Source organism: Natrinema gari JCM 14663 (assembly GCF_000337175.1).
Lineage (GTDB): Archaea > Halobacteriota > Halobacteria > Halobacteriales > Natrialbaceae > Natrinema > Natrinema gari.
On sequence record NZ_AOIJ01000044.1, the window covers coordinates 1 to 54,660 of the forward strand.

The following is a 54,660-nucleotide window of genomic DNA, read 5'->3' on the forward strand; positions in this document are numbered from 1 at the left end:
TTTGTGTGCCAACTGTCGCGGATCGCCCTCGAATCCGAGAACCGTTCGCGCGTCGCGGGCGGCGATGATGAGGACATCGATGCCGGGGAACAGCTTGGTCAGCGTCTCCCGAGCCTCGTCGGGTGACCAGAGCTTGCGCCGGTAGTTGAAATCGAAGGCGGTCGTCGTCCCGCCTTTCCGAGCCGCCTTGAGCAGATTGAGCGTCGTGTCTCGCAGCGTCGAGGAGAGCGCGGGCGTGATCCCGGTCGTAAAGAAGACCTGCGCGTTCCGGATCCGATCGAGATCGAACTCGCGAGCCTCCGCCGTCGAGACGGCGGTGTTCTCCCGGTCGTAGATGACGTTCGTTCCGCGGGGTTTGCCCGCATGCTCGAGGTAGTAGGTTCCTTGCCGGCCGCGATGGCTCCAGACGACGTCAGTCTCGATCCCGTGACCACGGAGTTCGCCGACGACGCGCCGTCCGAGCGCCGTCTCGGGCACTTTCGACAGCCAGGTCGCCGATGCGCCCAGCCGGCTCGCCGCGATGGCGACGTTGCTTTCGGCCCCGGCGGCGCGAACCTCGAACTCGGCCGCGTTCTCGAGTCGTTCGTCGCCCGGCGGCGACAGTCGGAGCATCGTCTCGCCGAAGGTGACGATGTCGCTCATCGGGGCCACCCCTGTACCGCATCGGAACTACGACGGGTCGCGTCGCACATATCTCAATAAGTGGGTGACTGTGATATAAATGGTGTCGGTAGGTACCTTCTCCCGATTTCTCGCGAGCCCGTCCGTCTCCGACGCTCGAGCGACGGTGCGCTCCGAGATCGAAACCGCACGCCCAGCGAGGACTACGTACAGCCCCCGTGCGAGAGGACGACCGTCCCGTCGTCGCGCTCGCGGTCGATCCCCGCGCCGAAGGACGCGAGGAGGTCACACCTCGTCGCGACGTGCGCCGTCACGGCGGGCACACGAATCCGGCCGCCCGCGAGCGCGAGAAAGACGAGCAACTGGTCGGCCATGTGTCGATCGACCGGTGCCGCCCCCTCGAGGAATCGGTTCGCGGCGTCCGCGGCGGCTTCGCCGACGCGCTCGGCTGGGTTCCCGCGCTCGCCGAGGGCGGAGAAGCCGGCGACGCCGGTTCCATGATCGACTCGGAGGACGATGGCGGAGCCCGGCGAGGGACTGTCCACGGGCGTCTCGGAGCGCTCTGTCACCTCGAGTTCCGACACCCCGTCCAGTCGCTCGAGTGCCCCCTCGGCCTGCCGATTCGCCACGTCGCGATCGGCCAGCGACGCCGATTCGGTCGAGTAGAGTCGGAGCCCCTGGAGCGCGCCCCGCTCAACGAGGTCGATCCGCTCGAGACGCGAGGGCTCGAGCCGAAGCGTGACCTCGCCGCCGCCGTCTGGATAGAACCCGCGCCGGTCGACTTCGCAGGTCGCCTCGAGGCCGAACCGGCGAAGCAACGGGAGTGTGACGGTCCGGAAGTAGTCCAGCGGCGGCGACCACGCCACGTCCGTCCCGCCGGTGACCGTCACCGACAGCGGGGACTCAAGGACCGTCGCCAGCGGGAGCAGTGCGGTACACAGCAGCGTCACGCTGCCGGCGGTCTCGATGTCGACGGCGTACGCTCCGCCCTCGAGTGGATCGGGTCCCGGCCGGGCGGTGGACTCGAGTCCCGGATCGAATTCGACCACCTCCGCCCCCAGTTCGGCACCCGACACGTCGGCGTCACAGATCGCAGCCATCGTCTCGAGGACCGCCAGATGCTGGTGGCGAAGCCCGGGGGTCGACCGGTCACCCCGGACGTTCTCGATGCAAACCGGTTCGTTCTCGAGGACCGACAGGCCGAGCGCGGTCCGCAGGAACTGGCCGCCGGCACTCGAGCCGTCGAGGTCGTGGACATCGGTCATGGGCGTCGATTCAGCCTCGAGTAGCCTACCGGTGGCGATCGCGGCCGTGTGACTCTCCCGAGCCAGTGCCGTCAGAGGGCGGTTGGGTGACGGGTGCTACTGGTGGCCCGGATAATCCCGCTCGAACCGTTCCTCGAGTTCGCGGTCGTCGAACCGGACGAGGACCGGTCGCCCGTGCGGGCAGGAATAGGGGTTCTCGCAGTCGTCTAGCGCCTCGAGCAGGTCGACGACCGACCCCTCCGTCAATGACGTGTTCCCGGTGAGCGACGGATAACAGGCCAGATCGCCGAGGAACTCGTCGGCCATCGCGTCGACCGTCTCGGCACCGGCCTCGCGGTCGCCGTCGACGAACGAGGCGAGCACGTCTCGTAATCGTTCGGGCTCGAGCGTCTGCGCGAGCACCGCGGGGACGGTCGTCACGGCGACCGTCCGGTCGTCGACCCGGTCAGCGTAGAAGCCAAGCCGCGAGAGCGCCTCGCTGTAGTGTTCGAACGCCTCCGCCTCGGCCGCGGTCAACTCGAGTTCGACCGACTCGGCGAGCGCCTGCGCGGTCGGGTCGTCCGCGAACGCGGCCTGCAGGCGTTCGTAGTTGACCCGTTCGTCGGCGGCGTGCTGGTCGATCAGGACGAGGCCGTCGGGGCCTTCACAGACCAGGTAGGTGTCGCGGAGCTGGCCGAGCACGCGCAGGTTGGGCAGCGAGTCGAACGCGGTCTCCTCGCCCGTCGCGGTCTCGCCGGTCAGCGTCCGCTGGTCGGTCGCAGCGTCGAACTTGCGAGCTGGACGCGAATCACGACCTCGGTCTCGATCCCCCGACAACTCGGCGGTTCGCTCCGAATCGGACCGGCTCGAGCCGTCTCCCGTTCCGCTCGACTCGGCCGCAACGTCGCCGTCAGTTTCCGATCCCGGCTCGGCGCTTGCCGCCGTCGCGTTCGTCGGTGGGGCGTCCGTGTGACTCGAGGCGATGTGCGGATTCGCGGAACGCCCGTCGGCGGGACCGTCCGCGTCGCTCGAGTCGGTCCCGGACCCTGCGGTCGCGGACGCACCGGACGGTGGCTTGGCGTCCGGGTCGGCCTCCCCGTCCGAGGCTGTCGGTTCGGTTTCGCTGTCGGTCGCGTCCGCGGCGGTCGACGCGGCCTCGAGCCCGGTTTCGCGGGTCGCGGATTCACCGCCGTGTTTCCCGGACGCCGTATCCGTGGTCCCGCGATCACCGGGATCGACTCGCGCCTCGCCCGGTGCCGACCGGCCACGGGGCGCGCGGGACCGAAGGAGGCCGTGCTCGAGTAAGGCGCTCTCGACCGCGGCGTCGACCTGTCGGCGGACCGCGTCGTCGTCGTCGAAGCGGACCTCCCGCTTGCGCGGGTGGACGTTCACGTCGACCGCGTCGCCGGGCACCGCGAGGAAGAGGGTGACGAAGGGGTAGCGGTCGCCACCCAGTTGCGTGCCGTAGGCCCCCATAATCCCCTCGCGGACGGCGTCGGCGGTCACGGCGCGGCCGTTGACGTACGTCGCGAGGTAGTCCCGGCTCGAGCGGTTCGTTTCGGGGTGGGAAACGAGGCCGGAAACTGACTCGAGGGGTCCCGGAGGGAGGTCGTCGCCGTCGACCTCGACGGGGATCATCGCCGAGGCGACCTCGCGGCCGTAGACGGCCAACACGGCGGCCTGTAGATCGCCCTGGCCCGTCGTCGAAAACACCTCGCGACCATCGTGGGTCAGCGTGACCGCCACGTCCGGATTCGCGAGGGCGTACCGCGTGACGACGCGGTTAACGTGGGAAAACTCTGTCGCGGTCGTCTTGAGGAACTTCCGGCGGGCCGGCGTGTTGTAGAACAGGTCCTCGATTTCGACCGTCGTCCCCTCGGGACAGCCCGTCGGCTCGACGCTGGTCACGTCGCCGCCCTCGTAGACGAGTTCCGTCCCCGCGCCGTCCCCGACGCGGGGTCGCGAGCGAACGGTCATGCGCGACACCGAGCCGATGGTGTGCAACGCCTCGCCGCGGAAGCCAAGCGTGGCGACGCCGGACTCCAAGTCCTCGAGCCCGTCGATCTTGCTGGTCGTGTGCTCGCGGACGGCCGTCCGGAGGGCGGTCTCGCTCATCCCATGGCCGTCGTCGGCCACCCGGATCAGTTCGGTGCCGCCCGCCTCGACGGTAACGTCGACGCTCGAGGCGCCGGCATCTAAACTGTTCTCGACGAGTTCCTTCACCGCGCTGGCGGGCCGCTCGACGACCTCGCCGGCGGCGATTCGGGCGACGGTGTCTTCGTCTAACTCGTGGATCTCGGTCGCGTCCTGCGGGGGGGTGTTCTCGTCACTCATGATGGGTCGGCGTCGGCACGGGGAGCACGCCGACGCGCCTGCTGTGTCGGCTACAGGTACAGACGGCGTGTGGTTAGGTCTTACGTCCTGGGCACTCCGTGGTCGTCAATCCTCGAGACCGAGGTCCTGGGACATCGAGTTGCCGGCGCGAGGAACGCCTTTCACCGTCACCGTCTCGCCGGTCATGAAGGAGGCAGCCGGGCTGGCGAGAAACTGGACGACGTCGGCGATTTCCGCGGCGTGACCGATGCGGCGATCGGGTTCCTCGCGGGGCGGCATGGCCTCGCTGTCGATGCCAAGCGTGTCGGCGACGCCGGGCGTCTGGATCAGGCCGGGTGCGATGCAGTTGACGCGGATGCCGTCCTCGGCCCACTCCGTAGCGAGGGTCTCGGTCAGGTTGATGATCGCGGCCTTCGACGCGCCGTAGTGGCTCTCGCCGGGCGCGGCGTGCTGGCCGTTGACGCTCGAGAGATTGATGATGACGCCACCTGACCCCTCGCGCATGACCGCGCCGGCGAGTTGCGTACAGTGGACGGTGCTGTTGAGGTTGAGGTCGACGATGGTCTTCCAGCCGTTGGCCGAGATGTCCGCGAACGGCGCGACGAACTCCCCGCCGGCGTTGTTCACGAGGATGTCGACGTCGCCGAACTCGTCGACGGTGTCGTCGACGAGCGCCTGGACCTGGTCGCGCTCGCGGACGTTACACTCGACGGCGATGGCCTCGCCCGCGTCCGCGGCCTCGTTGATCCCCTCAGCAACAGGTCCCACGCGGTCCATCGACCGGGAGCAGATCGCCACGTTCGCGCCGCTCGCTGCGAGCGTCTCCGCGATCGCTTGGCCGATTCCCTGACTCGCACCGGTGACGATCGCGGTCCGTCCAGCCACGTCGAAATCTGGCTCATGCATCGTGCTAACGGGTGTCCCAGCGGCTCAAAATTCTACCGATGGCGGGAGCCGCCATGCTCGACGAGCACCATCTGGATCCACCCCTCGAGCCTGACACCCGGGAGCAGCCGGCTCGAATCGCGGGTACCCGGGCAGCGACGGCGTCGGCCAGTCCTGTCCGTGGTGCTGAGCCCGGTCCGCGGATCGGTGAAAGGTCTAAGGGCGCTCCGATGGTCGATACCCCCGTCGAGTTCGGAGACGGAGTGTTCCATCATTATGCACAACTACACCGTCGACGTCCCCGAGAGGGGAGAACGAGGGATTCGAATCGAATGCAACGACCACGGTGAATGGGAGGAGTTTCAGCCCGGATACCGGACGGTCGCCTTTTACTGCGAGGGCTGCGGGCTCGAGCTCGAAGTCGATCTCCACGATTGTTACGACTGGCGCGATCTGGGCGAACTGTGCTAACGTCCCGTTGGCCGGCCGTGGAGCGAGACCGATCGCCGTCCCGAGGAACCGCACGGCTCGGGCGGAACGACGAATTAAGCGCAGTGGGAGCAACAGCGGCCACCGCCGAATCCGCTCCCGGGGCGGACGGAGCCCAAGGCCACCGGTCCGAAACGCAGGTCGACGCGGGTCACGGCGGCCGAACCGTTCCGACACCGGCAGTCAGCGTTCACCGGAAACGTGGTGTGTCACTGGGTAGCTAAGGAGTCGGGGGACCGTTCGACGCCGACAGCCCTATCCAGGGACGCCGCGCCGGTGACGGCACTGACTCGCACTGCGGCGGGTTCGATCAGCGTACCGCCCTCGCATGCAGTCACTCCTCGAGTCGCTCCTGGAGTTCCTGGACCGTCGAGACGAGTTCGATCGGCGGCGTCGTGTTCACGTCGAGCGACTCGAGATCCTCGAGCACGGCCTCAGTCTCGGGATCGATCGATCGCGTCTCGGACTCGGCCTCCGGCGGGCCGCCGTCGGTCGACGCCGTCTGAGACGGGGACTGTCCCTGGGCCGCCGTTTGGGTCCGCATCGTTCCACTGCCCAGATCGAACGTAGCCTGAACGGGGTCGCTCGATCCGCCGCCCTTCGCCTCGATGGCTTTTTCCTCGCGTAGCCGCTCCAAGACGGTCCTCGAGCGGTCGACAACGGGGTCGGGAACGCCGGCGAGGTCGGCGACGTGAATCCCGTAACTGCGATCCGTCGGGCCGTCGCGAACGGTTCGGAGGAAGGTGACCTCGCCGTCGCGTTCGTCCGCGGCGACGTGGACGTTGGCCACGCGCGGGAGGGTGTCGGCGAGCCCGGTCAGTTCGTGATAGTGGGTGGCAAAGAGCGTCTTCGCCTTGACCTCGTTGTGGAGGTACTCGGTCGCGGCCCAGGCGATCGAAATACCGTCGTAGGTCGCCGTTCCGCGGCCGACCTCGTCTAGAATGACCAGCGACTCCTCGGTCGCGGTATGGAGGATGTTCGAGAGTTCGCTCATCTCGACCATAAACGTCGACCGGCCCTGCGCGAGTTCGTCCAACGCGCCGACGCGAGTAAAGATGCCGTCGACCAGCCCGATCTCGGCCGCCTCCGCGGGGACGAAGCTGCCGACCTGCGCCAGGAGGACGATACAGGCGACCTGTCGCATATAGGTCGACTTCCCGGACATGTTGGGCCCGGTAACCACAAGGAAGCCGCGCTCCTCGTCCAGTCGCACGTCGTTGGGAACGAATTCCGTCGTCTGCTCGACGACCGGGTGTCGGCCCTGTTCGATCTCGAGCCGGTTGCCTCGATGGAGGGCGGGCTGTACCCAGCGGTTCTCGGCGGCGTGTGTCGCCAGGCTCGCGAGCGCGTCCACCGTCGCCAGCGCCCGGCCGACGTCTTGGAGCAGTTCGGCCTGCGCGGCGACGTCCTCGCGGAGGTCCGCGAAGAGTTCGTACTCGAGGTCGCCGCGCCGGTCCTCGAGCCGGAGGATTTCGCGTTCCTTCTCCTCGAGTTCGTCGGTGGTAAAGCGCTTCGAGTTCTTCAGCGTCTTGATCTCCTCGTAGTGGTCAGGAACGCCGTCGGCGGCGGATTTGCCGACCTGGATGTAGTAGCCGTCGGTCTTGTTCCGGTCGACCGTGACGTGTGAGAGTCCGTACTGGCGCTTCTCGCGGTCGGCGAGCGTGTCGAGCCACTCCCTGATCGCCTCGTGGCGCTCGATTACCTCGTCGAGTTCGTCGTCGTACCCCTGCTGGAGGAGTTCCCCCTGTGTCACCGTCGATGGCGGGTCCTCGGCGATGGCGTCCGCGAGCGTGTCCCGGAGGTTCCGGGCGGCATCTCGATCCGGTCGGGCGACGATCTCGGAGAGCGGCGAGTCGGCCAGGTCCGGGTTCGACTCGACCGCGTCGGCCAGCGCGGGCAGCACTGCCAGCGTCTCCCGGACCGCGAGGAGATCCCGCGCGTCGGCGCTGCCGTGGGTCGCCTTCGAGGCGAGGCGAGCCAGATCGTAGGCCTCGCCGAGGGTGTCCTGGATCTCGTCGCGGGCGAGCGCCGCCGTCGAGAGCGCGGCCACGCTCTCCTGACGCTCCTCGAGCGTCGCGAGCGAGCGCCGCGGGCGCTGGAGCCACTCCTTCAACAGGCGGCCGCCGGCGCTGGTCTCGGTGTGGTCGATCGTCGCGAACAGCGAGCCGTCGCGTTCGCCTTGCATCGTCTCGGTCAACTCGAGGTTGCGCTGGGTGGTCGCATCGAGCGTGACGTGATCGTCGCCGTGGTGGGCCTGAATGCGGGTCATCGAGGCGAGCACGCCCGCGCCGGTCTCCGCGACGTACGAGAGGATCGCGCCGGCCGCCGCGATGGTCGGTTCGCCGACCGAGAGTCGGGCGACGGTTTCGGTGCCGAACTGCTCGCGAACCGTGTGGGCCGCCCGCTTGGGCGCGAACGATTCGGTCTCGTGGAGGGTCAGGGTCGCGTCGATGCGCTCGCGGACGGTCGTCAGCAGTTCGTCGTCGGTTCGGACGGCCGGTCCCGGCAGGACCTCGACCGGATCGAACCGATAGAGTTCCGTCAGCGCGTCGTCGGCGTCGTCGGCGTCCGCGACGAGGAATCGGCCCGTCGTCACGTCGGCGACGGCCAGTCCGTACCCGGATTCACCGCCGCTCGAGCCGCCGGCGCTCCCGCCGTCGACGACCGCCGCAAGGTACTGGGCGTCGGCGTCGCTGGTCTCGAGGAGCGTCCCGGGGGTCACGACGCGGACGATCTCCCGTGCGTGGCCGGACTCAGTCTCGTACTGGTCGGCGACGGCGACGCGATAGCCCCGTTCGACAAGGGCCTTGAGGTAGGGCGTCAGGTCGTCGAGTGGCACGCCGGCCATGGGATAGGACGAGCCGTGAGAGGACTTCTGTGACACCTTGAGATCGAGTTCCTCGCTGACGAGTTCGGCGTCCTCGCCGAAGAACTCGTAGAAGTCGCCACACTGCATCGCCAGTAAATCGGCGTCGGTGCCCTCTTTGAGGGAGAAAAACTCTCCGACGATTCCCGTCGCCTCGGTCATACTCGGTGACTGTCGTTCCACCGCAAAAACCCTGCGGGATCCGCGGTGAACGTGGTCGGGCAGCGACGGGAGCGAAGACGGACATCGATCGGTTACGATCCCCGATGTCCAGTAACTTACGTCAAAAACGGCGTGGGCTACTTTCTGAGGCCGCTAATGAAGTTATTCGCTCGAGTCCGGACAGCAGACAGCACTCCCGGTCCCTTATGTCCCTGCTCCGGTTCGAGTTCGCGGTCAGTCTTCGGTGAGCGGCCCATGTTCATCTATCCCTTCCGCCTCGTTACCCATAAAACTGCGGCAATCCCGAGTACGAGGAAAGCCGTGACCAGCGTCGGATAAAGGAATTCGTCCGGACTACCTTCCAGCGTCAACACGGCGGAAAGCAGGAGGCAAAGTACGCCCGCGACCAGCGAGAAAAGCGTCGTGTGTAACCCGACGACGTTCGTCTGATTCGTCTTCCGCATCGATTCGGTCCACTCATCGTATTCGTTCAGTTGAAACCGAAGCCACTCACGCTCCGTATATCCACCCGCAACGACGTCTTTTCGATGGTCACTACTTACGCCGAAACTCGGATCAGAGACGGAATACGTCCAAATACCCGCCACGATGGAAGCGAGCAAAAACACGACACCACTGGTCGCGACTCTGAACGGCCACGTTCCGATCTCCTCGGTCGTTATCGAATTACCACTGATCTGAATCGCGGAGATAACGAGGCCGATAAAGAGAACCGCAGTTCGGACCGTCCGCATTGCCTTATCATCGATGTCCCCAAGCAGCGATAGCTGTTCGTCGAGTACCTCACGGGACTCTTTTCGAACGATCTCGAGCGCTTCAATATCGACTTCCTCGGCCGGGGGTTGCTGCTCGTCCGGTTCAGAATCGCTCGAACTCGCTGTCGATCCGGAGTCGTCGACAGAGCGATTATCGGTGCCAGATTCGGACTTCGATACCGAATCGGAGCGCGATTCGTGCTGGCCCATCAATCATCCAAACTACGTAACAGGGAGAATGAAATTTTTATCACTTTATCCTCTGTGCGGACTAATCGTCCGGATTCAGTAGACCAGCCCGCCAAGCGGCACGTCCTCGTCGGGCGAGACCAACACGGGATACCCCTCCTCACTCGGAACGCCGACGGTCAGCGCCTCCGATTTGAACCCCGCGATCCGCACGGAGCCGAGGTTCGTCGCACACAACACCTGTCGATCCTCGAGGTCGGCGGCGTCGTAGTGGTAGTCGAGTTGGGCGGCCGACTGGATCTCCTCGTCGCCGAGGTCGATCCACAGCTTGGTCATCTCGGGCTTCTCGGCTTCGGGAAATGGTTCGGCCTCGAGTACCTCGCCAACCTCGATCGTCACGTCGAACGGGCTCTCGACCATGCCCCACGGTACCGTCGCCACCGAAAACTAGGTATCGATCCGCGACCGTCAGCCGCCGTGCGTTCGGTACCAGACGCGGGCACCGATCGGCGACTCGTCGGCCGCGAGGTCGAGTCGCCGCAGGACGAGGTCGCGGATCGCGACCGTCACGACGAGTTCGATCGACTCGCCGTCCGCGGTCGTCACCGCGAAGACGGCGTGGCCGTCCCGTTGATCGACGGCATCGATCGTCCCGACGGACCACCGCTCGAGGTCGTGGGTCGGCTTCCGCGCGTGAATTCTGTCGTGGGCCATACGGAACCGAACGGCTGCTGCGGGTGTGAGTCTGGCGGCGGGTCAGTAATCCCCGAGGACGCCGAGCCGGCGCGCCCGGCGGGTGGCGTACTGGAAGGCCGCGTAGCCGAGCGCGAGATACCCGACGGCGACCCCGACGAGGATCGCGAGATCGACAGCCGGGAACTCCCAGAGCCGGACGTTATCGATCATCGCCCGCTGGAGGAGCGCGCTGCCCTGGGCCAGCGGCAAGAACCGCAGCCAGCCGAGGTCGAACGCGGGCGCGGAGATCAGTACGATGAAGCCGAACTGGAGCAGGTTGAGCCAGTTGCCGACCCGCTTGTAGAGGACGGTCACGCCGCCGGCGGCCAGTCCGAGCCCCAGTACCGAGACGATGCTGAGCGTCGCGACGACGACGATCGTGACGACGTTCAACTCGAGGCTCCGCCCGGTGAGCAGCAGCATCACCGCGAGCAGCACTGACGAGGTGACAAACGAGCGGACGATCTTGGCGAGGCCCTTCAACAGTGCTACGGGGGCGAAGCCAAAGGGCGACATCACGTGGCGCTCGAGGGTCCCCCACTGGACCTCGCTCCCGATGTCGTTCGCGATCGAGGAGTACGCCCCGACCGAGAGCGACCACAGGAAGTAGCCGACGATGATCCCTTCGATGGAGTCGGTCAGCGCCTGCCCGGCGATCGCCCGGCCGCCGTAGAACAGCAGCCCGAAGAAGAACACCGAGGCGATGAGCCCGCCGATGGCGTTCGCGGGATAGCGAACGAAAATCAGGTACTCGCGGGAGAGGACGGCGCGTGCGAGGTGGCGGTAGCCGGCCGGCCGCGGCGCTTCGGTCGCGTCCGATCGGTCCGCGGTCATCGCTCACCCCGATCGTCGCTCGTCAGTTCGACGAAGACGTCCTCAAGGTCCGGCTCAACCGTCCGGACGCGCTCGAGGGTCACGCCGTCGCCCCGGAGCGTCGCCAGCAGCTCGTAGAGGCCGTCGCTGTCGGTCACGACCTCGATCCGGTGGCCGGCGTCGCGTCGCTCGGCCTCGATCGCCTCGAAGCGCCGTCGCAGCCGCGAGACGAGCGCGGCGTCGATATCGGCGCTCGTGATCCGAACGCAGTGGCGGTCCGTGTCGGCAAGCAGGGCGTCGACGGTGTCGTCCGCGATGATCGCCCCATCGGACATGATGAGGACGCGGTCACAGACCGTCTCGACGACATCCATATCGTGGCTGCTGAGGACGACGGTGAGGTCCTCCTCTTCGGCGAGGCGTCGCAGTTCCCGCTGGAGCGTCCGGGAGCTCTCGATGTCCAACCCGAGCGTGGGTTCGTCGAGGAAGACGACCTCGGCATCCCCGGCGAGGACGCTCGCCAGCGACACCTTCTGTTTCATCCCCCGGGAGAGATCACGAACCGGAACGTCGGCCTTCGCCTTGAGGTCGAGCTGGGCCAGCAGCCGGTCGTGGCGGTCGCGGACCGAGTTCGGGTCGACGCCGCTGATGGTGGCGAAGTACCGCAGGTTCTCCCGGACGGTCAGCCGCCAGTAGTCGTTGCGCGCCCCCTCGAGTATCGCGTCGACGGCGCTGTAGGCCGCCCGCGGTCGCTCCTGGAGGTCGATGCCGCGGATCCGAACGCTGCCCGCGTCCGGCACGACCATCCCGAGGATCGACTTGATGAGCGTCGTCTTGCCGGCACCGTTCGGCCCCAGCAGGCCCACGATCGAGCCGGTCTCGATGTCGAAACCGACGTCATCGACCGCGGTGACCGCCGTCTCGCCGTCGCCGAACCGCTTTGACAGTCCGGTAACGGAGACGGCGATGTCGTGGTCATCCGTCGCCGACGGCTCACCGCTGTCCGGGCGCGTTTCGGCCGGTGTCCGCCCCGTTCCGTCCTCCCGGTCGGTCCTCACCGCGTCGTCGCCGGGAGCCGCGCCGGCTCTCTGACTGGACGCAGCCACGGCATCCGTTCCGCTCGTCGTCCCGCTGTTTTCTCGCGCTGTCACAGTACTATTTTAACTCGCCGAGTTACAAAAACGCGCGGCCGCTCCCGCGTTCGGGCTCGAGAACAACCCGGGTCCGGGATATATTACGCTACCCGTGGGAGGACGACGCAGCAGCCATGTCAGACCGCGACCATTGCGTGTTGATCCCGGTCGCCATCTTCGAGGGGGAGAGCGTCCCGCGGACGATCGTCGACGCGCTCGCGTCGATTCCGGTCGTCCTGCTCGGCTATCGCGACCTCCCCGATCAGACCGGAACGGATCAGGCACGCGCGCAGTACGGCGACCGCGCGCGGGCCGAACTCGAGGAGTTGCGGACGGTCTTCGAAGAGGCGGGCTGTGACGTGACATCGCGACTGGCCTTCACCCACGACCGGCTAGAAACGTTCGAACGCGTCGCCGTCGACAACGCCTGTGACGCCGTCCTGGTGCTCAATCCGGCACCCGTCCTCGAGACGGTACTCGTCGCGGTTCGAAGCGACGTCAACGTCGAGCATATCGCTCGGCTGCTCGCGACGATCCTCGACGGCACGGCCCTCGAACTCACGCTCTTTCACGTTGCGCCGGACGAATCGACGCGGGCAGCGGGAACGGAACTGCTCGAGACGGCCCGGTCGGAACTGGTCGCTGCGGGGGTCGACGGCGGCCGGATCGACAGCACGGTCGTCGTCGACAACTCGCCCACGGCGGCGATCGTCGAGGCGGCGGCCGACCACGACCTCTTGGTGGCCGGCGAGAGTCGCCCGTCCATCCGTCGGGTCATCTTCCGGGACCGCGCCAAACGACTGGCCCGACGGACGGTCGATCCGGTGTTGGTGATTCGCGGCGAGTATCTCGAGCCGGCAGACGGCGGGGACACGGCAGACGGCTAACGACCGGGACCGAACGGCCGGGCCGTGTCGCGGGGGCGAGGGCACCGGTCGACCGACCGGCCTCCAGACCCGCTCAGTCCTCGAGTTGCGACGCGCGATCGGCGTCTATCCCCTGCTCACGAGTCGCTGCTGCGTCGGCGCTCTCCTCGCGGACAACGATCACCGGCCCGACCGCCTCGGCAGCGACGCGGTCGGCCTCCTCGCCGAGGAGAAACGACCGAAGCGACGGGGACCGTTCGCCCATGACGATCGCATCGTGGCTCGGTGCGGCCTCGACGAGCGCCTCGAGGGGCGGTTCGTCGACCGCGAGGGTGGTCTCGACGTCGATTCCGCGTTCGGCGAGGGAGTCGGCAGCCGCCGCGATCGATTCCCGGCCGCCGGGTTCGTCGTCGGTCGCCAGAAAGAGCGTGACGCCGATCTCGCGGTCGCCGACCAGTTCGGCGACGAACGCGGTGATTCGGTCGCCGGCGATGTTGCCGGTCAACGCCACGAGGAGGCGATCGACTGAGCCGGTCGCCCCCGTGACGGCGTAGGCGTCGGCGGCGACCTCGTCGGCGACCCGATCGACCGTTCGCTCCCGATCGTGGGTGAACACGAGGCGATGGTCGGCGCTCCCCCCGGCCGCTTCGAAGGCCTCGGCGAGATCGGTGAGGGCGGCGGTCGCCCGGTCCTCGTACTGGAGGCGAGCCTGGTCCGGCGGCGTCTGTTCCGGGAGGACGTGGTAGCCGAGCACGGTCACGTCCATCGTCGCGAGCAGCGTCGGGAGGCCGGTCGAGACCGACTCGCCCTCGAGAATCGCCAGCGGAACCAGCACGCGCGTCATTCGACCACCCCCTTCAGCGTCACGTCACGACCGTAGTAGGCGTACCAGCCGGCGGTTGCGAGCATGATCCCGACGCCGATGAGCTGTGATGTCCGTTGCATGAACCCGATCAGGGCGAAGCTCGCGAGCGCGCCGAGTATCGGGACGACGGGATAGCCGGGGACCCGAAAGTCGGGGTCGTACCACGACGGGTCGGCTCGCCGCAGCGCGAGCAGGGCCACGCAAAGCAGCCCGTACGTGACGAGGTGAAGGAACGACGCGACCTCCGCGAGCAGTTCAACGCGGCCGGTCGCCACCAGCGCGAGGATCGGCCCGCCGGCCATCCCCAGCGCGACGTGTGGCGTGCCGTATCGAAGGTTGATGTGGCTCGCGTGCCGCGGTAACAGGGCATCTTTGGAGACCGCGTAGATGGCTCGAGACGTGCTGAGCACCGATGCGTTGGCGCTGGACATCGTCGCGAGCAGTCCGCCGAAGACGATCGCGACCGCACCGGCCGAGCCGAAGTAGTGGCGGCCGACCTCGACCATCGCCGTTTCGCCGAACGTCGAGAGCCGCTCGCTCCCGAACGCGCTGGTTGCGACGAAGATCGCCGCGACGTAGAGGACGCCGACGACGAGGACGGAGCCGACCATCGCGAGGGGCAGGTTCCGTCCGGGGTCGCGAATCTCGCCGGCGACGGTCGCCACCTGCGCGAAGCCGAGATAGGAGGTGAACACGAGCGCCGCGGTCGTCAATACGGGCATCGGTCCGAACGGCGCGAACTGTTGGGGGGCGGACGGCTCCCCGACGATCCCCAGTGCGTCGAGCCCGCCGTAGCCGAGGAACACGATCAGGATCGACAGGAGTAACGCGACGATCCCGTTTTGCAGTTTCGCCGCGTTTTCCGTCCCCGTGACGTTCAGTACGGTTACACCAGCGCCGAACAGCAGCGCCAGCGGGATGACGAGGCCGTCGCCCATCGAGACGCCGAGTTCCGCGAGCGTGTCGACGGCGTAGTAGCCGAAGCCGACGAGGTAAAACGCCGTCGCGAACACCAGCCCGAACCACAGCGACAGCCCGACGACGGCCCCGGGGAGCGTTCCCAGACCGCGCGAGATGTAGTAGTAGCCGCCGCCGCTTTTGGGCATCGCCGTCGCGAGTTCGGACGCCGGCAGCGCGACCAGGAGGGCGACGAACGCGCCGATCGCGAACGACCCAGCCGCCGCGGGTCCGGCCCGGCCGGCAGCCAGCCCCGGAAAGACGAAAATCCCGGCTCCGATCATCGTCCCGATCCCGATCGCGAGGGCGCCGGCGAGCCCGAGCGTCCGCTCGAGTTCGGCGTCGTCGGTGATCGTCACGTCCGCAGTTTCGATCGTCGGCTCGACTCGTGGTGACTCTCCCTCGACGTTGGTCCCACCGGCCGACGACGGATCACTCATATCGGGGGCGTCTCGCGCCTGCCCTATAGCTCTGCTGTCGAATGGAGGCGACTGGGATCGACCGGTTCGGACACTGACCCGGCTCGGCCGGCTGGCTACCCGGTGAGTTCGTCGGCCAGACGCCGGAGGCTCCCGTCCCCGTCGGCGGCCGCGTCCGGAACCGCGAGCATGACCTCCTCGATGCCGGCGGCGGCGTAGTCGGCGAGCCGCTCGCGTATCTCCGCCGGCGTCCCCGTCGGTGCCGTCTCGAGGTAGCCGGCGAGGAAGAACTCGCGGGGCTCGCTCGGGCCGTCGTCGGGCAGGAACTCGCTCCGGAACGCCTCGCGCTTGTCTTCGGCGGCCGCGGTCGTCTCGCCCGTGAAGACGAATAGTTCGGCGGATTTTCGGAGCTCGTCGTATCGGGCCTCGCTCTCGCAGTGCTCGCGTAAGACCGCGAGTTTCGCCGCGAACCCCTCTGGCTCGAGGGTGCCGTAGTTCCAGCCGTCGGCCAGGGCGGCGGTGTACCGCAGCGTAAACGACTCGCCGCCGCCGCCGATCCAGATCGGCGGATGGGGCTCTTGCACCGGCTGGGGCTCGCAGAACGCCTCGTCGAGGTCGATCTCGAGGTGCTCGCCCTCGTGGCTGTACGTCTCGTTCGTCCAGAGCCCCTGCAGGATCGTGACGGTCTCGGCGAGCCGGCGGAGCCGTTCGGCCGGCGGCTCCCGGAACGCGTAGCCAAAGCGGTCGTACTCCGCGGCGTACCAACCGCCGCCGAGGCCGAGCTCGAGGCGGCCGTCGCTGATGCGGTCGACCTGCGCCGCCATCTTCGCCAGCAGCGCGGGATGGCGGTAGGACTGGCTCGTGACGAGCGTGCCGAGTCGCACCTGTTCCGTCGCCTCGGCGACCGCGCTCAGCGTCGTCCAGGGCTCGTGGACGCCGCGTCGCGGGTCGCCGATCCATGACTGGAAGTGATCCTCGAGCCAGACCGCGTCGTAGCCGAGCGCTTCGGCCTCGAGTGCGGTTGCCCGAACGGTGTCGATGTCGGTACCGTACTGCGGAAGGATGAGGCCGACATTGAGATCGGTCGCGGCCCTCGATTCGTCGGCGCTCATTCGGTCACCTCTCGGTCGAGCGCCAGCGTTCGGTCGGCAAGCGTCTCCGGATCGTCCGCGACGATTTTGACGAGCGCCTCCTTGCCGACCGCACCGCGATCGATGACGGCGACGGGGGGCTCGTCGCGATCGGCGAAGGCTTGCCGGGCACCCCAGCCCATCGTGCTGTCCGCCGTCTCCCTGATCTCGGCCGGCTGTTGGTCGCGGTCGTACTCTGCGACCGGCCACTCGAGGGCCTCGAGCGCGTCCTCGACGGCCGCGTCGAACCGACAATTGACAGCGAACCGCAGGTCGGGGACGAACTCCCGCGCCGAGAGGAGGAAGCGAGCGACGTGACTCGAGGCACCGAACCGAACTCCGCGGTTGGGCTGGACGCCGGACAGCGTCCGCGTGATGCGCCCCTCGACGGCGGCGGTCTCGGCGGCGGAGTCGGCGTAGGGCGTCGCCCCGACGACGTTCATCCCGACCTCGGGGACCAACGCCGACACGTCGGCCTCGACGACCCGGTCGACGACCGCCTGGACGGCCTCGGCGGTTCGTTCCCTGGCGGCCTCGTTTCGCAGCGGGACCATGTGGTTGACCGCGCCGTGGCCCTCGCCGACATCGTAGTAGTAGCGCACTGCACGCTCGAGGAATGCCGTGGCACCCTCGACGGCCGTCTCGAGCGAGTCGCCCGTGGCGAGCCGGGCCGTGATCGCCGAGCCCAGCGTACAGCCCGAGCCGTGGGTGGCCTCGGTGCCGACCCGCGGGTGCTCGAACGTGCGGACGCGCTCGGCAGTGACGAGGATGTCCCGGACCGTCTCGCCGGGGACGTGACCGCCCTTGACGAGGACGGCGTCGACGCCCGTCTCGAGGATCGCCTCGCCGGCCGCCACTGCGCTCTCGTCGTCGGTGACCGCGATGTCCGTCAGCACTTCGGCCTCGTCGGTGTTGGGCGTCGCCAGCGTCGCCCGGCCGAGCAGGTCCTCGTAGGCGCGTTCCGCGTCGGGCTCGAGCAGACGATCCCCGGAGGTTGCGACCATCACGGGATCGACGACCAGCGGGAACGCGAATTCCCGTGCGTGTTCGGCGACGGTTTCGATCACGTCGGTCGTCGCGAGCATGCCCGTCTTCGCCGCGCCGACCGCGAAGTCGTCGGTGACGGCCTCGAGTTGGGCGTCGATCTCGTCGGTCGGGAGGACGTGCGAGGACGAGACGCCGCGGGTGTTCTGGGCGGTGACGGCGGTGATCGCCGACGTGCCGAAGACGCCGTGGGCGGCCATCGTCGCGAGGTCGGCCTGGATTCCCGCGCCGCCGCCGGAGTCGCTGCCGGCGATCGTCAGCGCGACCGGCCGGCTATCGGGTGCTGGTGTTCGCATACGGGATCGTATTCCCGGCTTATACTAAGCGGTGATGGTCAGCGACGCTGAGAGTCGGCACGGGCTGCTTCGGTCCCGTCGCCGATCCGCAGCCGTCCGTCCCCTCGTGACGGCACGCCGGTCTACTGGCCAGCACTCGAGGACCGGTCGTCGCGCTCGGTCGCCGCGGCCGCAAGTTCGGCGTAGGCCTCCCACGACGGATCGACGGTCGGATGCTCGAGTGGCTCCCCGTCGACGAGCACCTCGCCTCCCTCGGCGTCGGTGGCCTCGACGCGGCCGATGTCGGCGACCGGCGTGTCACGGTCCTCGAGTGCGGCACGCACGGCCCCGACACCCGCGGGGTCGACAGCGAGCAGGAGCGAGCCACAACTCGTCGCCGCCCAGGGATCGATGTCGAGGGTGTCACAGACCGCGCGGACGCCGGGGCGCATCGGGACTGCCGCGCGGTCGATCGCGAACCGAGCGCCGGCACCGTCGGCCATCTCGTTCACCGCGCCGGCGAGCCCGCCCTCGGTCACGTCGTGCATCGCCCGCACCGGGCCCGCGGCGGCCGCGGTGAGTGCGTCGCGAACCGAAAACACCTCCTCGAGGCGGGCCTGTGCGTCCGCGATCACGCCGTCCGGGAGCGCGAGCTGGTCGCCGAAGAGGGTACTCAACAGCCCGACCGATTCGACGGCGGGACCGTTCGTCAGGAGCAGTCGGTCGCCCGGACGGGCACCGTCGGGGCGGACGATATCGTCGTGCTCGCCGACGCCCATCGCGGTGGCAGCCCCAACCCACGGATGTGAGATGTCGTCGTAGCGCGCCGTATGCCCCGTTACGACGGCGACCCCGAGATCTGCACACTCCGTGTGGATCGTCTCCCAGACCGTCGCGAACTCGGCGTCGGTCATCGACTCCGGGAGCGTCAAACAGATCGAGAGATGCGACGGTGGGACGCCGCTGACGGCCACGTCCGCGAGGACGAGATCGAGGGCGAAGCGTGCCGCTCGCTCGAGGCCGAGGGTGGGGAGGATCGAGAGCGGATCGGTCGCGGTGACCAGTGCCCGGTCGCCGATATCGAGGACGCCGAAGTCGACGCCATGGGCCGGTCCGAGGGAAACGTCGTCGCGGTCGGCACCGAGGTTCGGCGCGATGTGTCGGTCGAAGAACGCGCGGTCGATTTTTCCGAGATCGCTCACGGCCGATCGATGGCGGGCGGCCACCTTATCCGTGCTGATTCGGCGTCCGCCCGTACGCGAGCGACAACGGAGCGCAAACCGAGCAGCTGCGTTCCGTCCCGGTCAGGGGTATGGACGTGATCGACGCGGGGACCGAGCGGACGACCGGAACCGCCCGGTATTGAGCCCCGTGCCGTCCTTCACTCGTGTATGCACGGTACCGGTGTGCCGCTCGTGACGCCGTTCGGTTCGGCCGGCCGCGTCGACCGATCGCGGCTCCGATCCTTCGTCGACTGGCTCGAAAGACGGCCGCGTTGACTTTCCCTGTGGCCCGTCGGGCGACGCACCGCTGTTGACGACGGACGACCGACCGCGCCGCAGCGGCCGGAACCGACGCGGCGGGAGCTGGCATCGATACTCACGGCGATGCTGGTGGCCCGCGATCGGCGTAACCGAAAGACGGGTCATCAGCGGGCGGATCGAACCGCGAGCGGTTACTGCCAAGAGTCAAGGTACGGAGCCCCATACCGTTGTAGATGGGGTATTCGTTCCGGTCGCGGTCCGGGTCCGACCTCGAGTTCTCCACGAGCGAACTCGCGGGTGCGCTAGGGGATTCGGTGACGGTCCTGCCGTTGCTCGTTGCGCTCGGAGCGACGACGACCGTCTCGCTGCCCCACGTGCTGGTCGGATTCGGCGTCTTTCAGATCGTCTGGGGGGTGGCCTACGGACTGCCGCTCTCCGTCGAACCGATGAAGGCACTGGTCGGGCTGGCGGTCGTCGGCGCGCTGTCCGCTGCCGAACTCGCCGCCGCCGGACTGCTCGCCGGCGGGGTCCTCCTCTCCGTCGGACAGCTCGGGCTCGTCGGTCGGCTCCAGCGGGTGGTCGGCGAGCCGGTCATCCGTGGCGTGCAACTCGCCGTGGCCTTGCTCTTGCTCGAGGCGGCGGTCGACCTCTCGATCGGCAACCCGCCGGTGGCGGTGGGCGGGCTCGCCGTAGTCGGCCTGCTGGCGCTCGTCGGCTACCGGCAGGCGAGCGTGCTGGTCGTGCTCGGACTCGGGGCCGTCGCGGCCGTCGCGACGGCCGGCGTTCCGACGCCGACGATGCCGGCACTCACGGTGTTTCCCGCCGGCTCGCCGTCGCTCACCGCAGCCGCCGTCGAGGGGACCGTCGCCCAGTTGGGAATGACGGTCGGCAACGCCGCGATCGCGACCGCCCTGCTCTGTGGCGACCTCTACGACCGGGAGGTCTCGGCGGACGCGCTCTCGACGAGTATGGGCGTGACCTGCCTCGCGGCGATCCCGCTGGGCGGCGTCCCGATGTGTCACGGCAGCGGCGGCCTCGCCGGCAAGTACGCCTTCGGCGCGCGAACCGGCGGCGCGAACGTCCTGCTCGGCCTCGGCTACCTCGCGCTCGCGCCGATCGCCGCCGGGGCCGTCCTCGCCGCCTTCCCGATGGCGGTTCTGGGCGTGTTGCTCGTCGTCGTGGCGCTCGAGTTGGCCCGCGCGGCGGTCGCGGCCGTCACCGATCGTCGATCCCTCGCGGTGGTCGCCGCCGTCGGAGTCGCCGGTGCCGCCGGCAATGTCGGCGTTGCGTTCGTCCTCGGCACCGTCGGTAGTTGGCTCGTCTCGCGGTCGGCGTGGGGCGCAAGCGGCGTCGGCGAGCGCGAGCCGGACGACCTTTGATGCCGGAGCCCCAACCGCCACCGATGCACGCGAGCTGGGCCGATCTCTTCGACCGCGGCGCGGAGTACGACGGCGATCGCGAGGCGATTCGGGACGCACTCGCAGCGATCCGGGAGGACAGCGATGCCTGACCGCGACGAGCCGAACCCCGCCCGCGTCGTCGCCGACGCCGACGTGCTCGCGGCGGACTTACTCGTCGGCGGCGACGCGCGCGAGGCGCTGGATCACGTCCGTCGCCACTCCTGGATCGACCTCGTCGCCAGCGACCCGCTGCTCGAGCAGACGGAACGGCTCGTGACGGCGCTTGCCGACGCCGACCTCGCCGCGGACCACCGCGAGCGGCTCGCGGCCGAGCGCGTCGCGGTCGACCAGCCCGACGGGGACCATCCCGGGCTGGCGTCGGCCTATCGGGGGAACGCGGCTCACCTGCTCTCGACCGACGACCGGCTTCGATCGGCGACGGCCGGGCTCACCCTGCAGCCCCGCGTCTCCGTCAGTATCCGCCCGCCGGACGCGTTCGCCCGCCTGTTCGACCCTGCGAGCCTGTACGCGGTCGTCGAAGACGGCGAGTATCCGGGGCCGGACCGAGACCCGCGAGCCTGACGGCGGTCTCGACGACGCGATATCGGACCCCTGGCAACGCCGCGAAGCCACCGGAGTTCGGGACCCTTATCAGCCAGGGACGCATCGATGGTAAGGGGTAATGAACGATCTACGAACCGGGTTGAGCTACGGTGACGTGCTCCTCGTCCCGAACCGCTCGCCAGTCGATAGCCGCAGCGACGTCGACCTCTCGACGCGGCTCACGCCGTCCGTCGAACTGGACGCGCCGCTCGTCTCCGCCGCGATGGACACCGTCACGGAGGCCGAACTAGCGATCGAACTCTCGCGCGCCGGCGGGATCGGCGTCGTTCACCGGTTTCTCACGCCGGACGAGCAGGCCGAACAGGTCGAACGGGTAACGGCCGCCGACGAGCAGGTGGCGGCCGCGGTGGGGATCAACGAAGACTACGTCGGCCGCAGCGCCGCGCTGATCGACGCCGGCGTCGACGCGCTCGTGGTCGACGTGGCCCACGGCCACCTCGAGCGATCGCTCGAGGCGGTCGAGACGCTCCGGGCAGAGTTCCCGGACACCGACCTCGTCGCCGGCAACGTCGCGACGCCGGCCGGCGTCGAGGACCTCGCGGCCGCCGGCGCGGACTGCGTGAAAGTCGGCATCGGTCCCGGCTCCCACTGTACCACCCGAAAGGTCGCCGGCGCGGGCGTCCCGCAACTGACTGCCGTCGACGACTGTGCGACGGCGGCCGAGGATCTGGACGTGACGATCTGTGCCGACGGCGGGATTCGAACGTCCGGCGACGCCGTCAAGGCCCTGATGGCGGGTGCCGACACGGTGATGTTGGGAAGCCTGCTGGCCGGCACCGAGGAAGCACCCGGCGCGGTGGTGGAAGTCGACGGGGCGCGGTACAAGCGCTCGCGGGGCATGGCGACCACCACGGCCGCCGAGAACCGCGACGACAAGGATGCCAACGTTCGCGCCGACGAGGGCGTCGAGGCCCTGACGCCGTACAAGGGGCCGGTCGGCGACGTCGTCGACGAGTTCTGTGCGGGCATTCAGTCCGGGCTCTCCTACTGCGGCGGTGAGACGATTCCCGCGGCTCGCCGACACGCCGAGTTCATCCGCGTCGCTCCCAGCGCGAAGGAACGCGAGGGGTACCACGCGGATCAGGACTGGGAGGGCGTCAGCGTCGAGAGTGAAGCGAAGACGGTCACCGAAGCGCAGCTCGCGGCGGACGACGACGCGGTCGAGACCGCCGCAGAAGGAGACGACTGACCGCCGATCGAGCTCCGGCGCGTTACTCGTCGCGGTCGGCGTACCACTCCGCGAACGTCGCCAGCGCGCGGCCGCGGTGTGAGATGGCGTTTTTCTCTTCGGTGCTCATCTCGGCCATCGTCGTCCCGTTGTACTCGAAGATGGGATCGTAGCCGAACCCGCCCTCGCCGCGGGGCGCGACGAGGGTGCCCGCGACTGAACCCGCGAACGTCTCGGTCCCGTTCTCGTCAGCGTACGCGAGGATGGTCCGGAACGTCGCGCGGCGGTTTTCCTCCGCCTCCGCGAGTTGCCAGAGCCGCTCGACGCCGACGGTGTCCTCGACATACGCCGAGTACGGCCCCGGAAATCCGCCGAGCGCCTCGACGAACAGCCCTGCGTCGTCGACCAGGACCGGCTCGTCGCTCCCCAACTCCGCGAACGCCTCGCGCGCACCGTGGGCGGCGATCTCCTCAAGCGAGTCGCTCTGGACCTCGGTGTAGTCGTAGTCGATCTGTTCGACGGGCTCGATCCCCGCGAGGTAGTCCCGCGCCTCACGGACCTTCCCCGCGTTGCCGGTCACGAATCGAATGGCCATGTACGAGGCGGGGTCCGCGGGCGGAAAATAGGCGTCGGTTGCCCGTTCGCCCCTCGACTCCCGAGCCGCGAAAGAATCAAGCAGTGGTGGACGGAGAACACGACGTATGAACGTCACCGAGTGGGACGATCCCGACCGAATCGACGACCTCCCTGGCGGCGAGCGGCGCGTGCTGGCGGCCACCGACGAACTGATGCTCGTTCACTATTCGCTTGAGGCGGGCGCGGAAGGAGAGCCACACGCCCACGACGAGACGACGCAGGCGACGTTCGTTATCGAGGGGGCGCTCGAGCTCCGCGGCGAGCGCTCGCGGACCCTCGAGGCGGGTGATTCGTACGTCGTCCCGCCGGGAACGGTCCACGGCGTGCGGGCTCTCGAGCCGTGTCGCGTCATCGACGCGTTCACACCGCCGCTCGGGGCGTACACGTCGGAGTAGCGCCTGCATTCGCAGCGGCACTCGCTACAGTTCGAGGGCCTCCATCACGGCCGCCTCCGCCTTCCGGAGGTGTTCGGCGGCCGTCCCGGGCGCACAGTCGAGTTTCGCGGCGACGTCCTCGACGCCCGCCGATCTGGGGACATCGAAGTACCCCAGCTCGCGGGCGACCCGCAGCGTCTCCCGCTGGCGCGCCGTCAGCGCGCCGACCGCGGCGTCGCCCCCGTCGTACTCGCCGACCCGGTCGACGGTCGTCTCGATGCCGTCGGGGATGCCCTCGAGCACGCGCCGGAGGTCGTCCGAGTCGCCGACGACGGAAAACCGGACCGTCCAGTCCGACCGGTACTCCACCGGCGGCAGAACGACGAGACTGCGCTCGGTGAACAGGTCGAGGAGCCGGGCGTCCACCTCGGCGGGCAGATCGCGGACGTAGACGGTGAACGTCCGGTCGCCGGTCCGCGTGAGTTCGTAGTCGCTCACCCGGCCGGTATCCGCGAGCGCGGCCTCGTAGACATCCGGATCGCCGACGACGTGGAAGATGAAGGCGTTGTCGTCGTCCCCCGCGAAGTTGCCATGAACCATCCGATAGGCGTCGAACGCGTCGCTTTCGGCGACGAAGCGATGCATCGGATGGATCGTCGCGGCGTCGTAGCGCAGCGTGAGTCGAACCGTCTTCACGGCCGGAGGGTCCGGTCTGCATATATAAATAGCCTAGCCAGTGACGCAGAATCGACTCGGCTCCCGCATCCGAACGGACGGCTATGACATCGGACTCGACGCTCGAGTCACGACCGACCGAGCGCGCCGCTCCGATCGGGGCCGCGGAACTCGAGGGGCTGCTCGGCGACGCGGTCCTCGGTCGTGACGACCACGAGAACGCGCCCGCGGTTGTGATCCGGCCGGACGAAGTACAGACGGTGCTCGCGACGCTCCGGGACGAGGCGGGCTTCGATCACTGCTCCTGTGTCACCGCCCAGGAGTACCCGGACCGGTTCGAGACGATCTATCACCTGAAATCCTACGCCGACCCGACGCGGGAGGTGAGCGTCGTGGTCCCGACGCCGACCGACGAGCCACGAAGCGAGTCGGCGACGCCGGTCTTCGAGACGGCCGACTGGCACGAGCGCGAGGCGTACGACCTCGTCGGCATCGAGTACGAGGACCACCCGGACCTGCGCCGGATTCTCCTCCCCGAGACGTGGCAGGGCCATCCGCTCTCGCGGGACTACGACCAGGAGCAGCCACAGGTCGTCACCCTCTCGGAGCACGCGAATCCGATCGCGGGCGACGAGCACGACACCACGTCGGACACGATGTTCCTCAACATCGGACCGCACCACCCGTCGACCCACGGCGTCCTCCACGTGAAGGCGGTGCTCGACGGCGAGACGGTCGTCGACGTCGACCCCGACATCGGCTACATCCACCGGTGTGAGGAACAGATGTGTCAGCAGAGCACGTACCGACACCAGATCATGCCCTATCCGGACCGCTGGGACTGGGTATCCTCGGGGCTCCTGAACGAGTGGACCTACGCCCGCGCCGCGGAGGATCTGGCCGACATCACGGTGCCCGACTACGCGCAGGTGATCCGGACGATGGGTGCCGAACTCTCACGGCTGGCCTCGCACTTCATCGCCATCGGGACCTACGCGCTCGACATCGTCGGCGAGTTCTGTGCCGCCTTCCAGTACGGTATCCGCGACCGCGAACTCGTCCTCGACGCCCTCGAGGAGCTGACCGGCCAGCGGATGATGTTCAACTACTTCCGGCTGGGCGGGGTCGCCTGGGACCTGCCCGAACCCCGCGAGGAGTTCATCGCGGGCGTCCGAGACATCCTCGATGGCTTCCCAGCCAAGATCGACGAGTATTACGACCTGCTGGTCACCAACGAGATCTTCCAGCGCCGCTGTGTCGACACCGGCGTCTTGGAACCCGACGCCGCGAAGCAGTACGGCTGTACGGGCCCGGTCGCTCGCGGCTCCGGCATCGACTACGATCTCCGACGGGACGACCCCTACGGGTACTATCCGCACCTCGAGTGGAACGTCGTCACTGAACCCGACGGCGACAACTTCGCGCGGCTGCTCGTTCGACTGCAGGAGATCGAAGAATCCGCGAAGATCGTCGAGCAGTGTCTGGACCTGCTCGCCGAGTGGCCCGAAGACGAACGGACCCTTCGGAGCAACGTCCCCCGGACGCTCAAGCCCGCCGCCGACGCCGAACTCTACCGCGCCGTCGAGGGGGCGAAAGGCGAACTCGGGATCTACATCCGCGCGGACGGGACCGACACGCCGGCGCGGTTCAAGATCCGCAGCCCCTGTTTCTCGAACCTCTCCGCGCTGCCCGAGATCGCCCGCGGCGAGTACGTCGCCGATCTGATCGCGGCGATCGGGAGCCTCGACTGTATCATGGGCGAAGTCGACCGCTGAGCCCGACCGGTAACGGCGGGTCGAAGACCGACAGCTCGCAGGGCCGGGATAGCGCTCGAGCGCGTCTCAGCCGGGCGTTCAGTCGTCGCTCTCGTCGACGATGACTTCGACGGGTTCGTCGGCGGTCTCGTCGCTTTCGGCGGTGGCCCCCTGCTCCTGTTGCCAGAGGAGCGCACCCGCGACGGCGACGACGATCCACGAGCGCCAGTTGGCGAGGTTCAGGGTGTAGCCGACGCCGAAGGGCTTCTCGACGAGCATCCCTTCGCCGGGCTGCCAGTACGACGAGAGCATACGGCTGATGCTCGGTCGTTCGAAGTTGTACGGGACCCCAAGAATCTCACCGGAAGTCGGCTTGTCTGCCATGCCCGGTGATACGTCCTCCCCTGATAAGAGTATTGTGTGCTGTGACGATCGTTGCAATCGGGCGACCGCGGTCCGGTCGCCCCGTCCTCACGACTGGTAGCGCCCGCGCCCTTCGATGTCCCGCAGGCGCTCGAGCACGCGCTCCGTGCCGACCGCACGGTACCCCTCCCGGACTGCTTCGCGGAGCGGCGCGGGATCGTCGGCGGTGCCGACGAGGCTCTGATCGAACACGTGCAGATCCATCGCGTAGTCCTCGACGTGGTCGGTGTGATAGCCGAGTCCGAAGTCGATGAGATAGGTTCGCTCGGCGTCGACTCTCACGTTCCGGGTCGTCGGATCACCGTGGACGACCCCCGCGCGGTGGAGCCGCGCGAGGTGACGGCCGACGGCCCGAACCCGGGCGGGCGACAGCTCCGCCTGGAGGTCACGGTCGCCGACGTACTCGAGTGCCAGCCGCGCTTCGTGGGGATCGACATCGGAGAGGACCGGCGTCGGGACGCCCTCGCGGCGAGCCAGGCTCGTGAGTCGGGCCTCGAGCGTCGTCCGCTCCGTGCGGAGTCGCTCGTCGAGGGCGGGATGGCGGTAGGTCTTGGCCCGGCGACGCTTCGTGACGCGGCCGGCGCCGGGCTCGAGGTCGACGACCGCTTCGGCACCGCGGACCTGCCGGTCGCCCTCCGTTACTTTGCCGCGGCCGGCCGCGAGTTCGGGTTCGTCGGCCCGCCAGGTGACCGGCACCTGGTCGGGGCGGAAATCGGGGTCGACGCGCGAGTCTTCGAGCGCGAGCGTGTCGCCGGCGGCGTACATCTTCGCACCGAGGACGGCGATCATCCCCGCGTTGTCCCGCAGGAATCGCGGGTCGGGTGCGTGGAACTTCGCCCCGCGCTGGGCGCACATCTCCCCTAACATCTCGCGCAGGCGGGCGTTCTGGCCGACGCCGCCGCCGAGGACGAGTTCGTCGCTCCCGGTCAACGAGAGCGCGCGCTCGGACACTTCGGTCAGCATGCCGAAGATATTCTCCTGCAGGGAGTAGCAGATGTCCTCGACGGGAGTGCCGTCGTCGTAGCGCTGTTTGGCGGCGCTCATAATGCCCGAGAAGGAGAAGTCCATCCCCTTGACGACGTAGGGGAGGTCGACGTACTCGCCGTCTTCCGCCGCCGCCTCGACCTTCGGCCCGCCCGGGTGGGACCAGCCGACGTGGCGGGTGAACTTGTCGATGGCGTTGCCGACGCCGGTGTCCATCGTCTCGCCGAGCACGCGATAGCGCCCGTTGCGGTAGGCCAGCAGGTGCGCGTTCGCGCCGCTGGCGTTGAGACAGACCGGCGCATCGAAGTCGGCGGTGTGGCGACCGATCTCGAGGTGGGCCACCATGTGGTTGACGCCGACCAGCGGGACATCCATGGCCTGGCTCAGCGCTCGCGCGGCCGTGCCGACGATCCGCAGACAGGGGCCGAGTCCCGGCCCTCGAGAGAACGCGACCGCATCGACCGGCGGTTCGTCCGCCGGCCCGTCGTGGGTCTCGCGGGCGTGCTCGAGCGCCCGTTCGACGACGCGCGGAACGGCCTCGTGCATGTGCTCGGCGGCTTCGCGGGGGTGGATGCCGCCGCTCTCGGGCTGGTAGGCGTCGCTCTCGATGACGATGTCGTCGCGTGCGGCGTCGAAGACGGCTGCGCTGGCGGCCCAGGCAGTGCCTTCGATCCCGAGGATACGGATGTCAGTCACGGATGAAAACGGCGGATTTCGGCGGTCGACGTGCCACAGCCGTCGTCGGCACGTCGCCCATCAGTCGGGGGTTACTCCCACTCGGTGTAGCTGCACTTCCCGCAGTGCTTGCGGTCGCCGTGGTCGGCGAGGAAGACGTCACCACAGCGGGGACACAGTTCACCCTCGGTGCTGCCGTCGTCGGCGTAGAGTTCGTGTCGTGCCATGTTATGCTTCCTCCGCTTCGGCGTCTTCGTCCGCGCCGATCTTGTTGCGCTCGAGCATGTGGTCTTGCTCGACCTCGCGGGCGTAGTCGTCGGTCTCGTAGACCTTCGCCTGTCCGACGGTCTTTCGCATCCCGAACTTGGTGTCGAGTTTGCGGATGACGACCTCGTCGGCGTCCTTGTTCAGTTTCGCCGCGAGGCTGTCGCGGACCTGCAGGCGGGAGGGCGTGGCGTCCTCGTGGACGAGTTCGAAGGTCACGTCCGTTCGATGCAACATGGGGTTCTCCGTTTCGGAGATGATGTCGACGTCCATGATATCACTCAGTTACCTTACTATCCCCGTGTAGCGCCTAAAAGGATTTCGAAGCGCCCGACTCCTCGCGACCGACGGGCGTAAGCGGACCGCGTGGCGAACCGGCGAGTTCACGAACGTTTTTTGTATCCAAACTGAATGTGTCGTAACAATGCCCTCCAGACGTCACGTGCTCGCCGTCGGTGGAGTCGCTTTGACGGGCAGTACGGGCGGAATGCACCGACTCGATCGGCCGGTGTCGGCAACGACAGCCTCCGACACTGACTGGCCGATGGCACGGTACGACGCTGCCGGGACCGGCTACAACCCTGCGGCATCGGGCCCGAAAGACGGTGTGACGATTCGCTGGGAACGCGAGCCCGACGCGACCGTCAGGGGACCGGCACCGCCGACGCTACGCGGCGAGACGCTCTCGATGGTCGGCCGAACGTCGCTGGTTGCACTCGAGCGACCGAGCGGCCGGGTCCAGTACGAACGGGACGGCTACTCGTACCTGTCGTCGCCGACGTGGGCGAGCGCGACGGCCTATCGCACTGCCACCCTGTCAGTCAGGGGAATCGACGGGATCTACGGGCTCCAGGCCGGCGGTGGCTACGATGTCTTCGGCCGGAGCATCGGCCTCGAGCGCTGGCATGCGCCGGGACAGCCACCGCCAATCAAGCGCATCGGGAATCCGACCGCGCCCGCTCCCGTCGCGGTCGACGGGGTGATCTACTCGGTCGTCCCCGAGACGAACCGCGTTGTCGCACTCGACGCCAGCAGCGGCCGAGTCCGTTGGGAGACCGAGATCGGCAAAGGGTCGGACACTGCGAACCGACCCGCGGTTCGCGACGGCACCGTCTACGTGACGTGTGGGTCCGGTCGCGTCGTCGCGGTCGACGCCGAGACCGGCGATCGCCGCTGGGACGGTTGGGTCGAACCCCTCGATTCCGACGACGAGTTCGTCGCTCGCCGGAGTAACTCACCGACGGCGACCAGTGCGGGGCTCGTCGTCCCGAGTCGGCGCGCCGTGACGCTTCTCGAGCCCGGCGGCGACGATATCGGGTGGGAATACGTCCACGACGGGATCGCCAGCCGCGGGAGCGTCGCCGTCGCCGACGGAACGGTCTACGCTACGGACGGCAACGAATCGCTCCACGCGATCGATCTCGAGACCGGCGACGAAGTGTGGACAGCTGAGTACGCCCGCGACATCCATCCGGTGGTCGCAGACGGCGTCGTCTACGTTGCGGATTTCTGGCTCCCCGAACTGCACGCCTTCGACGCCGAAACCGGTGACAGGCGCTGGACGTACGAACTCCCACACGGACCCTCCCAACCCATCGTCGGCGACGGTATCCTCTACGTCGTCGCAGACGGACGCGTGTTCGCCCTCGAGGAGGCTGAGTAAGCATGTCCGGCGAACACGATCCCGCGGCGGTGTCCGACGCCGAGCGAGCGGTTCCTCACCCTATCTGGGCGGCGCTCGCGCGGCTTCGTCGCGATCCAGCGCTGTTCGGCCCCTTTCTCCTGGTCGGCATCGTGCTCTCGCTTGCCGACTGGCTCCGCCGACACGATCCGCTCCCGGCACCCGAACGCGCGGGGGTTGGAACGAACGGCCTCGATATCCGGCTCGAGTTCGTCGGCTACCCGACGGGGATCGGCCAAACGATGCGTCCGCTCGAATCGTTGATCGGACTCGAGCCGGGATATCTCGTCTGGGGGCTGGGCTTGTACGGGCTCGTAACCTTGGCGGTCAGCGCCGCTGGCACCGTGACGATGGCCCACGCGATGGGACGAAACGTTCGGCTCGGGGCCGTGTGCTCGCTGTTCGGGTTCGTCGTGGCAACGGACCTGTTCCACCGGCTGCTCGGTTCGGTCGAGTTGTTGCAATCGATGGGGCTGTGGGGCATCCTCCCGCTGGCGATCTATTGCTACCTGTTCGTTCGCCTCTTCGTCGCACCGGGGCTGCTCGTCGATGGACGCTCCATACAGGCAGCGCTCCGGGGCAGTCTCCGACGGACGGCGGGCCGTGGCTGGCGGCTCTTCGGACTGGTCGTCGCGATCGGACTCGTGGCCTGGCTCCTCGCGAGCCTCCCCCTCGGAACGGTCCTGAGCAGCACCCTCGTCGCGCCCGTTCACGCCGTCGCCATTGTCGTCGTTCTCGAGCGCGGCCGGAGTCACCCCCCGTTTCGGTAACTGCTCCGGGTCGATTACGCCTGCAGTGCGACCACTCCCCGCGGCGGTTGCGACTCGAGGGCGGCCGCCCAGTCGATGTCGATCGCGGCCCACGAGTCGCCGAAATCGCGCGTGACGAAGAGGCCGCGGTTGGTTACGGCGTAGACGGTCTCCGGTCGGCCCGTCGTCGCAAACACCGCTCGGACGACGCCCTCGCCGGTCGGCAGACCGCGGCCCTCGAGTCGCTCCCAGGCCCGTTCGCCCTCGCGCCGGTAGACGTACGATGCCGCGCGACTCGCCGTGTGGGCCGTCGACGCGCCGTGTGCACTCGAGACGAGCACGCGGTCGGGATCGTCGGGAGCGGGGACGACGCTCCAGCAGTAGGTGTGCTCGAGCCCGTCCTGTGGCCGTCGCCACGTCTCGCCGCCGTCGTCGCTTTCGGCGTAGCCGTCGCCGGCCGCGGCGTAGAGTCGCCCCTCGCGGTCGGGATGAGCGGCCAGACTGTGATTGTCACGGCGTGCTCCCGACGGCCGCTCATGCCAGGTCCCGCCGCCGTCGGGCGTGTACACGAACGCGCCCGCTTCGATGCCGACGTACAGCCGGTCGGGATCGAACGGGTCAACCTCGAGCCAGCGGACGTGGTGGGTGTCGGGCCGCGGCGGGAACGACCACTCGCTCGCCGAGGGGAGGTCGATCAGCCCCTCCAAACGGGTCCACGAGTCGCCGCCGTCGCGCGACCGGTAGAGTCGGCTGGGTTCGGTCCCGGCGTAGACGACCTGCGGATCGTGCGGACTGCTCGTCACCGCCGTCACGCGATCGGACTCGGTGTCGGCCGCCGGCGTCCGCGTGCCGGCCGCAAACCGGGTCTCGAGGCGGTCGAACGTCTCGCCGCCGTCGGCGCTTCGAAACAGGCCGTCCGCGACGGTCCCGACGTAGTAGCGGGGCGACCCGTTGTGGACCGCCGCGACGCACTCGAGATCGTGGCCCTCGAGTCGCGTCTCCGCCGTCCAGTCGTCGGGGTCGGTCGCATCGCCTGTACAGACGAGCAGTCGGTCTCGGAACGTGACGGCTACCGTCGCCATACGGGACCCAACGAGGGCCACCCGGATACAACTCACCCCGAGGTCTCGAGTCGGGTCCCCGTCGAGACGGCGCGACGGCCGGGGCGTCCGGCGTGCCGACTCACGTGTAATACGGCCAGTACAGCGCCCGTCCGGCCTTCACCAGCGGCCAGAGGGGGCTACAGCCGCGCTCCCAGACGAAAACCGGGACGGCCCGCCCGCCGAACCCCTCCTTGAACCTGAAGACGCCGTCCCCGAAGTCCGTGGTCGTGCTCCCGAAGTCGTAGGCCTCGTAGCCGTGGTCGATCCCCCACCGGAAGACGTGGTCGTAGAGCAGTTCCGAGGCGTGCTCGTCGAAATGCTCCCGCGGAACGGCGGCGAAGAAGCCGTGAATCGCGTCGTGTTCATCGTCGAGCACCTCGAGCATGCCGCCCGCGTACTCGCCGTCGATCCGGAGCGTCAGCAAGAGGAGGCGGTCGTCTATCGCCCGCAACGCGTCGAAAAACGAGAACGGGTACACGTCACCGTCGACGCGCTCCATGACGCGTTCGTAGGTCCGGTAGAACCGCCGGAGCGTCTCGGCCGTGATCTCCTCCTCGACGACCTCATGGTCGACGGACCGGCCGTGTTCGATCCCCCGCCGCCGGGACCGGCTCATGTCCGCGAGGAGGGCGTCGTGTCCCTTCGTGAGATCGAGCAGGAACCGACACTCCCGCCGATAGGGACGATAGCCCTGCGACTGGAGCGCATCGTTGTACCGGAGATAGCTCGAATCCAGCCCCCGGAGCTGGTGGACGATCGTCCGGCCGCGACAGAGGCTCGGCACGGTGTCGATCACGCGCTCGAGGGAGTCGGCCGTGTCCGTCGGGAGCAACGGCCCGCCAAAGCCCGGGTACAGCGACGACAGGCGGGTAAACGGCGTCTTCTCGATTTCGACCACGAAGTTCGGCATCCAGCCGATCGTGTTGCCGTCCTCGGTGACCTCGAGATGGCGGGGCGTATAGTCGAGTCCCGTCTCGATCGCCGCGAGCCACTCGTAGCGGTGGAACACGCTGCCGCGACTCGAGCGCTCGACGATCCCGTTCCACTGCGCGCGCCCGATGTCGCGGATCGAGTCGACGACGGTCACCTCGAGATTCGATCCCTCGTCTCGCGCGGTGCGGCCGTGATTCGCGAACAGCGACCCGATGCGATGGAGTCGCGAGCGAGGGTTGCCGCCGGTCTTCTGTGCCATCAGCAACCGGAACCAGGGGCGGCCTATTTGGTACTGCGTCCATTCCCGTCCGCCCCGACGACGGTAACGACCCGCAACCGATCGGGTGTCGGGAGCGGCGAGCGGTAGCAGCCGGCTACTCGCGCGCTCGCGGCTGCGGGGCTGTGCTCCCGTCGCCGGACTCGAGGAGCGGCGACGGTCGCCGACGGCCGCGCGTCGTGGGGACGCGGACGGCGCTCAGTCGGAGCCCGCCGGCGGGTTCCGCGGCGGGTCGTCGACGATCCGTATGGAGCCGTCCCCGTCGACGACGACGGTGTGACCCTCGTAGCCGAACGTCACGCGAACCGAGCGGTCGCCGTGATCGACGAGCGCCGTCAGCGCCTCGACCGCCACGGCGTCGTAGAGCGGGTCGAGTTCGGTTTCGTCGACGCCGGTGATCGTCGCGACACTCCGGAGGATCGCCTCGACGGTCGTCTCGCTGGACTTCCGCTCCGTCACGAACGGGGTGTCGCCATCGGCTCCGTCGGCATCGTGATTCTGGAAGTCAGTCATACTATAGTGTGAACGATACACAGCAACGACAATCAACGTTCCCCCAATGTGTTTTGTGGGTGACTCTCCGGCCGTGCGAACGGATCGCCACCGGACCGCTCGAATCCGAGCCCGTCGGGCCGTCTCGAGCCAGCGAGCCGATCCAGCCGCGCCGCCGAGCCCCACGACAGCGGTCGTCACTCATCGTCCATCCCCGAGAGCGCGTCGGGCCACACGCGGCAGCCACAGGGCGTCGCGTAGGCCTCCATCGGCCCGTCGACCCTCGTCGCCACCATCGGCTCGCCACACCGCGGACAGGGCGGCAACACACCCTCGTCGTCCGCCGCTCGCTCGCCTGTCGGTCCACCACTGCCGCTCGCAGCATCGTTCGTCATCGCACCCCCCGCTCAAGGCCGACGGCCGTCTCGATGCCGACCACTGCAGGCGGTTCTAGTGAGCGATTCCGTTGTCGTGCGGGACGTTTATATCCCGGTAGAATGTACGCAATCATTGCTTGCAAATCCCTGGGCGGGATTTGGAAGCTACGTCTCGGGTGTCCTACCACCCGGGGCTTTAATATATACCCCCTGCGCTTTGCGGAGCGTAGCTTCCGTTCTGATTTCCAACTGTTAGTTACTTATATCTATTGTTCGTCGGCGGAAGGGATGGGGTCGGCTTCGTCATCCAGTCGTACAGCTATCACTGCGGTTTTATCATCCGTCGGCAACTGTAACCCATGGACCGCGAGCAGTTATTTCGATCCCTTACAGCCGCACTGAGTCTGACCGGGCTCGCTCTGGCAGTCCTGGGACTCCTCCTCGAGACCCCCGTTGGAGTTTCGCTTGGCGCACTCGCTACAGTCGCTGGCGGCGTCTTCTACCGCCTCGAGCACCCCCCGACTACGCTCGAGTTCAACCGAGGAGAACTCCCCCTCAGTACCATACTCATCCAACTCGGTACTATGGGTGCGTTGTTTCTCTTCATCTCGTACCTCGTAACGTCGATTACGACTGTCAAACCGTCCGCGCTCGTCGTCTTTCCCTCTTCGGCGCTGCTCGCAACGAGCAGTGCCTTGCTTGGCGGTGTGCTTGGTGGCATTCACGTCCCACTGCTTCGATTCGGGTACTATTCACGAGCCATTGAACAGATCGCTCACGTACTCCCCTTTGGAATCTTTGCCGGCCTCGTTGTCATTTCCCTCACCACTTGCCTCCCGTATGCGCTCTCATATTTGATTTGTATTACCGTTTCTATTGCATATCGGCATTCGAACCAGAATTGTCAACCCGTCACGGGTCGCGATTGACGAGACCGCCGTCACGATCACACCGATACCGCTCGAGGTTCCGACTCGAGACACTCTGCTTGAGTTTTTTGCTGTGTTTAGATCACGACTACCGGGAAGATCGGCTTCACGAACACACGATGTTCGACTCTCATCGACTTTTCAGACTATTACCAAAGCCAGAAATTTTACCTGGGACAAGTGAATGGTCCCGGTATGGCGGTCGGATTGCTGTTAGGGGGGTTCTGGCTTGGACTTGGCATACTGATGTGGTGGTGGCCTGCCGCCATTTTCGTCGCCTTCGATACCGACGACGTTACCCCTGGTGCACGGGCATTTGCGATAGCCGCCATGTTCTTCGGCATTCTCTTCCTTGCGCTGGACATTCCATCCCTCACCATAGACGACAGCATACCAGCAACAGTCTCTCTCGTCGGCATCCTCTTGCTAGTAAAGCCAGTCAACATCCTCGGAGTCAACGCGGACGGCAGGATAACGCCACAACGTGCTGGTGTTGCGCTTCTTGTGGGTGGCGTCGTGATTGCTGTTCTCCCCTAAACAAAACTCGATCACGTGCCGTCGCGCTCGAGTCGCGCATCGCGAGTATACGTCCCGTGATAGACGAACATATCGACACCCATCAGCCCCAGCGAAAACCCGCCAATGGCGACGATCACGACGAACAGAAGCCCAGTCCCGCTTCCGACGAACCCCAGCGGGAGCGAGAGCCCGAACAACACGTTTTCGAGACGACCCCCGAGAACGGCGATCCCAGGCGGTGGGACTGCAAAAAACAACAATACGGGCACCGCTCCGACGATTGAGGCGTTCGGATATCGCGCTGTCGCACTCACGAACGGACCGCGCAGACCGTCCGCCTCCCCTACACGAGTCCGCGTTCTCGCAACGGCTTGCGAAGCACCCGATAATAAAACGCAACGTACGGCACCAGAATCACCGTCGTGAGCAGTATCAACAGGAGCAGCCGGCCGTATCCCGATTCGATCGCCCCCGCCCCGTACGCCGGTTCAAGCGGGACGAGCCCAATGGAACTCAAAAACTCGTTCAAAAACAGCCGAAACACGAGCCACAACGACGCGAACAGCGTAATTCCCGGCACGAACAGCGTAATGAGAAACTCATTGATTATCGTCCCCGGATCGTCTGCATCGTACATAGCAGTCCGACTCGAGACGATCCGCTTGAATTTTGTGCTGTGTTCAGCCCGTCGCGACTACCGGGCGGACTGGCTTCACAGACTCCTGGTATCCGACTCCGTCTCCCGGGCGCTCCGTGAATCCGTGCTCGCTCGAGAGTACGGTTCAGTTAGGCTCGTCAGCACTCGCAGTACCATCGTTCGGATGCCGGGCCCACACTAACAGGCGGCGCACGTTTCCATCGTCGCCCGGGCACCTCTCAAGAAGGCAGTAGACGCGAGGAAGACTACCCCTCCGATCCACACTGACCGGTTCACATCATAGAGAAACATGCCAACGAGCCCAGAAAAGAGAGCAACCGTCAGAGCCGGACCGATCGTCGTAAACGCGCTTTCGAAAACCAACTGATCGAACCCCGTACTATCGAAGACGATGATTCAGAAGAGGGCGACGATCGGTGCGCTGATGATGGAGAGACTACACGTGATTCCGATCGCGATTTCTCGACGTTCGATCTGCCGCCGACCGACCCGCGCAATCGGCATATTCCAACGATTATAGGAGACGCAAATATAGATGTCGCTGAATTAGCAAACCGGCAGCTGTTTTGCTGGCCTGCCATCCAGTGACCGAGTTGACCCACCGGTCGGACCGCGCCACTCGATCACGTGCCGTTGCGACCGAGTCGCTCATCGCGGGTATACGTCCCGTGATAGACGAGCATATCGATGCCCATCAGCCCCAGCGAAAGCCCGCCAATGGAGACGACCACGACGAACAGAAGCCCAGTCCCGCTTCCGACGAACCCCAGCGGGAGCGAGAGCCCGAGCAAGATGTTTCCGAGTCCGTTCCACCGGTACCACGCCCACCGGGCAGTCAGTCGGGTGTCGGTTGCCGCGACGATGTCGCAGACACCGGCCACTCCCATCAGCGTCACCTGCACGAGCAACACCGCCGTCTCGACGAGTCCGCCTCCGAGGACGACGATCGCACCGGCGGCGAGGACCAGAAAGACACCAACAACGGCACTGATCCGACGGTTGAGACGTTCGTTCATCTATCGTCCACCAGCGGCCGGCCGATTCGATCTCGCGTCTTCGATTCCATACGCCTCGTTTCTCCGCCAACCAAGTAACTATTAATCACGTGTGTCGCAGCGATCCCCGTCGCGCCGCGAATCCGCTCCCTGCTCCCGACCCACGACTTGCGTCCTCGCCACGAGAATCGGCCGCTCCGATGGACGTCTGGGAGTGACCATCCCCGAACTGAGACGCTCCCGCTCGCTCGTGCCACTCGCGTTACGCGCTGTGACTCAGCGAGCTTCAACGCCCGCCTTCGACGACGGTTTGTGCCGCTCGTGACTGTGCTCGCGGCGCAGCATAGTGGACTCGTCGAGTTATCCTCGGCCTCGCCGATCACGGCCTACAGTTCGGCTTCACTCACCCACACGCGCTTCCCCTCGCATTTGGGCTAAGGATTGCGTCTCATCGCTGTCCTCGATCCTCAGATGTCGCCCACCAGCCCACGAAAATGGGGGTATCAGTACAGGAATCGGCCTCGGACTCGAGGCGAATTGTCCGGGAAGTGTGAGTTCTCGGACGCTATTTTCACCCTGTGATTGCTCAAAACAGGTATTCAATACAGGATACACAATTACCGGGCAACCCTTATAACCTCAATGACTTGCTAAGATGGTTACTCTGAATAGAGATGTGGGCGTATCAGTATAGTTTCCCGTATTCGCGATCAGCGGGGCTACAACAATTCCTTCTGAAGGTACAGTTCCTCTTGCAGCCATCCTATGGATTTTTGTCATGGCGCTCTTCAGGGCGCTTGTGCAACGAAGAGCAGTTCTCGGGTGTGTACCAGCCCTTCTCGGAGGCGTTGCTGGATGTACGGCATTCGGAACGACGACTTCCCCGGAATCGGCTCGAACACAGCAACCACCAACAGAAGTCCGGACATCAATCCCCGAGTCTGTCGATCAGGCGTTCAACGTGACCGTCAAAAAATACACTGAAGGGAGTATCCAACTTCAAGTATCGACGACGCTTACAGGACGCTCAGAGACGCTTACACCCCGCAGAATGGAGCTTAAATTTAATGAGGACAACAAACTTCAAGACAAAGCCGTGATTTCAGACCCGCAGTTTGGTATGTCGATCACGAAAACACTCTCCGGAGAAATTGGTACGGGGGAAAAAGACGTGGGTTTGAGTAGTCACACAGAGTTTGAACCGCGTGGATCGCTGTCGCTGCACTATACGAAACTTCTTCCGAAGAAGTGACAACCGGTCCATTTCTCTGATTCTGAGATAAAAATCGACTGTATACGCACTCTGCATTGAACGTTACTCTACGATCTCCCGTCCGACTCTCATCGAATTCTCGGACGCCATCTTTCGGTCCGTGATTACTCGAAGGTGACGTTCACTATAGGGCAAGCAGTTATCTGAGAGGTACATCGTATGCGAGTTTTTATATTTATTCTTCTCGCACATCAACTTATGGAACGTAAACGCCTCGGTCGCCGTCTCTCGGTTGCGTTACTCGGACTTGGTGNAGTATCGGTATTGACCAGCCAACTAGTGCTGCGTTTGGTACGCTAGCTGTGTTCGCAGGAGCGGCATGCTATCGAATGTGCGATCAGTTGTTCAATACAGACCCCATCACATTCAACCCTGCTGACTCTCGGATATTAGCTATCAATCTTCTACAACTCGGAATAGTCCTTCTTGTTTTCGCTCTCGGGACTCACTTCTTCAGTGATGTTGAAATAGTACTAGAAGATTCCCTTACAGGCCTTCAGACACCGACATATATAGTGTATCTCGGTGTCATCATCGGGATTTCATTGGGTGGAGGTGTAGCCTTTCTCACTTTCCAGTGGGATCAATTCCAAGCTGCAAGTCAAGCAGTCCCGTTCCGAACAATCGGTTTTACCGCCACGTTTGGAACGTATTTCCTATTACTTTTCTCTCAACCACTAGCCGCTTTCGCATATGCTACGGTCTATACACTCAGTCGCCTTCTTGTCCTCCTTGGAATGAGACTACTATCAGAATGGTAAGTTCGTACTCTGTACTTAGCAGACCACGGTATCCTCGATCTGCGTATTTATCCCTACAGAACGTGAGGAATCGCACTATCAGCACGAAAATCAGCTTGAATATCTGCTCAAACGCCCTCGAGCACCGGCTTCGCGGACACCTGGTTGAACCGTCCTCTATCAGTGATTCTCGGGCCCACGGTGACGACTCGACAGCGCTAGCAAATTGCGTGGGCTTGCCGACAGCACTCCGCCATTACACCATTTGGATCGTGCTGTACCGCTGAATAACCGACTTCGGGCGTGTTGCCCACGCGCTGGCTCAGACGTGCGGACAATCCCGAGCGGTGTCCGTAGTCGAGACGTTGACTTCGACGCCGTCTTCGAGGCGCATCCAGGCTGGCAGCTGGGCCGAGGGTTTCTCGAGTTCGAGATCGTTGAGCACTCCTTCGTGGGTTTTCTCGAAGCCTGCGGTCTGGTACTTGTCGACGCCGCCGTCGACGTACCCGAAGGAACAGACGCCGGCGTGGGTGTCTCTCCGGTTCGACAGTTGATCAGTTTCGCTCGACGGTCCAAAGCGCTTCTCCACATCGCTGTCCTTTCCGTTGTAATCCATCGCGACGATGTGGTCTTCACTGGTGAAGTGGAACGACGCCGAACTCCACCCGGAACCAGGCCCGGTCGGACCCGTCGGCCCAGCGATGACGAACTTCGCCGTTTCGCGGGTGCCCGACCCGGTACCGACGAACTGAGACATATCGAATTCGGGCGTGTCGTTGACACCCCATATGTCTCCGTGCTCGTCGGCCCTGGACGTCTCGACATCCTTCTCGTAGGGCACCCCGACGACGTAGCCACCGTTACCGGTGACTTCGATCTGGCAGAACTTCGGCACGTCCGGCATTGGGGCGGCCACCGGATCAAAATTCTCCGGGATGAACTGTGCGCCGAACGCCGCCGGGCCGTCGTCGATCCCGACGCTCTCGAGGTCGTACGTATCGACGCCGATCACTGCCTTGCCGTTCCCGCTGTTGATCGACCCGGAGACGGTCGACCCATAGGTGTTACAAGAGCCGTCGCTCGGCTCCTGTGCGACCGATGGGTCGACATCGGACTTGAACCCGATGTCGAATGACGTCGACTCGTCCAGCGGAACGATCTCGATCTGGTACTCCTTATCCGTGGCCGCAGCGGCCGCGGACTGGCTGGCAATACCTATCCCTGCTCCGACTGTGAGGGCCGTGCCGGCACGCTTGAGGAACCGCCGGCGACCACTCGAGATGTTGTCGCGCATTACATTATGGTATCCCTGACTGTATATATTTAGTGAATGAGTTTCAAGTGATAAATTCTGCTTTAGGAATACTTTAGTCTGTAAACTAACAGACGGTTCATGTTTTCTGAGCAAGACAGACGTGTGAGAAAGCGGGCACCGGGCGTTCAGGCTCGACTATCGGTCGCACGGCTGCTGACCGCGACACGCTGTCTGCATACTCCGGCAAAAGCGCGTTCGTGAGAGCCGCGGTCCCTTCGTCCGACAGTGCTACGTATCCAGCGCGTAGTCGACGGTCACGTTCTGGACGAGCGCTGTCCCATCGGGCATTGGTGTAGTGCGTATTCTATTGGTGACGTATGAGTTTGAACAGTCTGGGTCTCGCTTGATCACTAATGGAGTGTCAGCTCTCGAACTTCATCAGGATCCATTTCTCGGAATCCACTCTCAGCCAGGAGGTCAAGAATGTCTGTGAAGAGTCAGACTTCAGCCTTCGGGTAGTCGTTCGGATCGATCACTGATACCTCCCACGTCCCAGTATCGGTCCGCGTCACCCGCACCGGCTGATCTTTCACGTTGCCNCTATCACTCGCTCGAGCGTCCCATCTGAGCATGGGAGCAGACAACCCGCCACCGACTGACGAGAAGCTTCCCGACGAGATCTACCACGACCGGAATCTCCTCGCGATCGCCTTCGCGAGGGCGATGCGACTCACCTGGGGACCGGACACTGCGGGCTGGTACCGCCACGACGACTGGCCGGTCGTCTGGGTCGACACGCCAGCCGGCCAGAAATCCTGGCACGTCACCCCCGACCTCGAGGATGTCCTCGAGCGCTCACCACTCGACAAGCGTGAGCCGATCGGCGGCTACGACGGCCACNAGGATGTCCTCGAGCGCTCACCACTCGACAAGCGTGAGCCGATCGGCGGCTACGACGGCCACTCGCGGACGCTCAAGAACTGCCGGCTCGCCCGCTATATTACTCGATCCTACTGATGACCGAACGGATCGAGTTCGGATCGAAAGCAGCGGCCGACCAGTTCCGCGACGAGTACGCCGACCACCTCTGTACCGACGACGATCGCCGGCTCAAGACCGTCGCGATCTCCTCGAGCGCGCCCGACCACGTCCTCGAGACGGCGACGATCGAGGCCGCGGCGGGACGCTCGGAACGCGGCGGTCGCGGTGGTCAGGCCGAGCTGACCGACCACGAACGCGAGTCGATCGACTTCTCCCGAACGACGGTCCCCCACGCCAGGAGCGTGAAGGGGTTGATGCTCGAGGAGGGCGTCGACGACTGGCTCGCGTACTACGACCACACGCTCAGCGTCGACGAACACCGGGAGGTAGCCGAGCGAGCGGCCCGCGACGAACGCGGGGATCGGCTCGACGCCGACACCACTGTCGACGATCGCCTCGCCGACCTCGAGGGCGCGCAAGACGAGCAGTGCGGTCACGCTCGCGACCACTGCGAGGACGGCGAGGACGAGGCTTGCGAGTTCCTCGTCGAGGCGTGCGGCTTCGATGAAGACGATGTCCAGGCCCTCGTCGGCGACGCTCGAGGGGACGACCCGCCGGGCGAACTCTACGGCGCGAAGAACCTGGCCTGGCGACGCTACCAGATCGCCGTGGCAGAGGCGAAGGAGGCTGCAGCCGCGATCAACGAACTAAACGATCTTCTCGGAGAGCCGGCGACGGCGTTCCGAGAGCTGGGCCAGCGCGAACTGACGAAAGACGACATCGACTGGTAACACCATGACAGGCTACTACTGCCCCGTCGAGGGGTGCGACAAACACGACGACGAATGGGACGACGACCAACCGCCCTTTGCCTCGAGAGAGGCGGTCAGGAGCCACATCAACGCGATGAGTGGCGACGACCACCAGCGAGCAAGGGACGAAGGGGCCTGGGAAGGGGCCCCGACCAGCAGCGAAGGCGCAGACGGCGACGGGGTCGAAAGCAGCGACGACCAGCAGCCCGAAGCAACCGAGAGCAGCGACGACCAGCCAGACGAGCAGGCAGCAAGCAGCAACGAAGGGGACCAACCCGCCCCCTCGAGCAGCGACACGACCGACGAGAGCACCGACGACCAGGGAGACGAGCACGTGAAACCCGCAGACAGCACCGACCCGTGGGACCCAGACGAGCAGGAAAACGACCAGCAAAAAGGGGCCACTCAAGGGCCCTCGAGCAGCGGCTCTCCCACCTCGAGCAGTCCCTCGATCGGTGGGCCGAGTCTCCGGACAACTGCCATCCTGATCGGGGCGGCCGTCGCCGTAGCGCTCTTGATCCTCTTGTGGCGTCGTCGCCGGTCGAACACGATCGACGCCGACTCGGCCGAGCCGACGCCCGACGAGGACAACTCGAGCGGCAACGGCATCGATCGCGAGGCCGGGGTGGTCTCGTTGACTGACGCCCGAGACGGCGACCGCGAGGACGATTCCGAACCCGAGCCCGAGGACTCCCTCGAGGAAGACGCCTACGCCGAGATCGATCCCGAGATCGCCGAACAAGTCGCGGAAGCCGACGCCCAGGACGCCGACGACGAGGTGGACGTCGACGACCCGGCGGAGGAACCCGACGACACCGACGAAACCACCACTACGGGTGACCGAAAGACGGTCGGCCACGTCTACTGCCGGGCCCTCGGTGCCGGTGCGGCGATCAGCCAGGACCGAATGGGCTCAGGCGTCGACGACCGCTCGGCGGTGATCGACGAGTACGCTGACCTTGCGAAAGAACTCGACCTCGACGAGTACATGGACCAGTGGTACCGGGAGAACCTCAGCGGCAGCTCGGAACTCGGGCCCGGGCAGGGGCTCGTGGCGATGACCTCCCTGTTCGCCGTGATGGTCCTCGTCGAGGACACGGAAATGCTCGACGGCGCGATCGACTCGATCGGCGGAGCCACCGCAGAGGTGGAGGCATGAACCTCCGCGAGGTCGCGACCGGCGGCGACCCGCGGAAGGCCCTCGCAACGAAGTTCTTCCAGAGCAAGCAAGCCGAAGCCTTCCTCTCGATCGTCGCTCACCGCGAGCGCCGGATCATGGAGGCAGTCGCCGATCTCCAGCAAGCCGTCGACGATGACGACCTCGAGCCCCTCGAGGGACTGCCGTCGGTCGACGACCGCGTCGAGCAGATCCGCTCGATGGCCCTCGCGATGATCGACGATTCGCTCCCCTCGTGGTACGTCGAAGAAGCGATCGACATCGATAACGCCGAGGAAGCCGCCCAGTACGCTGACCTCTCTGACGAAGAGTGGCAGACGACCAAAGAGACGTGGGCTGACCGCTACCGCGAGCAGGGCGTCGAGGGCGGCGTCGACGAACTCGCCACGGCCCACGTCCGGACTCGCTTCGATATCGATGACCTCGAGACGTTCCGCGAGGCCGTCGTCGAGTGGCCTGACGACCGCCAGCGAGCCGTCCTCAAGGAAGCACTCGCCGGCGGCCTCGAGATGGCCGAACAGGGGATCCGCGATGTAGCTGATGCCGTCGACTCGGAGGACCGATGAACCTTGCGTTCGGTGCCCGAACGAACTGGGGCAAGTCGTACGGTCTCCAAGCGTACACCGAGCGGAACGCGCCGGAGTACGACCGGACGATCCTCGTCGACTACAAGGACGAGTACACCGGCCTCGTCAAGTCAGGACTCCTGCAGCGGCTCCCGCTCCGACCGGGAACTGACGACCTCTCGCGGGCCGAGTGGCGACGAATCTTCGAGGATAACGGCAGCCTGCAACTCGCCCGTGACGGCATGACTGACGACGCCTGGCGCGAGGCGATCGCGACCGCCATCGCCGCGCTCGCCCAGCTCGACGAACGGACGTTCTTGGGGCTGGATGAGGCCCACCGCCTCGCTCCTCAGCGGGACGGTTACCCCGACGAGTTCGATACACTCGCGACGACGTGGCACGGCGACGGGATGGGTGTTGCGTGGGTCACCCAGCGCTTCGCGAAGCTCGATGAGGACATCGCCTCGCAGTGTCAGGCGTCGATGCTCGGCGGCTTTGGCAGTGGGAACGACCTCGACAAAGTCCGCGGGAGTCGAGTACCCCGCCGATGTCCACAAGGCTGACGCCGAAACTTGTCCGCGGACGCTCCCTGGTGAGTTGCTCGTCGACGGCGAACCGCTCACACTCCGTCGGTTCAGCGACGATGCTGGCAACACGATCGGCTCCGAGTAGATCTACTCGGACGACACCACCCTCAGACGCATCGCCTCACGCGACTGGGCTCTCGAGAGTACCCACTATGGCAGTGACCACGTCCGAATCAAACATCCCTTCGACGACTAATCAGATGCGAACCGATGTCACGCTCCGCGGGAGCAAGGCCGACCAGTTCGAACGGATTCAAGATCACCTTGAGGACCGACGCGGCCACGAACTCTCGCGAGCTGATGTCGTTGGCATCTTGATGGCCGAGTTCGAGCAGGAGCGTGAGACCAGTACTAGTGGCTCCGTTGGGCTTCTCCGTGAATGAGAGAGCCAACGACAAAAAGTAACGCTCGGTCAGTCTTCTACACTATCCGAGTAAGTGCCATCACTACAACTCGTGTTATTCCTCTTCTACGACCGTGACGTTGTCGAAGAATCGTTTGATGTCATTTTCCCAAACGACGTTCATACCGATGGCAAGCGTTATTTCTCCCGAGAGTTCGCTCACCGAGTACGAGTACGTTTTCCATCCGCTGTGATCTTCGATATCATTGTCGCGGTTGAAATCCGCTTCCGAAAGTCCGTCGTCTGGTTTCGCCCCAGCAAAGAAGGCGACTTCTGACATTCGGTTGGCGGAGTTCATTTCACTGTAGACATCAACAGTGACCTGCTCTACGACGGTACCGTCCATCGTTTGTTCGACCCAGATCGTCCCGTCGTCAGCGACGCCCTTAATGTAGAGGCCTAGTGATTTATCGCCATCTGATGCCCTTTGCGAGGCAACTGATGCAGAATGCTCGACTAAGTCAGACGACTCTCCAGGGACTGTTGGAAGGTCTTTTCCTACTGTCCACTCGGTGAGATCTTCCTCGAAAGACGTGTTCTGGAGGGCGTCTTCGGATGGGTTCTGGGGGGTATTCGGGTCCGACGAGTTAGCGGAACCGTCCGAGTCGTCTTCTGGATCATCATCACTCGTACTATCACTTCCGAGGTATCCAGCGGCCCCTGCTGTGAGGGCTCCGCCGAGATCAATCAGGTATTTTCTTCGATGCATCAATAATAGATAAATTCGGCAGAAAAATAAATCTTATACAAGCTAAAGTAGATATTTGAGATACATCGGGAATAATATCGAGATTTCCGCAGCCGTTACTGGCGTTTGCTCGAGGAACAATAGAGGCGATTTCACATTACCAGCGTGGTGTCTCCCGTTGAGAGGCTTACCCGAACGAGAGGTCCCGGCGAACTCATCGTGGCTGACACTGGTCGCGACCGTGACGGCAGTCCGCCGCGGACGCCCGCGGACCACTACCAGGCGCGCCGACTGACTGCGGTCCTAACGCGCTCTATTATGCGAATACGGCCGGTTGGTCGGTCTCGCATGGCGATGAATCTCGATCAGGCCACGCAGGCCCTGACTGACAGCGACGTGTGGATGGATGTCGGAATGGTCGCGGGCGGCTACCTCGCCCCGTACCTCGTCGACACAGCAACTGGCACGATGCTCCCGTCGGAAATATTCGGAATCGGGGGGATGGCCCTCGGCGAGATGGTCGTCAACAACCGTGCGTTCACCCTCGGCTCGGGCGCGTTCGTCGTCCGAGAGGCAGCGGCTCGGTTCAACCTCGAGAACCAGGTTCAGGAGGTGCTGGCCTAAATGAGCCTCTCCCTGTACGCCGCCCTCGGCGACTCGAGCAAGTACGTCGAGACGGAGAGGAACGTCACCGATCAGCTGACGCCGGTGCTCTCGATCACTCCCAAGGACGGCGTCGGCGTTCTCATCCGCAACGCGGTCGACATGGGGAGCAAGGTCGGTGTGCCGATCTACGCGAAGCTTCGCGACGCCAACGGGAACCCGCTTCCCGCAGACACTCGCGTCGCGCTCGGCTACGAAGCTCCGACCGACGAGAGCATTCAGGTCGTCTCCGACCCGAAGTCGACGATCGCGAGCTACATCAAGAACTCCGTCTCCGACCAGCAGGACGACCGCAAGGTCGACGCCGTCAAGCACCAACTCAAGGGCAGCAAGCTCGAGGTGCGGGACATCGACGAAGCGTACATTCTGGTCGATTCGTCGGCGCAGATCGACCACGCCCAGAGTGAGATCTACTTCGAGGAATCGGCGCTGGCGGAGGTGGACCTCGAGTAATGGCGATCAAACACAAGCTCAAGTCGGCAAACTGGGTTCCTGGCAGCGTCACCCTCCGCGAGTTCGAGACCCAGGCCGGCACGCCCGGCGAGGCGAGCGTTGTCGCCGAGACGCAGGTCGGCCGCCCGCTCCAACTCCGAGACGACGAGGACAGCGAGCTACGGCTCGTCCTGCCGGCTCACGAACATCGCACGACCAACGGGTCGGCAGACGATCAGGAGACCTTCGAACTCGATCACAACCTGCTCGAGTGCCCGACCACCGAGTCGTTCGTCCTCTACGAAGACGGCGCGGTCGTTGATCCGGATAGCATCGACTACGACGCCAACGCCTTCGACTACACGTCGGCCGGAACGGAGACGGACCTCGACGTCTTCTATGTTCCACGCGATCCGGCGTCGGTCGAGATCCGCAAGACCGCACCCGGAGCGGGTGGCAAGGTCAACCAGACGCTCAAGGAGGCACAGACGGCGATCCTGCACACTCGCGACCAAGCTCAGCAGGAGATTCGGTTCGGCTTCGACCGAACCCCGCTGCAGCCGTACGTCCCCCGGAAGTTCCGCCTCCAGGTCGTCGTCGACGCGCCGTACACAGTCGCGTTCGAGGCCCCCGAGCGAGCCAACGGGACGCCGCGAGCGAACAACGCCCTGCTGTCGCTGCCGCGGCTCCAGACCGAGGCCCGCATCGAGGGCCTGGGCGCGGCCGTCAAGCAGGACATGATCGGAGTCCGGGGGTGATCCCCCGTGCAGGGCGGCTTATCCGACGGCACCGGACCCGGCGAGCTTGCGGTCACCGCGACGGGAACGTCGTCGAAACCGACCGCGGCCTCGAGGCCGGCGAACCAGAACCAGACCCAACCCCAGCAGCCCCCAAAGAGCCCGACGGCGCGACTCGTCTACGGGACGCGGTGGACCCAGGACGATATCACGATCGCCCTGTTGGCGCTGCAGGCGGTGCTGCTGGTGTTCGTCACGATTCGATCATGATCGGACACATACAGGGGCGTATGAGCCCCACCGACAGTATCGATATGGAGGTGAACTAGATGCCGGGACCTGCGGCGGCGCTGGCTGCTGGTGAGGCAGCCGATCAGGCCGGTGATGTCGCGGAGCCGGCTGCGGAGGCGGCGAAAGAAGTCTCGGAGAGCATGAGCGACGCGGCCCAGAACAGCCGGGGCTTCAACATCGCGATGGTCATCGCCGCGCTCGTCATCGGCTACATGATGTACCGGGTCCTGGGGATGATGAGTGCCCCAGGTGAGACGATGGATGGAATCGGTGACTCGCTCGGCAATATCGTCGACGGCACGACCGACGCGGCCGATGAAACCGGTGGTGCGATCGGCGATCTCTGGGGTGGCTCAACCGATGCCGCTGGCGGGATCGGTGGTGCGATCGGCGATATCTGGGGTGGATCGACTGACGCAGCCGACGGGATCGGCGACGCTGTCGGCGATGTCTGGAGCGGCTCGACCGACGCTCTCGGTGATATCTGGGGCGGGTCGACCGATGCTGCAGACGGTGTCGGTGACCTCGTCGGTGACGTGACCGGCGGCCTCTGGGACGGGGCAGGTGACACCGCAGACGGCGCTGGCGATTTCGTCGGAGACGTGACCGGTGACATCTGGGATGGCGCAGGCGACACTGCAGACGGCGCTGGCGACCTCGTCGGCGACGTGACCAGCGGTCTCTGGGGCGGCGCAGGTGACACCGCAGACGATGCTGGCGGTGCCGTCGACGACGCAACCGACGCCGGGAGCGACGTGATCGATGATGCGGCCGACGCCGGGGGCAACCTCGTCGACGATGCGGCCGACTTCGCTGGAGGGCTGATCTAAGATGGAACCCACCGCGCTGCTCAATCAATTCGGCTTCCCGACCGTCGCGTTCCTACTCATATTCAAACTCTATCGGGAGGAACGCGCCGGACGCCGGGAAGAGCGGAGCAAGTGGCTCGAGGCGATCCAGGAACACACGGCTGCCGTGCGCGATCTCCGGCGAGATGTCCGGACGGTCGCGACCGACGGCGGGAGCGAGCAGGAGGGGGCTGACTCATGATCGAGTCGTCAACGGTCGGTCCCAACAGCCCGATCGAGCGGGTTCTCGCCGACTACGGCGTCGACGCCTCATCCTGGGGCGAAGCCCTCCTCGAGGACGATACCGAGCGGTTGTTACTCGCGCTGTTGCTCGAGCATCGGGGAGAGAACGCAGTCGAGGCTCTCAACCCTGAGTCGGACGACAATCGGGAAGCGGCGTATTTCGTGACCGAAGAGCCGCTTCCCGTGACCGCGACCGACGAGGAGCGTCTCAACTGGGGGTTCCCAGCCACCTCGGTGACGATCTGGGGATTCACCGAGCCGATTTACGTCGCGTTCCGCTCGGACGGCGACTTCCGAAAGATCCCCCTCGAGCCGGGCAACGCGCCGTATCACGAGGCCCCACAGGGCGGGCTTGGAGCCTCGAGCGTCTGGATTGGCAAGCGGAGTAGTGAGACGAACGACACGCAGGTCCTCGTGAAAGCCAACAAATGACTGTTATCGGAGAGAAAACGGCAACCTGGTCGACGCTACTGGACGATCTCGCTGGGGCACTGCTGACGTTCTCGAATTGGTCGGACGCCGATAGCTACGTCGTGAACGACGGCACGGCCAAATCCGACAACTACGACGATTCGAGTCCGTCGGAGAACGACTGGCACAACAACGGACGGGTACTGCAGGACTCAAAGACGGGTCTCTACCTGCTCATGTACCTACACGGAAGCTATAACATCGATGGCAACTATTGGTCCGGAGTTCGGTTCGTACTGTCGACGGACTGGGAGTCGGCCGAGCACCACCCTGCCGGATACACGACGATCGAAAGCGGCGACGCACGGGACGGACTCAGAGAGTTCGTCGGCAATCAACGTCCTCAGAGCTACGATGATCTCAACACCGACAAAGACGGTCTCGGATTCGGAATCTGGGGCAGCAGCAACAGCCTCATCGCCTCGACGCTCCGCGAGACTGAGATCAGCTATCTGCTGGCCGTCAATGCGGACGGCTTCAATTCGGGGGTCTGGAACGACAACGACGGCAACGACGGCATTGCGTCCGTGACGTTCTACGACTACCTCAGCGACCGGTTCTTCGATGATCCCGGTGCACCGCTCGCGTTCGGTGTCACGTCGTCGATGGACGACAACGTCCACGGCTACGGCTTCTCCTCGTTCCACGGCTCGAATGGCGGCACTCGCGATCGCGTGGGGTATGGCGGGTCCGCGATCGAGGAAGCCGACTGGGGGATCATCAACCCGTCAAGCGAGGACGATACGTTCTTCTTCCGCTATCCAGCGGTCTTCAAGAACTCCGGCCAGACCGTGCCGGTAGCCTACGTCAGAGAAGTCATCCCGAACGACACGGAGGAAGGCGGTGCCCACGGCGACGACTTCAGCCATGACGGTACCGATTACAAGAACTTCAAGCAGTCAGGTGCGAGTAGCTCGAATCCCGTTAGTCTCGGTCTCAGGCACGAATAGGTATGGTGACGCTGACCACCTCCTCGGCACTGGGTGATGGAGGGATAGCGATCGTGCCGGCGAGTGACTTCAACAGCACGCGCCTCGGACCGACGGTCACCCCGTCTCGCCAGACAGTCGCGTTCGATCCGACCGCCGGGGAGGGAGTGAGCGCAACGAGTAGACGAACACGAGCCGCTGCCGGGCCGACGACCACGGCACCGGCGATCTCTGCCGCGGACACCACCACAGCCCGACGCAGTCCGACGGTACAACCGACCCGGCAGACCGTCCCGTTCACACCCTACGCGATCGGGTTCGATACTCGGGAGGCGGTCTCGAGAGCAGGGTCGGGGGGTCATATTGAACGGACGACGCTGATCCCGGGGTCGTACTTTCGGACTCTCGAGGGGGTGGCTGTCGATACGGACGGGAAGCCGATCGGAAACGCGAAGTACATCATGGCGATGAGGGATCTCCCGACGGTCGGTCCGGTCGCAGACGACGGGACGTTTAGCGTCTACACGCTCCGATCGGACTACGACGACTTCATCCTCGTCGCGAGTTCCGGCCGGGCAGATGTCGACTACACCTGGTACACGCCGATCGATGTCGAGATCGGCCCGACCGACAACGATGTCGTCCTCGTCTTTGAACCTCGCGAATTGAACGGGCTGTATGCTGGAAACAACACCAGCATGGGTGGTTCGCTTCGATAATCTCTTCAGCGATTCTGTTGGAAGTCGAAGTATAGTTCAGAGCTATCCCGTTCAGTACGGATCTCGATAAAGAGCCGGTCATTACGTTCGTCGTCGTCCTGAAGTGCTGGATAGAAATGATACGTATCGGTCGTCGCAGGTGACTCTTCTAAGCCGACATTCACAATGTAGGTGTCGCTCTCGAGGATTTCATCTTCGACGCGTTTGGATGCTACTCTGTCCACTGGAGGAGCAGATAGTTTGTACTGATCCTTCACTACGACCGCATCTACATAGTCATCTGCATCTGCGCGGAGGATCTCAAGGATCAGTTCATGCTCTTGTGAGTCAAAATTGAGAAGAGTCAATGAGAGATAAGACGGTTCCGAGGATAGACGGCTACACCCTGAAAGGGCGGCCATACTGAGACTCCCACCGAGAGAAAGTGCGGTTCTCCGACAAATTTGCATTCGATTCGGCGTACCAAGGATAGAATATTAAACCCTTGGACCCCTCGATCGGAGAAAGATCCAGTAGAAAATCAGCAGAAGAGATTATGCGATTGCCTTTTCGCCAGCTTCGACCACGTCTTCGCCGTCAGTGTAGCGCATCGGTGGGACGACGATCCAGACGTTCTCATGACCTGTCGCCACCGAGATGTAGTCCATACTTTTGAGCGGCTTGATGATCTCGTCGAGAACAGCACTCTTGGGCGTGCTGTTGTCGTAGAGCTTGTTTTTCGCTGTCTCGAGTTTGACCCGTCGCTTGATCTTATGGGGTGCAGACGCTCTCTCGTGGAGCATCCGGTAGGCTTCAGCGAGCCGCTCGTCATCGGGAAGTATCGGCTGGGGTTCGTTCAGATCACCCTTTGCCTCAACTTCTTTCTCGACCAGCTCGCGCAGCTTCTCGCTTCGATTCATATCCTCGCGGTCGGCGATCTCGTCGAGCGTCTCGAGCAGCTCGTTGGGACAGCCAAACGAGACGCGACTCGAGGGGTTGTGATCCATCCGACCCATCAGTGGCTCACCCCGATTTGCATATCCCGTGAATACGGGGACGGCGTCGGGATAGGCAGTTCGTATGCAAGGGGGGTGGGGACCCGTACGGAGAGGGTTATCGCGCGGGTGTGCGTGCGCGTCATGCGCGACCCTCCACCTCCCGCTCGTAGTCGCGTGACCGTTCGATCGCCGCGTCGTGGGGCTCCCCCTCGAGCGCTTCGTTGGTCGCGTGGCGCATCTCGTGTTCGTCGTCGGGGCTGCCGTCGGTTGCCTCGACATTGATCAGTCCAAGGAAGTCGGCCTTCCGGAGCGTGCAGAGATGAGCGCACGGGCCGTCGTGGTACTCCCAGCCTTTGCAGTCACACCGCCCAATGTACTCGGCGTCCTCGAGGCCGAGCGCGCAGTAGTGGACGCTCTCGCCGTCTCTGAGCGTCACCTTGTAGCCGAACCGGCCGAACGATTCGATCAGCGCCTCGCGTGGATCCGCTTGAGCCCACGACTCCGTGTCACTGTCGCGTTCAGTCAGGAAGTCGAGAGGTCCACCATCTGATGGTGGCTGGAAGGTACTCACGCCAACCACCCCGATTTCCTTCGATCTAATCGCCGGACGGCGTCGACCCGGTTGATTTCGAAGGAATCACTCAGATTTTTGCCCGGTTGTTTCCGGGATTGTGTCTCGAGCAAATTGTCGACTCGACCGTCAGCGATACGATTTAGCGGATAGTTCGAAATGTCAAAACAGCGAGATGGACTCGTCGGGATTTGAACCCGAGGCCTCTTCCTTGCGAAGGAAGCGATCTACCACTGATCTACGAGCCCTCGCCCGTTCCTAACCCCGGTTTCTATTTGTAGCTTGTGTTTCGAGGGCAGCGCGGGACACGACACCACGGGTCCCGTGATCGCGGCGGCGTCCGGTCATCGGCTGTCGATCGAACGGCCACGAGTGCGTCGCGTCCAGTGACGTGGCATTCACCGAGTGACCGACCGTCTCAGTCGTCAGCACCGGGTCTCAACCGCTCACGGAGTCTGAGAGCCCCCTCGAGCCGACGGCGAGGACGCGAGCGCGTCCGCCGACGACTCCGACCAGGAAGCCGGCGAAGTGGGCGATCAGCGCGACGCCGGGTGCGGCAGTCGCGAGTGTGACCGCGGTCGCGAGCCCAAGAACGACGAGGACCGCGAGCCACTGTGGCACGTCGATGAACGAGGCCAGCCCCGTCGAGAGCCGGTTCGACGCGACGAGATAGCCAAGCAGGGCGAAGACGGCACCGCTGGCCCCGAGAACGGCCGTCGGCGCGACGGGGACGAACGGCAGCGAAGCGAAGACGCCGGTCAGAGCGACTTGGGCAACCCCGGCGATCGCGCCCGTACTCGCGAAAAAGGCGTGAAAGCGCCACCGTGTCGTGGCCCGCGCGACCGGCCAGCCGAAGACGAGCAACGCGAGGGCGTTCGAGACGAGATGGCCCAGCCCGCTGTGGGCGTACACGCTCGTCACGATCGTCCAGGGGTTCGTCGTCAGCGGCGGCGCGAGGACAAAGAACGTGCCCATCACACCCGCGAACGCGGTGATCCCCTGAGCGGCGAAGACGACCGCGAAGGCGACGAGCACCTCAAGCACAGGGCTGCTCGAGCCCGCGTCCGATCCGCCCGATCCCGGATCGGACCGGACACCGGACCCCGACGATGACCGCGAGTGTCTCGCCATACGGGTGGGTGCGACGGCGAGCGACAAAAGTCCCGGCACTTACTGGTCGGGGGGCCGAGCCGACGGCATTCGAAGAGCGTGTGTGGGGAGTGTGGTGACGCCGGGGTAGCCGGTGGCTGTCCGCGGCTCCCGTACGTTCGACGCGTTTAGCTACCGCTACTGAAACGCGTTCGACGACCGCAAAAACGGGGAAATAGCTCGAATTCGGCTCGTGATCGAATCGACCTCGATGAGCGCTTAGTCTTCGAGGACGATTTCGATCGAAACGTCGTTTGGCACCTGAATGCGCATGAGCTGTCGGAGTGCGCGTTCGTCGGCGTCCAGATCGATCAGGCGCTTGTGGACGCGCATCTCCCAGTGCTCCCACGTCGCAGTGCCCTCGCCGTCAGGCGACTTCCGGGTCGGCACCTCGAGAGTCTTCGTCGGCAGCGGGATCGGCCCGCTCAGGTTGACGCCGGTGTTGTTCGCAATCTCGCGGACGTCGTCGCAGATGTCGTCAAGGTCGTCTGGACTCGTGCCCGCGAGTCGAACGCGTGCCTGCTGCATTTATTTCTCGTTGACGTCGAGGACCTTGCCAGCTGCGATGGTCTGACCCATGTCGCGGATGGCGAAGCTCCCGAGTTCGGGGATCTCGCTGGACGGCTCGATGCTGAGGGGCTTTTGCGGTCGGATGGTGACCACAGCAGCGTCGCCCGACTGGATGAAGTCGGGGTTCTCCTCGGCGACCTCGCCGCTCGAGGGGTCCATCTTCTTGTCGATGGACTCGATCGTACAGGCGACCTGTGCCGTGTGGGCGTGGAAGACCGGCGTGTAGCCGGCCGTGATCACGCTGGGGGGTTGCATGACGACGATCTGGGCCTGGAACGTCTCGGCGACGCTTGGCGGATCGTCGGCGGGGCCACAGACGTCACCGCGGCGGATGTCGTCCTTCCCGATGCCGCGGACGTTGAATCCGACGTTGTCACCGGGTTCTGCCTTGGGCACCTCTTCGTGGTGCATCTCGATCGTCTTGACCTCGCCGCCCACGTCGCTGGGCTGGAAGGAGACGTTGTCGCCGGTGTTCAGGAGACCGGTCTCGATACGTCCGACGGGGACGGTACCGATACCGGAGATGGTGTAGACGTCCTGAATCGGGAGTCGGAGCGGCGCGTCCGTCGGCGGCTCCGGCTCGGGCAGGTCGTTCAGGGCC

64 protein-coding genes and 1 tRNA gene (1 of these 65 only partly in view) are annotated in these 54,660 nt (G+C 65.3%); 28 read left to right on the top strand and 37 right to left on the bottom strand.

The features are described from left to right. From C486_RS07115 to C486_RS07130, 4 genes are all read right to left on the bottom strand, one after another. The coding region (locus tag C486_RS07115) for a sugar kinase (RefSeq protein WP_008454619.1) at window positions 1-642 on the bottom strand (642 nt) is incomplete at its 3' end. Window positions 643-824: 182 nt separating this feature from the next. Beyond that, entirely contained in the window at window positions 825-1,886 is a 1,062-nt protein-coding gene (rtcA, locus tag C486_RS07120; protein ID WP_008454621.1) for an RNA 3'-terminal phosphate cyclase, read from the bottom strand. Window positions 1,887-1,982: 96 nt separating this feature from the next. Beyond that, window positions 1,983-4,199: a DNA mismatch repair endonuclease MutL gene (gene mutL / locus C486_RS07125; protein ID WP_008454623.1), complete on the bottom strand. Its 2,217-nt coding sequence runs from the start codon at window positions 4,197-4,199 to the stop codon at window positions 1,983-1,985. Between the two features lie 105 nt (window positions 4,200-4,304). Next, a complete protein-coding gene (locus tag C486_RS07130; protein WP_049910237.1) occupies window positions 4,305-5,105 on the bottom strand; it encodes an SDR family NAD(P)-dependent oxidoreductase in 801 nt (266 codons plus the stop codon). Window positions 5,106-5,360: 255 nt separating this feature from the next. Here C486_RS07130 and C486_RS07140 point away from each other — a divergent pair, with 255 nt between their 5' ends. Next, window positions 5,361-5,555 carry a hypothetical protein gene (locus C486_RS07140; RefSeq protein ID WP_008454628.1) on the top strand — a complete coding sequence of 65 codons (195 nt, stop codon included), beginning with the start codon at window positions 5,361-5,363 and terminating at the stop codon, window positions 5,553-5,555. Window positions 5,556-5,907: 352 nt separating this feature from the next. Here the strand turns inward: C486_RS07140 and mutS are convergent, their stop codons facing one another. The 6 genes from mutS to C486_RS07170 form a co-directional block, all read right to left on the bottom strand. Beyond that, entirely contained in the window at window positions 5,908-8,601 is a 2,694-nt protein-coding gene (mutS, locus tag C486_RS07145) for a DNA mismatch repair protein MutS (protein ID WP_008454629.1), read from the bottom strand. 263 nt (window positions 8,602-8,864) lie between these two features. Further along, entirely contained in the window at window positions 8,865-9,587 is a 723-nt protein-coding gene (locus C486_RS07150; protein ID WP_008454630.1) for a hypothetical protein, read from the bottom strand. 75 nt (window positions 9,588-9,662) lie between these two features. Then, window positions 9,663-9,986: a tRNA-binding protein gene (locus C486_RS07155; RefSeq protein ID WP_008454631.1), complete on the bottom strand. Its 324-nt coding sequence runs from the start codon at window positions 9,984-9,986 to the stop codon at window positions 9,663-9,665. A 48-nt stretch (window positions 9,987-10,034) separates the two neighbouring features. Next, on the bottom strand, window positions 10,035-10,280 hold the full coding sequence (locus C486_RS07160; protein ID WP_008454632.1) for a DUF7861 family protein: 246 nt from the start codon (window positions 10,278-10,280) through the stop codon (window positions 10,035-10,037). A gap of 42 nt (window positions 10,281-10,322) precedes the next feature. Next, the gene (locus C486_RS07165) at window positions 10,323-11,135 is read right to left on the bottom strand and encodes an ABC-2 type transporter (RefSeq protein ID WP_008454633.1); all 813 of its coding nucleotides are present in this window, start codon (window positions 11,133-11,135) and stop codon (window positions 10,323-10,325) included. Beyond that, a complete protein-coding gene (locus tag C486_RS07170; protein WP_049910239.1) occupies window positions 11,132-12,265 on the bottom strand; it encodes an ABC transporter ATP-binding protein in 1,134 nt (377 codons plus the stop codon). Before C486_RS07170 ends, C486_RS07165 begins: the two co-directional genes overlap by 4 nt. Before the next feature lie 116 nt (window positions 12,266-12,381). On the opposite strand from C486_RS07170, the gene C486_RS07175 reads away from it, so the two are divergent. Then, on the top strand, window positions 12,382-13,134 hold the full coding sequence (locus C486_RS07175; RefSeq protein WP_008454635.1) for a universal stress protein: 753 nt from the start codon (window positions 12,382-12,384) through the stop codon (window positions 13,132-13,134). A gap of 73 nt (window positions 13,135-13,207) precedes the next feature. Here C486_RS07175 and C486_RS07180 read toward each other — a convergent pair whose 3' ends face one another. The 5 genes from C486_RS07180 to C486_RS07200 form a co-directional block, all read right to left on the bottom strand. Continuing rightward, window positions 13,208-13,957 (bottom strand): universal stress protein, encoded by a 750-nt coding sequence (locus C486_RS07180; RefSeq protein ID WP_008454636.1) that lies wholly within the window; start codon window positions 13,955-13,957, stop codon window positions 13,208-13,210. Beyond that, on the bottom strand, window positions 13,954-15,375 hold the full coding sequence (locus C486_RS07185) for an APC family permease (RefSeq protein WP_008454637.1): 1,422 nt from the start codon (window positions 15,373-15,375) through the stop codon (window positions 13,954-13,956). The genes C486_RS07180 and C486_RS07185 overlap by 4 nt, the downstream gene beginning before the upstream one ends. Before the next feature lie 95 nt (window positions 15,376-15,470). Then, window positions 15,471-16,466, bottom strand: a complete 996-nt coding sequence (locus C486_RS07190; RefSeq protein ID WP_008454638.1) for an LLM class flavin-dependent oxidoreductase — start codon at window positions 16,464-16,466, stop codon at window positions 15,471-15,473. Continuing rightward, on the bottom strand, window positions 16,463-17,824 hold the full coding sequence (thiD, locus tag C486_RS07195; protein WP_008454639.1) for a bifunctional hydroxymethylpyrimidine kinase/phosphomethylpyrimidine kinase: 1,362 nt from the start codon (window positions 17,822-17,824) through the stop codon (window positions 16,463-16,465). The genes C486_RS07190 and thiD overlap by 4 nt, the downstream gene beginning before the upstream one ends. 122 nt (window positions 17,825-17,946) lie before the next feature. Further along, window positions 17,947-19,005 (bottom strand): AIR synthase family protein, encoded by a 1,059-nt coding sequence (locus C486_RS07200; protein WP_049910242.1) that lies wholly within the window; start codon window positions 19,003-19,005, stop codon window positions 17,947-17,949. A 515-nt stretch (window positions 19,006-19,520) separates the two neighbouring features. Between C486_RS07200 and C486_RS07205 the strand changes: the two genes are divergently transcribed. The 4 genes from C486_RS07205 to C486_RS07215 all read left to right on the top strand — a co-directional run bounded on the left by C486_RS07205 (window position 19,521) and on the right by C486_RS07215 (window position 22,500). After that, complete coding sequence (locus C486_RS07205; RefSeq protein WP_008454646.1) at window positions 19,521-20,666, top strand: putative sulfate/molybdate transporter; 1,146 nt, start codon at window positions 19,521-19,523, stop codon at window positions 20,664-20,666. Beyond that, window positions 20,666-20,797 carry a hypothetical protein gene (locus C486_RS22585; protein WP_008454647.1) on the top strand — a complete coding sequence of 44 codons (132 nt, stop codon included), beginning with the start codon at window positions 20,666-20,668 and terminating at the stop codon, window positions 20,795-20,797. Before C486_RS07205 ends, C486_RS22585 begins: the two co-directional genes overlap by 1 nt. After that, window positions 20,790-21,269, top strand: a complete 480-nt coding sequence (locus tag C486_RS07210; protein WP_008454649.1) for a DUF7384 family protein — start codon at window positions 20,790-20,792, stop codon at window positions 21,267-21,269. The genes C486_RS22585 and C486_RS07210 overlap by 8 nt, the downstream gene beginning before the upstream one ends. Window positions 21,270-21,369: 100 nt before the next feature. Then, window positions 21,370-22,500, top strand: a complete 1,131-nt coding sequence (locus C486_RS07215; protein ID WP_008454650.1) for a guanosine monophosphate reductase — start codon at window positions 21,370-21,372, stop codon at window positions 22,498-22,500. Window positions 22,501-22,522: 22 nt separating this feature from the next. Here C486_RS07215 and C486_RS07220 read toward each other — a convergent pair whose 3' ends face one another. Further along, window positions 22,523-23,074 carry an XTP/dITP diphosphatase gene (locus C486_RS07220; protein WP_008454660.1) on the bottom strand — a complete coding sequence of 184 codons (552 nt, stop codon included), beginning with the start codon at window positions 23,072-23,074 and terminating at the stop codon, window positions 22,523-22,525. A gap of 106 nt (window positions 23,075-23,180) precedes the next feature. Here C486_RS07220 and C486_RS07225 point away from each other — a divergent pair, with 106 nt between their 5' ends. Then, window positions 23,181-23,510 (top strand): cupin domain-containing protein, encoded by a 330-nt coding sequence (locus tag C486_RS07225; RefSeq protein WP_008454661.1) that lies wholly within the window; start codon window positions 23,181-23,183, stop codon window positions 23,508-23,510. Window positions 23,511-23,534: 24 nt separating this feature from the next. Here the strand turns inward: C486_RS07225 and C486_RS07230 are convergent, their stop codons facing one another. After that, window positions 23,535-24,185, bottom strand: a complete 651-nt coding sequence (locus tag C486_RS07230; RefSeq protein ID WP_008454662.1) for a helix-turn-helix domain-containing protein — start codon at window positions 24,183-24,185, stop codon at window positions 23,535-23,537. 83 nt (window positions 24,186-24,268) lie between these two features. On the opposite strand from C486_RS07230, the gene C486_RS07235 reads away from it, so the two are divergent. Then, window positions 24,269-25,939 (top strand): NADH-quinone oxidoreductase subunit D, encoded by a 1,671-nt coding sequence (locus C486_RS07235; protein WP_008454663.1) that lies wholly within the window; start codon window positions 24,269-24,271, stop codon window positions 25,937-25,939. 78 nt (window positions 25,940-26,017) lie between these two features. Here C486_RS07235 and C486_RS07240 read toward each other — a convergent pair whose 3' ends face one another. The 4 genes from C486_RS07240 to C486_RS07255 all read right to left on the bottom strand — a co-directional run bounded on the left by C486_RS07240 (window position 26,018) and on the right by C486_RS07255 (window position 28,537). Beyond that, on the bottom strand, window positions 26,018-26,302 hold the full coding sequence (locus C486_RS07240) for a DUF5808 domain-containing protein (RefSeq protein WP_008454664.1): 285 nt from the start codon (window positions 26,300-26,302) through the stop codon (window positions 26,018-26,020). An 87-nt stretch (window positions 26,303-26,389) separates the two neighbouring features. Beyond that, the gene (locus C486_RS07245) at window positions 26,390-28,021 is read right to left on the bottom strand and encodes a bifunctional N(6)-L-threonylcarbamoyladenine synthase/serine/threonine protein kinase (RefSeq protein WP_008454665.1); all 1,632 of its coding nucleotides are present in this window, start codon (window positions 28,019-28,021) and stop codon (window positions 26,390-26,392) included. Between the two features lie 71 nt (window positions 28,022-28,092). Next, window positions 28,093-28,227, bottom strand: a complete 135-nt coding sequence (locus C486_RS07250; protein WP_008454667.1) for a 30S ribosomal protein S27ae — start codon at window positions 28,225-28,227, stop codon at window positions 28,093-28,095. A gap of 1 nt (window position 28,228) precedes the next feature. Continuing rightward, the gene (locus C486_RS07255) at window positions 28,229-28,537 is read right to left on the bottom strand and encodes a 30S ribosomal protein S24e (RefSeq protein WP_008454669.1); all 309 of its coding nucleotides are present in this window, start codon (window positions 28,535-28,537) and stop codon (window positions 28,229-28,231) included. Between the two features lie 151 nt (window positions 28,538-28,688). Here C486_RS07255 and C486_RS07260 point away from each other — a divergent pair, with 151 nt between their 5' ends. Further along, a complete protein-coding gene (locus C486_RS07260) occupies window positions 28,689-29,927 on the top strand; it encodes a PQQ-binding-like beta-propeller repeat protein (RefSeq protein ID WP_049910245.1) in 1,239 nt (412 codons plus the stop codon). Between the two features lie 2 nt (window positions 29,928-29,929). Further along, on the top strand, window positions 29,930-30,715 hold the full coding sequence (locus C486_RS07265) for a hypothetical protein (RefSeq protein ID WP_008454671.1): 786 nt from the start codon (window positions 29,930-29,932) through the stop codon (window positions 30,713-30,715). 14 nt (window positions 30,716-30,729) lie between these two features. On the opposite strand, the gene C486_RS07270 is transcribed toward C486_RS07265, so the two are convergent. The 4 genes from C486_RS07270 to C486_RS07285 all read right to left on the bottom strand — a co-directional run bounded on the left by C486_RS07270 (window position 30,730) and on the right by C486_RS07285 (window position 33,894). After that, the gene (locus C486_RS07270) at window positions 30,730-31,776 is read right to left on the bottom strand and encodes a WD40/YVTN/BNR-like repeat-containing protein (RefSeq protein ID WP_008454673.1); all 1,047 of its coding nucleotides are present in this window, start codon (window positions 31,774-31,776) and stop codon (window positions 30,730-30,732) included. A 100-nt stretch (window positions 31,777-31,876) separates the two neighbouring features. Then, entirely contained in the window at window positions 31,877-32,989 is a 1,113-nt protein-coding gene (locus tag C486_RS07275; protein ID WP_008454674.1) for a GNAT family N-acetyltransferase, read from the bottom strand. 216 nt (window positions 32,990-33,205) lie between these two features. After that, window positions 33,206-33,520 carry a HalOD1 output domain-containing protein gene (locus C486_RS07280; protein WP_008454675.1) on the bottom strand — a complete coding sequence of 105 codons (315 nt, stop codon included), beginning with the start codon at window positions 33,518-33,520 and terminating at the stop codon, window positions 33,206-33,208. Between the two features lie 176 nt (window positions 33,521-33,696). After that, a complete protein-coding gene (locus C486_RS07285; protein WP_008454676.1) occupies window positions 33,697-33,894 on the bottom strand; it encodes a hypothetical protein in 198 nt (65 codons plus the stop codon). Window positions 33,895-34,235: 341 nt separating this feature from the next. On the opposite strand from C486_RS07285, the gene C486_RS07290 reads away from it, so the two are divergent. Then, a complete protein-coding gene (locus tag C486_RS07290) occupies window positions 34,236-34,805 on the top strand; it encodes a hypothetical protein (protein ID WP_008454678.1) in 570 nt (189 codons plus the stop codon). Between the two features lie 195 nt (window positions 34,806-35,000). Continuing rightward, on the top strand, window positions 35,001-35,342 hold the full coding sequence (locus C486_RS07295; protein ID WP_008454679.1) for a hypothetical protein: 342 nt from the start codon (window positions 35,001-35,003) through the stop codon (window positions 35,340-35,342). 11 nt (window positions 35,343-35,353) lie between these two features. Here the strand turns inward: C486_RS07295 and C486_RS20900 are convergent, their stop codons facing one another. The 3 genes from C486_RS20900 to C486_RS07305 form a co-directional block, all read right to left on the bottom strand. Further along, window positions 35,354-35,638, bottom strand: coding sequence for a hypothetical protein (locus tag C486_RS20900; RefSeq protein WP_241432474.1), 285 nt, complete (start codon window positions 35,636-35,638; stop codon window positions 35,354-35,356). 29 nt (window positions 35,639-35,667) lie between these two features. Continuing rightward, the gene (locus tag C486_RS07300; protein WP_008454683.1) at window positions 35,668-35,961 is read right to left on the bottom strand and encodes a hypothetical protein; all 294 of its coding nucleotides are present in this window, start codon (window positions 35,959-35,961) and stop codon (window positions 35,668-35,670) included. Between the two features lie 644 nt (window positions 35,962-36,605). Next, complete coding sequence (locus C486_RS07305; RefSeq protein ID WP_008454685.1) at window positions 36,606-36,998, bottom strand: hypothetical protein; 393 nt, start codon at window positions 36,996-36,998, stop codon at window positions 36,606-36,608. A gap of 778 nt (window positions 36,999-37,776) precedes the next feature. Between C486_RS07305 and C486_RS20905 the strand changes: the two genes are divergently transcribed. Then, window positions 37,777-38,229 carry a hypothetical protein gene (locus C486_RS20905; RefSeq protein WP_152419133.1) on the top strand — a complete coding sequence of 151 codons (453 nt, stop codon included), beginning with the start codon at window positions 37,777-37,779 and terminating at the stop codon, window positions 38,227-38,229. Between the two features lie 1,083 nt (window positions 38,230-39,312). On the opposite strand, the gene C486_RS07310 is transcribed toward C486_RS20905, so the two are convergent. Continuing rightward, on the bottom strand, window positions 39,313-40,284 hold the full coding sequence (locus tag C486_RS07310; protein WP_008454686.1) for a hypothetical protein: 972 nt from the start codon (window positions 40,282-40,284) through the stop codon (window positions 39,313-39,315). A gap of 591 nt (window positions 40,285-40,875) precedes the next feature. Here C486_RS07310 and C486_RS07315 point away from each other — a divergent pair. From C486_RS07315 to C486_RS07345, 6 genes are all read left to right on the top strand, one after another. Next, entirely contained in the window at window positions 40,876-41,262 is a 387-nt protein-coding gene (locus C486_RS07315) for a hypothetical protein (RefSeq protein WP_008454688.1), read from the top strand. Further along, on the top strand, window positions 41,262-42,017 hold the full coding sequence (locus tag C486_RS07320) for a hypothetical protein (protein ID WP_008454689.1): 756 nt from the start codon (window positions 41,262-41,264) through the stop codon (window positions 42,015-42,017). The genes C486_RS07315 and C486_RS07320 overlap by 1 nt, the downstream gene beginning before the upstream one ends. Window positions 42,018-42,021: 4 nt before the next feature. Then, the gene (locus C486_RS22260) at window positions 42,022-43,197 is read left to right on the top strand and encodes a hypothetical protein (protein ID WP_008454690.1); all 1,176 of its coding nucleotides are present in this window, start codon (window positions 42,022-42,024) and stop codon (window positions 43,195-43,197) included. After that, complete coding sequence (locus C486_RS07335; protein WP_008454691.1) at window positions 43,194-43,781, top strand: hypothetical protein; 588 nt, start codon at window positions 43,194-43,196, stop codon at window positions 43,779-43,781. The genes C486_RS22260 and C486_RS07335 overlap by 4 nt, the downstream gene beginning before the upstream one ends. Next, complete coding sequence (locus tag C486_RS07340; RefSeq protein ID WP_241432475.1) at window positions 43,778-44,344, top strand: hypothetical protein; 567 nt, start codon at window positions 43,778-43,780, stop codon at window positions 44,342-44,344. The genes C486_RS07335 and C486_RS07340 overlap by 4 nt, the downstream gene beginning before the upstream one ends. Window positions 44,345-44,568: 224 nt before the next feature. After that, window positions 44,569-44,751: a hypothetical protein gene (locus tag C486_RS07345; protein ID WP_008454693.1), complete on the top strand. Its 183-nt coding sequence runs from the start codon at window positions 44,569-44,571 to the stop codon at window positions 44,749-44,751. A 75-nt stretch (window positions 44,752-44,826) separates the two neighbouring features. Here C486_RS07345 and C486_RS22265 read toward each other — a convergent pair whose 3' ends face one another. Continuing rightward, complete coding sequence (locus C486_RS22265; protein ID WP_241432476.1) at window positions 44,827-45,480, bottom strand: hypothetical protein; 654 nt, start codon at window positions 45,478-45,480, stop codon at window positions 44,827-44,829. A 327-nt stretch (window positions 45,481-45,807) separates the two neighbouring features. Between C486_RS22265 and C486_RS07355 the strand changes: the two genes are divergently transcribed. Genes C486_RS07355 through C486_RS07395 form a run of 9 tightly spaced genes read left to right on the top strand, consistent with a single transcriptional unit; the run spans window position 45,808 to window position 50,792 of the window. Beyond that, window positions 45,808-46,083, top strand: coding sequence for a hypothetical protein (locus C486_RS07355; RefSeq protein WP_008454708.1), 276 nt, complete (start codon window positions 45,808-45,810; stop codon window positions 46,081-46,083). Further along, on the top strand, window positions 46,084-46,575 hold the full coding sequence (locus C486_RS07360; RefSeq protein WP_008454709.1) for a hypothetical protein: 492 nt from the start codon (window positions 46,084-46,086) through the stop codon (window positions 46,573-46,575). It abuts the gene before it with no gap. Beyond that, window positions 46,575-47,312 (top strand): hypothetical protein, encoded by a 738-nt coding sequence (locus C486_RS07365; RefSeq protein WP_008454710.1) that lies wholly within the window; start codon window positions 46,575-46,577, stop codon window positions 47,310-47,312. Before C486_RS07360 ends, C486_RS07365 begins: the two co-directional genes overlap by 1 nt. Before the next feature lie 6 nt (window positions 47,313-47,318). After that, entirely contained in the window at window positions 47,319-47,561 is a 243-nt protein-coding gene (locus tag C486_RS07370) for a hypothetical protein (RefSeq protein ID WP_008454711.1), read from the top strand. 59 nt (window positions 47,562-47,620) lie between these two features. Continuing rightward, on the top strand, window positions 47,621-48,412 hold the full coding sequence (locus C486_RS07375; RefSeq protein ID WP_008454713.1) for a hypothetical protein: 792 nt from the start codon (window positions 47,621-47,623) through the stop codon (window positions 48,410-48,412). 1 nt (window position 48,413) lies between these two features. Next, window positions 48,414-48,632 carry a hypothetical protein gene (locus C486_RS07380; RefSeq protein WP_008454715.1) on the top strand — a complete coding sequence of 73 codons (219 nt, stop codon included), beginning with the start codon at window positions 48,414-48,416 and terminating at the stop codon, window positions 48,630-48,632. Then, window positions 48,629-49,105, top strand: coding sequence for a hypothetical protein (locus C486_RS07385; protein ID WP_008454717.1), 477 nt, complete (start codon window positions 48,629-48,631; stop codon window positions 49,103-49,105). The genes C486_RS07380 and C486_RS07385 overlap by 4 nt, the downstream gene beginning before the upstream one ends. Next, on the top strand, window positions 49,102-50,094 hold the full coding sequence (locus C486_RS07390) for a hypothetical protein (protein ID WP_008454722.1): 993 nt from the start codon (window positions 49,102-49,104) through the stop codon (window positions 50,092-50,094). The genes C486_RS07385 and C486_RS07390 overlap by 4 nt, the downstream gene beginning before the upstream one ends. A gap of 2 nt (window positions 50,095-50,096) precedes the next feature. Beyond that, window positions 50,097-50,792, top strand: coding sequence for a hypothetical protein (locus C486_RS07395; RefSeq protein WP_008454727.1), 696 nt, complete (start codon window positions 50,097-50,099; stop codon window positions 50,790-50,792). 5 nt (window positions 50,793-50,797) lie between these two features. Here the strand turns inward: C486_RS07395 and C486_RS07400 are convergent, their stop codons facing one another. The 7 genes from C486_RS07400 to tuf form a co-directional block, all read right to left on the bottom strand. Then, entirely contained in the window at window positions 50,798-51,193 is a 396-nt protein-coding gene (locus tag C486_RS07400) for a hypothetical protein (protein WP_083866011.1), read from the bottom strand. 132 nt (window positions 51,194-51,325) lie between these two features. After that, a complete protein-coding gene (locus C486_RS07405; RefSeq protein WP_008454731.1) occupies window positions 51,326-51,787 on the bottom strand; it encodes a ribbon-helix-helix domain-containing protein in 462 nt (153 codons plus the stop codon). A gap of 121 nt (window positions 51,788-51,908) precedes the next feature. Then, a complete protein-coding gene (locus C486_RS07410; protein WP_049910252.1) occupies window positions 51,909-52,340 on the bottom strand; it encodes a hypothetical protein in 432 nt (143 codons plus the stop codon). A 176-nt stretch (window positions 52,341-52,516) separates the two neighbouring features. Next, a tRNA-Ala gene (locus C486_RS07415) sits at window positions 52,517-52,588 on the bottom strand. A gap of 190 nt (window positions 52,589-52,778) precedes the next feature. Beyond that, window positions 52,779-53,471, bottom strand: a complete 693-nt coding sequence (locus C486_RS07420) for a rhomboid family intramembrane serine protease (protein WP_049910254.1) — start codon at window positions 53,469-53,471, stop codon at window positions 52,779-52,781. A 237-nt stretch (window positions 53,472-53,708) separates the two neighbouring features. Continuing rightward, the gene (rpsJ, locus tag C486_RS07425) at window positions 53,709-54,017 is read right to left on the bottom strand and encodes a 30S ribosomal protein S10 (protein WP_004215311.1); all 309 of its coding nucleotides are present in this window, start codon (window positions 54,015-54,017) and stop codon (window positions 53,709-53,711) included. Beyond that, window positions 54,018-54,660: the 3' portion of a translation elongation factor EF-1 subunit alpha gene (tuf, locus tag C486_RS07430; protein ID WP_008454734.1), read on the bottom strand. 620 nt of this gene lie beyond the right edge of the window; only the last 643 of its 1,263 coding nucleotides appear in the window; its start codon lies beyond the right edge, outside the window; it ends in the stop codon at window positions 54,018-54,020.

Coding starts and splice junctions, on each gene's coding strand:
- rtcA (WP_008454621.1), bottom strand. CDS start 1,886: ATGACCGATGTCCACGACCTCGACGGCTCGAGTGCCGGCGGCCAGTTC.
- mutL (WP_008454623.1), bottom strand. CDS start 4,199: ATGAGTGACGAGAACACCCCCCCGCAGGACGCGACCGAGATCCACGAG.
- C486_RS07130 (WP_049910237.1), bottom strand. CDS start 5,105: ATGCATGAGCCAGATTTCGACGTGGCTGGACGGACCGCGATCGTCACC.
- C486_RS07140 (WP_008454628.1), top strand. CDS start 5,361: ATGCACAACTACACCGTCGACGTCCCCGAGAGGGGAGAACGAGGGATT.
- mutS (WP_008454629.1), bottom strand. CDS start 8,601: ATGACCGAGGCGACGGGAATCGTCGGAGAGTTTTTCTCCCTCAAAGAG.
- C486_RS07150 (WP_008454630.1), bottom strand. CDS start 9,587: ATGGGCCAGCACGAATCGCGCTCCGATTCGGTATCGAAGTCCGAATCT.
- C486_RS07155 (WP_008454631.1), bottom strand. CDS start 9,986: ATGGTCGAGAGCCCGTTCGACGTGACGATCGAGGTTGGCGAGGTACTC.
- C486_RS07160 (WP_008454632.1), bottom strand. CDS start 10,280: ATGGCCCACGACAGAATTCACGCGCGGAAGCCGACCCACGACCTCGAG.
- C486_RS07165 (WP_008454633.1), bottom strand. CDS start 11,135: ATGACCGCGGACCGATCGGACGCGACCGAAGCGCCGCGGCCGGCCGGC.
- C486_RS07175 (WP_008454635.1), top strand. CDS start 12,382: ATGTCAGACCGCGACCATTGCGTGTTGATCCCGGTCGCCATCTTCGAG.
- C486_RS07180 (WP_008454636.1), bottom strand. CDS start 13,957: ATGACGCGCGTGCTGGTTCCGCTGGCGATTCTCGAGGGCGAGTCGGTC.
- C486_RS07185 (WP_008454637.1), bottom strand. CDS start 15,375: ATGAGTGATCCGTCGTCGGCCGGTGGGACCAACGTCGAGGGAGAGTCA.
- C486_RS07190 (WP_008454638.1), bottom strand. CDS start 16,466: ATGAGCGCCGACGAATCGAGGGCCGCGACCGATCTCAATGTCGGCCTC.
- thiD (WP_008454639.1), bottom strand. CDS start 17,824: ATGCGAACACCAGCACCCGATAGCCGGCCGGTCGCGCTGACGATCGCC.
- C486_RS07205 (WP_008454646.1), top strand. CDS start 19,521: ATGGGGTATTCGTTCCGGTCGCGGTCCGGGTCCGACCTCGAGTTCTCC.
- C486_RS22585 (WP_008454647.1), top strand. CDS start 20,666: ATGCCGGAGCCCCAACCGCCACCGATGCACGCGAGCTGGGCCGATCTC.
- C486_RS07210 (WP_008454649.1), top strand. CDS start 20,790: ATGCCTGACCGCGACGAGCCGAACCCCGCCCGCGTCGTCGCCGACGCC.
- C486_RS07215 (WP_008454650.1), top strand. CDS start 21,370: ATGAACGATCTACGAACCGGGTTGAGCTACGGTGACGTGCTCCTCGTC.
- C486_RS07220 (WP_008454660.1), bottom strand. CDS start 23,074: ATGGCCATTCGATTCGTGACCGGCAACGCGGGGAAGGTCCGTGAGGCG.
- C486_RS07225 (WP_008454661.1), top strand. CDS start 23,181: ATGAACGTCACCGAGTGGGACGATCCCGACCGAATCGACGACCTCCCT.
- C486_RS07235 (WP_008454663.1), top strand. CDS start 24,269: ATGACATCGGACTCGACGCTCGAGTCACGACCGACCGAGCGCGCCGCT.
- C486_RS07240 (WP_008454664.1), bottom strand. CDS start 26,302: ATGGCAGACAAGCCGACTTCCGGTGAGATTCTTGGGGTCCCGTACAAC.
- C486_RS07250 (WP_008454667.1), bottom strand. CDS start 28,227: ATGGCACGACACGAACTCTACGCCGACGACGGCAGCACCGAGGGTGAA.
- C486_RS07255 (WP_008454669.1), bottom strand. CDS start 28,537: ATGGACGTCGACATCATCTCCGAAACGGAGAACCCCATGTTGCATCGA.
- C486_RS07260 (WP_049910245.1), top strand. CDS start 28,689: ATGCCCTCCAGACGTCACGTGCTCGCCGTCGGTGGAGTCGCTTTGACG.
- C486_RS07265 (WP_008454671.1), top strand. CDS start 29,930: ATGTCCGGCGAACACGATCCCGCGGCGGTGTCCGACGCCGAGCGAGCG.
- C486_RS07270 (WP_008454673.1), bottom strand. CDS start 31,776: ATGGCGACGGTAGCCGTCACGTTCCGAGACCGACTGCTCGTCTGTACA.
- C486_RS07275 (WP_008454674.1), bottom strand. CDS start 32,989: ATGGCACAGAAGACCGGCGGCAACCCTCGCTCGCGACTCCATCGCATC.
- C486_RS07280 (WP_008454675.1), bottom strand. CDS start 33,520: ATGACTGACTTCCAGAATCACGATGCCGACGGAGCCGATGGCGACACC.
- C486_RS07285 (WP_008454676.1), bottom strand. CDS start 33,894: ATGACGAACGATGCTGCGAGCGGCAGTGGTGGACCGACAGGCGAGCGA.
- C486_RS07290 (WP_008454678.1), top strand. CDS start 34,236: ATGGACCGCGAGCAGTTATTTCGATCCCTTACAGCCGCACTGAGTCTG.
- C486_RS07295 (WP_008454679.1), top strand. CDS start 35,001: ATGGCGGTCGGATTGCTGTTAGGGGGGTTCTGGCTTGGACTTGGCATA.
- C486_RS07300 (WP_008454683.1), bottom strand. CDS start 35,961: ATGTACGATGCAGACGATCCGGGGACGATAATCAATGAGTTTCTCATT.
- C486_RS07305 (WP_008454685.1), bottom strand. CDS start 36,998: ATGAACGAACGTCTCAACCGTCGGATCAGTGCCGTTGTTGGTGTCTTT.
- C486_RS07310 (WP_008454686.1), bottom strand. CDS start 40,284: ATGCGCGACAACATCTCGAGTGGTCGCCGGCGGTTCCTCAAGCGTGCC.
- C486_RS07320 (WP_008454689.1), top strand. CDS start 41,262: ATGACCGAACGGATCGAGTTCGGATCGAAAGCAGCGGCCGACCAGTTC.
- C486_RS22260 (WP_008454690.1), top strand. CDS start 42,022: ATGACAGGCTACTACTGCCCCGTCGAGGGGTGCGACAAACACGACGAC.
- C486_RS07335 (WP_008454691.1), top strand. CDS start 43,194: ATGAACCTCCGCGAGGTCGCGACCGGCGGCGACCCGCGGAAGGCCCTC.
- C486_RS07340 (WP_241432475.1), top strand. CDS start 43,778: ATGAACCTTGCGTTCGGTGCCCGAACGAACTGGGGCAAGTCGTACGGT.
- C486_RS07345 (WP_008454693.1), top strand. CDS start 44,569: ATGCGAACCGATGTCACGCTCCGCGGGAGCAAGGCCGACCAGTTCGAA.
- C486_RS22265 (WP_241432476.1), bottom strand. CDS start 45,480: ATGCATCGAAGAAAATACCTGATTGATCTCGGCGGAGCCCTCACAGCA.
- C486_RS07355 (WP_008454708.1), top strand. CDS start 45,808: ATGGCGATGAATCTCGATCAGGCCACGCAGGCCCTGACTGACAGCGAC.
- C486_RS07360 (WP_008454709.1), top strand. CDS start 46,084: ATGAGCCTCTCCCTGTACGCCGCCCTCGGCGACTCGAGCAAGTACGTC.
- C486_RS07365 (WP_008454710.1), top strand. CDS start 46,575: ATGGCGATCAAACACAAGCTCAAGTCGGCAAACTGGGTTCCTGGCAGC.
- C486_RS07375 (WP_008454713.1), top strand. CDS start 47,621: ATGCCGGGACCTGCGGCGGCGCTGGCTGCTGGTGAGGCAGCCGATCAG.
- C486_RS07380 (WP_008454715.1), top strand. CDS start 48,414: ATGGAACCCACCGCGCTGCTCAATCAATTCGGCTTCCCGACCGTCGCG.
- C486_RS07385 (WP_008454717.1), top strand. CDS start 48,629: ATGATCGAGTCGTCAACGGTCGGTCCCAACAGCCCGATCGAGCGGGTT.
- C486_RS07390 (WP_008454722.1), top strand. CDS start 49,102: ATGACTGTTATCGGAGAGAAAACGGCAACCTGGTCGACGCTACTGGAC.
- C486_RS07395 (WP_008454727.1), top strand. CDS start 50,097: ATGGTGACGCTGACCACCTCCTCGGCACTGGGTGATGGAGGGATAGCG.
- C486_RS07400 (WP_083866011.1), bottom strand. CDS start 51,193: ATGGCCGCCCTTTCAGGGTGTAGCCGTCTATCCTCGGAACCGTCTTAT.
- C486_RS07405 (WP_008454731.1), bottom strand. CDS start 51,787: ATGGGTCGGATGGATCACAACCCCTCGAGTCGCGTCTCGTTTGGCTGT.
- C486_RS07420 (WP_049910254.1), bottom strand. CDS start 53,471: ATGGCGAGACACTCGCGGTCATCGTCGGGGTCCGGTGTCCGGTCCGAT.
- rpsJ (WP_004215311.1), bottom strand. CDS start 54,017: ATGCAGCAGGCACGCGTTCGACTCGCGGGCACGAGTCCAGACGACCTT.